This is a genomic window from Azospirillum sp. CT11-132 (genome assembly GCF_047302835.1).
Lineage (GTDB): Bacteria > Pseudomonadota > Alphaproteobacteria > Azospirillales > Azospirillaceae > Azospirillum.
Genome location: NZ_JBGLZA010000006.1, coordinates 200,001 through 257,671, shown reverse-complemented (window position 1 = coordinate 257,671; position 57,671 = coordinate 200,001). Strand labels below are relative to the sequence as shown.

Annotated in this window: 39 protein-coding genes and 1 rRNA gene (2 of these 40 cut by a window edge); 20 read left to right on the top strand and 20 right to left on the bottom strand. The window is 68.0% G+C overall.

Going from position 1 to position 57,671, the window contains the following annotated elements; translation table 11 throughout:
- From ACCD06_RS25070 to ACCD06_RS25060, 3 genes are all read left to right on the top strand, one after another.
- Nucleotides 1-2,340, top strand: the 3' portion of a protein-coding gene (locus tag ACCD06_RS25070) for a tetratricopeptide repeat protein (RefSeq protein WP_413344298.1). Its footprint begins 1,227 nt before the window's first position; only the last 2,340 of its 3,567 coding nucleotides appear in the window; its start codon lies off the left edge, out of view; its stop codon occupies nt 2,338-2,340.
- Entirely contained in the window at nt 2,340-3,029 is a 690-nt protein-coding gene (locus tag ACCD06_RS25065) for a tetratricopeptide repeat protein (protein ID WP_413344296.1), read from the top strand. The genes ACCD06_RS25070 and ACCD06_RS25065 overlap by 1 nt, the downstream gene beginning before the upstream one ends.
- A 233-nt stretch (nt 3,030-3,262) precedes the next feature.
- The gene (locus tag ACCD06_RS25060) at nt 3,263-3,442 is read left to right on the top strand and encodes a YdcH family protein (protein WP_042694032.1); all 180 of its coding nucleotides are present in this window, start codon (nt 3,263-3,265) and stop codon (nt 3,440-3,442) included.
- Between the two features lie 123 nt (nt 3,443-3,565).
- Here the strand turns inward: ACCD06_RS25060 and ACCD06_RS25055 are convergent, their stop codons facing one another.
- From ACCD06_RS25055 to ACCD06_RS24980, 16 genes are all read right to left on the bottom strand, one after another.
- The gene (locus tag ACCD06_RS25055; RefSeq protein WP_413344293.1) at nt 3,566-9,547 is read right to left on the bottom strand and encodes a tetratricopeptide repeat protein; all 5,982 of its coding nucleotides are present in this window, start codon (nt 9,545-9,547) and stop codon (nt 3,566-3,568) included.
- The gene (locus ACCD06_RS25050) at nt 9,544-10,008 is read right to left on the bottom strand and encodes a flagellar biosynthesis repressor FlbT (protein WP_247870957.1); all 465 of its coding nucleotides are present in this window, start codon (nt 10,006-10,008) and stop codon (nt 9,544-9,546) included. The genes ACCD06_RS25055 and ACCD06_RS25050 overlap by 4 nt, the downstream gene beginning before the upstream one ends.
- Nucleotides 10,009-10,150: 142 nt before the next feature.
- Nucleotides 10,151-12,013, bottom strand: a complete 1,863-nt coding sequence (locus ACCD06_RS25045) for a flagellin (protein ID WP_413344291.1) — start codon at nt 12,011-12,013, stop codon at nt 10,151-10,153.
- A gap of 200 nt (nt 12,014-12,213) precedes the next feature.
- Nucleotides 12,214-13,272: a 3-oxoacyl-ACP synthase III family protein gene (locus ACCD06_RS25040; RefSeq protein WP_413344288.1), complete on the bottom strand. Its 1,059-nt coding sequence runs from the start codon at nt 13,270-13,272 to the stop codon at nt 12,214-12,216.
- A gap of 39 nt (nt 13,273-13,311) precedes the next feature.
- Nucleotides 13,312-14,100 (bottom strand): SDR family NAD(P)-dependent oxidoreductase, encoded by a 789-nt coding sequence (locus tag ACCD06_RS25035; RefSeq protein WP_413344286.1) that lies wholly within the window; start codon nt 14,098-14,100, stop codon nt 13,312-13,314.
- Nucleotides 14,097-15,275, bottom strand: coding sequence for an AMP-binding protein (locus tag ACCD06_RS25030; RefSeq protein WP_413344284.1), 1,179 nt, complete (start codon nt 15,273-15,275; stop codon nt 14,097-14,099). The genes ACCD06_RS25035 and ACCD06_RS25030 overlap by 4 nt, the downstream gene beginning before the upstream one ends.
- Complete coding sequence (locus ACCD06_RS25025) at nt 15,272-15,520, bottom strand: acyl carrier protein (protein ID WP_109445356.1); 249 nt, start codon at nt 15,518-15,520, stop codon at nt 15,272-15,274. The genes ACCD06_RS25030 and ACCD06_RS25025 overlap by 4 nt, the downstream gene beginning before the upstream one ends.
- Nucleotides 15,517-16,392 (bottom strand): alpha/beta fold hydrolase, encoded by an 876-nt coding sequence (locus tag ACCD06_RS25020; RefSeq protein WP_413344282.1) that lies wholly within the window; start codon nt 16,390-16,392, stop codon nt 15,517-15,519. Before ACCD06_RS25020 ends, ACCD06_RS25025 begins: the two co-directional genes overlap by 4 nt.
- 3 nt (nt 16,393-16,395) lie before the next feature.
- Nucleotides 16,396-16,629 carry an acyl carrier protein gene (locus tag ACCD06_RS25015; RefSeq protein ID WP_413344280.1) on the bottom strand — a complete coding sequence of 78 codons (234 nt, stop codon included), beginning with the start codon at nt 16,627-16,629 and terminating at the stop codon, nt 16,396-16,398.
- A gap of 32 nt (nt 16,630-16,661) precedes the next feature.
- Entirely contained in the window at nt 16,662-17,408 is a 747-nt protein-coding gene (locus ACCD06_RS25010) for a cytidylyltransferase domain-containing protein (protein ID WP_413344278.1), read from the bottom strand.
- Complete coding sequence (gene pseI, locus ACCD06_RS25005; RefSeq protein WP_413344276.1) at nt 17,401-18,459, bottom strand: pseudaminic acid synthase; 1,059 nt, start codon at nt 18,457-18,459, stop codon at nt 17,401-17,403. The genes ACCD06_RS25010 and pseI overlap by 8 nt, the downstream gene beginning before the upstream one ends.
- A 107-nt stretch (nt 18,460-18,566) precedes the next feature.
- Nucleotides 18,567-20,192, bottom strand: coding sequence for a glycosyltransferase (locus ACCD06_RS25000; protein ID WP_413344274.1), 1,626 nt, complete (start codon nt 20,190-20,192; stop codon nt 18,567-18,569).
- A gap of 70 nt (nt 20,193-20,262) precedes the next feature.
- Nucleotides 20,263-21,558 (bottom strand): pentapeptide repeat-containing protein, encoded by a 1,296-nt coding sequence (locus ACCD06_RS24995; protein ID WP_136703791.1) that lies wholly within the window; start codon nt 21,556-21,558, stop codon nt 20,263-20,265.
- Between the two features lie 61 nt (nt 21,559-21,619).
- Nucleotides 21,620-23,881, bottom strand: a complete 2,262-nt coding sequence (locus ACCD06_RS24990) for an ATP-binding protein (RefSeq protein ID WP_413344272.1) — start codon at nt 23,879-23,881, stop codon at nt 21,620-21,622.
- A 619-nt stretch (nt 23,882-24,500) separates the two neighbouring features.
- The gene (locus tag ACCD06_RS24985; protein WP_109152634.1) at nt 24,501-24,845 is read right to left on the bottom strand and encodes a hypothetical protein; all 345 of its coding nucleotides are present in this window, start codon (nt 24,843-24,845) and stop codon (nt 24,501-24,503) included.
- A 20-nt stretch (nt 24,846-24,865) separates the two neighbouring features.
- Nucleotides 24,866-25,267 (bottom strand): MarR family transcriptional regulator, encoded by a 402-nt coding sequence (locus ACCD06_RS24980; protein WP_109156430.1) that lies wholly within the window; start codon nt 25,265-25,267, stop codon nt 24,866-24,868.
- A 280-nt stretch (nt 25,268-25,547) separates the two neighbouring features.
- Here ACCD06_RS24980 and gpmA point away from each other — a divergent pair, with 280 nt between their 5' ends.
- The gene (gene gpmA / locus ACCD06_RS24975; protein ID WP_109156429.1) at nt 25,548-26,309 is read left to right on the top strand and encodes a 2,3-diphosphoglycerate-dependent phosphoglycerate mutase; all 762 of its coding nucleotides are present in this window, start codon (nt 25,548-25,550) and stop codon (nt 26,307-26,309) included.
- A 101-nt stretch (nt 26,310-26,410) separates the two neighbouring features.
- Here the strand turns inward: gpmA and ACCD06_RS24970 are convergent, their stop codons facing one another.
- Nucleotides 26,411-28,708 (bottom strand): helicase-related protein, encoded by a 2,298-nt coding sequence (locus tag ACCD06_RS24970; RefSeq protein WP_413344269.1) that lies wholly within the window; start codon nt 28,706-28,708, stop codon nt 26,411-26,413.
- A 422-nt stretch (nt 28,709-29,130) separates the two neighbouring features.
- On the opposite strand from ACCD06_RS24970, the gene ACCD06_RS24965 reads away from it, so the two are divergent.
- From ACCD06_RS24965 to ACCD06_RS24945, 5 genes are all read left to right on the top strand, one after another.
- Complete coding sequence (locus tag ACCD06_RS24965; protein ID WP_247871378.1) at nt 29,131-29,967, top strand: WecB/TagA/CpsF family glycosyltransferase; 837 nt, start codon at nt 29,131-29,133, stop codon at nt 29,965-29,967.
- 3 nt (nt 29,968-29,970) lie between these two features.
- A complete protein-coding gene (locus tag ACCD06_RS24960) occupies nt 29,971-32,313 on the top strand; it encodes a GumC family protein (protein ID WP_199231999.1) in 2,343 nt (780 codons plus the stop codon).
- 217 nt (nt 32,314-32,530) lie between these two features.
- On the top strand, nt 32,531-33,754 hold the full coding sequence (locus ACCD06_RS24955) for an endo-1,4-beta-xylanase (protein ID WP_247871377.1): 1,224 nt from the start codon (nt 32,531-32,533) through the stop codon (nt 33,752-33,754).
- 160 nt (nt 33,755-33,914) lie between these two features.
- A complete protein-coding gene (locus ACCD06_RS24950) occupies nt 33,915-34,880 on the top strand; it encodes a class I SAM-dependent methyltransferase (protein WP_109156408.1) in 966 nt (321 codons plus the stop codon).
- A 221-nt stretch (nt 34,881-35,101) separates the two neighbouring features.
- Nucleotides 35,102-37,621, top strand: a complete 2,520-nt coding sequence (locus ACCD06_RS24945; RefSeq protein WP_109156407.1) for a cellulase family glycosylhydrolase — start codon at nt 35,102-35,104, stop codon at nt 37,619-37,621.
- A gap of 84 nt (nt 37,622-37,705) precedes the next feature.
- Here the strand turns inward: ACCD06_RS24945 and ACCD06_RS24940 are convergent, their stop codons facing one another.
- Complete coding sequence (locus ACCD06_RS24940) at nt 37,706-38,353, bottom strand: serine acetyltransferase (protein WP_109156406.1); 648 nt, start codon at nt 38,351-38,353, stop codon at nt 37,706-37,708.
- 54 nt (nt 38,354-38,407) lie between these two features.
- Complete coding sequence (locus ACCD06_RS24935; RefSeq protein WP_413344265.1) at nt 38,408-39,898, bottom strand: lipopolysaccharide biosynthesis protein; 1,491 nt, start codon at nt 39,896-39,898, stop codon at nt 38,408-38,410.
- 823 nt (nt 39,899-40,721) lie between these two features.
- Between ACCD06_RS24935 and ACCD06_RS24930 the strand changes: the two genes are divergently transcribed.
- From ACCD06_RS24930 to ACCD06_RS24880, 11 genes are all read left to right on the top strand, one after another.
- Nucleotides 40,722-42,173, top strand: a complete 1,452-nt coding sequence (locus tag ACCD06_RS24930) for an exopolysaccharide biosynthesis polyprenyl glycosylphosphotransferase (RefSeq protein ID WP_109156404.1) — start codon at nt 40,722-40,724, stop codon at nt 42,171-42,173.
- 247 nt (nt 42,174-42,420) lie between these two features.
- Entirely contained in the window at nt 42,421-43,734 is a 1,314-nt protein-coding gene (locus ACCD06_RS24925) for an O-antigen ligase family protein (protein WP_109156403.1), read from the top strand.
- An 85-nt stretch (nt 43,735-43,819) separates the two neighbouring features.
- Entirely contained in the window at nt 43,820-44,785 is a 966-nt protein-coding gene (locus ACCD06_RS24920) for a glycosyltransferase family 2 protein (RefSeq protein WP_109156402.1), read from the top strand.
- A gap of 24 nt (nt 44,786-44,809) precedes the next feature.
- A complete protein-coding gene (locus ACCD06_RS24915) occupies nt 44,810-46,012 on the top strand; it encodes a glycosyltransferase family 4 protein (RefSeq protein ID WP_109156401.1) in 1,203 nt (400 codons plus the stop codon).
- A gap of 378 nt (nt 46,013-46,390) precedes the next feature.
- Nucleotides 46,391-47,560 carry a glycosyltransferase family 4 protein gene (locus ACCD06_RS24910; protein WP_211099761.1) on the top strand — a complete coding sequence of 390 codons (1,170 nt, stop codon included), beginning with the start codon at nt 46,391-46,393 and terminating at the stop codon, nt 47,558-47,560.
- A 78-nt stretch (nt 47,561-47,638) separates the two neighbouring features.
- Nucleotides 47,639-48,568, top strand: coding sequence for a polysaccharide deacetylase family protein (locus ACCD06_RS24905; protein ID WP_109156400.1), 930 nt, complete (start codon nt 47,639-47,641; stop codon nt 48,566-48,568).
- 345 nt (nt 48,569-48,913) lie between these two features.
- Nucleotides 48,914-49,207 (top strand): phosphopantetheine-binding protein, encoded by a 294-nt coding sequence (locus tag ACCD06_RS24900; RefSeq protein WP_413344261.1) that lies wholly within the window; start codon nt 48,914-48,916, stop codon nt 49,205-49,207.
- Between the two features lie 63 nt (nt 49,208-49,270).
- Nucleotides 49,271-50,863: a class I adenylate-forming enzyme family protein gene (locus tag ACCD06_RS24895; protein ID WP_109156399.1), complete on the top strand. Its 1,593-nt coding sequence runs from the start codon at nt 49,271-49,273 to the stop codon at nt 50,861-50,863.
- A gap of 71 nt (nt 50,864-50,934) precedes the next feature.
- Nucleotides 50,935-53,001: an asparagine synthase (glutamine-hydrolyzing) gene (asnB, locus tag ACCD06_RS24890; RefSeq protein ID WP_413344259.1), complete on the top strand. Its 2,067-nt coding sequence runs from the start codon at nt 50,935-50,937 to the stop codon at nt 52,999-53,001.
- 55 nt (nt 53,002-53,056) lie between these two features.
- A complete protein-coding gene (gene nadE, locus ACCD06_RS24885) occupies nt 53,057-54,061 on the top strand; it encodes an NAD(+) synthase (RefSeq protein WP_136703776.1) in 1,005 nt (334 codons plus the stop codon).
- The gene (locus ACCD06_RS24880) at nt 54,058-55,164 is read left to right on the top strand and encodes a GNAT family N-acetyltransferase (protein WP_413344257.1); all 1,107 of its coding nucleotides are present in this window, start codon (nt 54,058-54,060) and stop codon (nt 55,162-55,164) included. Before nadE ends, ACCD06_RS24880 begins: the two co-directional genes overlap by 4 nt.
- Nucleotides 55,165-55,312: 148 nt before the next feature.
- Here the strand turns inward: ACCD06_RS24880 and ACCD06_RS24875 are convergent.
- A 23S ribosomal RNA gene (locus ACCD06_RS24875) occupies nt 55,313-57,671 on the bottom strand; it runs 388 nt beyond the window's last position.

Here is a 57,671-nt window from a genome sequence, read left to right as displayed (position 1 = left end):
AAGGCTACGGTGCGGGCCGAAAGCTGCACCGGTGACGCTTTCAGCGAGATCCCGCGCGAAACCATCGTTCCGCCCGACTGCGACCTGCAAATTTCCGCCGGCGACCTCCCGGAGCTGCTGCGCGGCAGCCTGTCCGCCTTCGAGCCGCAGGGGCCCTGGCTGGCGGCGGACCCGGGGCTGGTGGAGCGCTGGCGGGAGCGGCTGGCGGCGCTGGGGCCGGGCTTGCGGATCGGCATCGGCTGGCGCAGCCAGTTGATGACGGTGGAGCGCAAGGCCGCCTATGTGCTGCTGGAGCATTGGGGACCGCTGTTCGCCGTCCCCGGACTGGTGTTCGTCAACCTGCAATATGGCGACTGCGAGGCCGAGCTGCGGACGGCGGAAGAGCGTTTCGGCGTCACCATCCACCGCTGGGCCGACTTGGACCTGAAGGACGATTTCGACGGCACGGCAGCACTGACCGCCAACCTGGATCTGGTGATCTCGCCGGCGATGTCGGCGGGGGAACTGGCGGGTGCGCTGGGCGTGCCGGTCTGGCGCTTCGGCTCCCGCGACTGGACGCAACTGGGCACCGGCACACGCCCCTGGTTCCCGACCATGCGCCTGTTCCAGCCCAAGCCGGGCGAGGGGCTGGAAGCGACGGTCCGGGCGATGGCGGACACCTTGCGGGCCACCACGCCAGGACCGGTGCCGGAGTCCGTACCGGTGGTCGCGGCGTCGCCGGAGCCCGAGCCTGAGCCTGAGCCGGAACCCGGGTTCGACGCTCTGCTGAACCGGGCCGCCGACCTTCACCGCGCCGGCCGGCTGGCGGAGGCGGAGGCCGCCTATCGCGCCGCCATCGCCGCCGATCCCGGACGAGAAGCGCCCGGCCATGCCGATGCGCTGCATCTTCTGGGATTGTTGATGCACCAGACCGGACGGAACGACGAGGCGCTCGCCCTGATCGGCGCAGCGTTGCGGACCGATCCGGCCTTCCCCCAAGCCTGGAACCATCTGGGACTGGTGCAGGAAGCCGACAAGCGCCATGCCGAGTCCGCCCGCGCCTTCGCCCGCGCGCTGGCCCTGCACCCCGCCTTTGCCGAGGCGCTGACCCATCTCGGCCTCGTTCACCAGACCTGCGGGCGGGTGGAGGAGGCCGTAAAGCTGCATCGCCGCTGCATCGCCCTCCAGCCGGAGCATCTGCCGGCCCACGCCAATCTCGGCCATGCCTGCGAGCTGATGGGGCGCATGGCGGAGGCGAACGGCCATTACCGCCGGGCGCTGGCCCTGCAGCCCGGATCCGCCGACGCCGCCAACAACCTCGCCACCATGGCCACGCTGGCCGGCCGTCCGGAGGAGGCGAAGACCCATCTGCGCCGCGCGCTGCGGATCGACCCGGACTTCGCGCTGGCGGCCTGGAACCTCGGCCTGCTGGACCTCGCCGACGGGCGGATCGCTGAGGGTTGGGCCGGCTATGGCCGCCGCTTCTCCGCCCGTCAGTTGCAGCGGGCGCGCCGCATCGACCGGCCGGTCTGGACGGGGGAACCGTTGCGGGGCCGGCGGCTGCTGGCCTGGTCGGAACAGGGGGTGGGCGACGAAATCCTGTTCGCCTCCTGCTTCGACGCCCTGCAGGGGCTGGACGGTCCGGTCACGGTCGAATGCGACCGGCGTCTGGTCAGCCTGTTCGCCCGCTCCTTCCCCTGGGTCGCGGTGCGGGCGGAGACGGCGGACGCCACCGGGCGGGAGACGGTTGACCCGCCGGATTGCGATCTGCAGATGCCGGCAGGCACCCTGCCCGCCCTGATTCGTGATCGGGTGGACCGCTTCCCCGTCCGTCCGGCCTATCTGCACCCCGATCCCGGCCGTCTCGCCCTGTGGCGCGACCGGCTGGCCGCCCTGCCCGGCCTGAAGGTGGGGCTGGCATGGCGCAGCCAGATCGTCACCGCCCAGCGCGCCGCCGCCTATACCGGCCTGGCCGACTGGACCGCGCTGCTCGATCTGGCCGGCGTCAGCGTGGTCATGCTGCAATATGGCGACTGCCGCGCCGAACTGGCACAGGTGGAAACGGCGACGCGCCGTCTGCACCGCTGGGACGACCTGGACCTGAAGGACGATTTCGAAGGGGTGGCGGCCCTGATCGCCAACCTGGATCTGGTGATCTCGCCCGCCACGGCGGTCGGGGAACTGGCCGGCGCCCTGGGCGTCCCGGTCTGGCGGCTCGGCACCCGCGACTGGACGCAGATGGGAACGGGCGTGCGGCCGTGGTTCCCGTCGATGCGGCTGATCCAACCGCCGGCGGGTGAAGGACTGGCCGCCGCCGCCCGGCAGGCGGTGCGCGCGCTGGCGGAACTGGCGCCGGCCTGATGACCGACCTTCGCACCCTGCTTGCCGAAGCGTTCGACCGTCACCAGACCGGCGAATTCGAAGAGGCGGAAGGGCTCTACCGCCGCATCCTCTCCATCGAGCCGGCCGAGGTGGAGGCCCTGCATCGGGCCGGATTGCTGGTCGCCCAGCTCGGCCGGCTGGAGGAGGCCGACGGGCTGCTCCGCCGGGCGCTGGCACAGGAGCCGACGGAGACCGAGGCGGCGGTCAACCATGGCAAGATTCTGCGCGCGCTGCGCCGACCCGAGGTGGCGGCTGGCCGCTTCCGCCACGCCCTCGCGCTCGCCCCCGCCATGCTGACAGCGCTGGAAGGGCTGGGACATGCCGAGCGCGAGGGCGGGCATGCCGCTGCGGCGGCCACCGCCTATGGCCGGGCGGCGCTGGTCGGGGCCGGTCCGGCGGTGCTTCACCAGTGGGGCATCGCGCTGGACGGCATCGGTCTTGCGGACGAGGCGGTGGAGGTCCTGCGCTGGTCCGCCCGCCTCGACCCGACGGTCCTGTCGGTGGCCTTGCGGGTGGCCGGGCTCCTCCAGCGGATGGGGCGCGGTGGCGAGGCGGCCGGGTGGTATCGCCATGTGCTGGTGATTCAGCCCGGCCACGCGGAGGCACGCCGGTCGCTCTCCGCTATCATCACCGTCAACGCCGCAGGGGGGCCTCCACCAGCGACATAACCCTTTGGTTCGAAAGGTCGGCTTACCTCCGGATGGTGTTGCGCGAAATGATTTCAAGATCCCACCCCTGCGACCCACTGTCATACGTCTGAACGGTTGGGGCATTTTTTCGCATGGTTTGACCGCATAAAACGCAAGATTAGGGTTGTTCGGCGCTTCGGATGAGTGAACACTGTGGTCACCGGCCCGTCACATTGCGGCGGGACGCGGACTGATCCTATGGAGAGCGACTCATGCACACTGAAGCTCGCCTTTCGTCTCTGCAAGACAAGCACATGCGCCTGGACCGGGCGATCCTCGACGAGGAAAAGCGCTCCTGGCCGGATGAGAGCGCAGTGAAGCGCCTCAAGCTCGAAAAGCTGCACGTCAAGGAAGAGATCGACCGCCTGACGCGCACCGGCCCGATGAATTAATCCCCCCAATCACAGCATCGACCTTCAGACACCACCCTTGAACAGGGGTTCGAAAAGGCCGGGTTGAGGCGGATCGCCTCACCCGGCTTTTTTAATGCCCGACTTTTTGATGGCAGGCTTCTTTCAGCCGATGGCCCGACCGGGACGCGCAAGCTCCGCCGCCACCGTCGGCAGCAGATCGGCGACCCGTTGGCCGGGGCCGGTCCGGAACAGACGCATCGACCGGAACCAGGGCCGCACCGCGGTGCCGAGCATCGTCCAGTCGCCCGTCCGTGCCAGCCGCCAGACCGGCACGCCCAGTGCCGCCGCCAGTTCTCCGGTGGAGGTGGCGGGCGAGATCACCAGATCCAGGGCCGACATCAGCGCCGCCGTGCCGTCGAGGTCGTCGCGCAGGTCGAGGTCGGGGAAGGCATGCGGTGCACGGCCGAACGCTTCCCGTGCCACAGCCAGTTCGGCCCCGCAGTCGCCATATTGCAGATTGACCGGAACAAGCCCCGGCAGGCTCAGCACCGGCCGCCAATCCTCGATCCGCGTATAATCGGGCATGCGGTCCGGATCGAGCTGGCCGCTGCGCCAGGCGATGCCGACCCGCAAGCCCTCTCCCAGTCCGGCCAGCCGCCGACGCCAGCCGTCGACGGCCGCCGGATCGGCACGCAAAGCGGGCTCCAGCCCGGCAAAGCCTGCCAGGGTAGCGCCCAGATGGCGCGACAGCGATCCGATAGGGACATGGCAATCGGCATCGGGCACCGGTTCGGCCGGCGTGGCCGGTACCGCCCGTACCGTCGCCTGCGGGAAGGAGCGGGCGAACAGCGGGACGAAGCGCGGGTCGCATTCCACCGCGATGCGCCCCCCCTCCCGGCCGGTGCGGGCGATCAGTCGGGGCAGGCGCTGGGCGAACATCAGCTCGTCGCCGATCCCCTGCTCGCGCCAGACCAGCAGGCGCTTGCCCGACAGGTCGCCGCCCGTCCAGAGCGGGACGGCCGGGCGGCGGGCGGCGGACGTCAGGTCGCGCGTGTCGAACCGCCGGTCATAGCCTTCCCATCCCTGCACCAGCCGGCCGGCGGTGAGATCGAGAACCCCGGCATTGAAGGCCGCCGCCGCGTGGCCCGGTTCAGCCGCCAGCGCACGGCCGCACCACAAAGCCGCCGCGCCGTCGTCCCCCATCTCGCGCAGCAGCCGGCCGCGGTTCGCCATGCCGTCGGCCAGGGCGGGGGCGAGCGCCAGGGCGCGGCGGCCCGCCCGCTCCGCGGCGTCCAGCCGGCCAAGGCGCCGCAGAGCCACCGACAGGTTTACCCACCCAGCCTCCAGCGCCGGTGCCCGCCGGAGCGCCTGGGCATGCGCCCGCTCCGCCTCGCCCCAGCGGCCGAGCCGGGCGAGGGCCGCGCCCAGATTGTCATACGCCTCCGCAAGGTCTGGGTCGGCGGCGGTCGCCCGCCGGTGGAGCGGCACGGCAGCCCCGCTCCGCTCCAGCGCGTCGAGCGCATTGCCGAGGTTGGTCAGCGCCGCGGCATTGCCGGGCTGGAGCGCCAGGGCGGTCCGGAAACTGGCGGCGGCCGGTCCTGCCCGTCCGAGAGCCAGACGAACGTTCCCCAGGCTGATATGCGCCGTCGCATACTCCGGAGCGGCGGCGACCGCCGCGGCGATGCGCGCTTCGCCGCGTTCCGGCGCGCCCGTCTGGTGAGCAAGCAGGCCGGACAGATGGAGCGCCACCGGATCCCGCGGGCGGTGGGTCAGCACCCGCTCGTAAAGGGGGGCTGCCGCAACGAAGGAACCGGCACGATGAGCGGCGACCGCCTGCTCCAGAAGCCGGTCCGGGTCGGGGGCCGCGGTCTCGCCATCCCCCATACCGACAGGTGCCCCGGCAGGCGCCGTCCCCCTCCCGCGCGGCGATGCGGTGGCCCGCAACAGCTTCGCCATCTGGACCAGCGCCGCCTCCAGCCCTTCGCCCGGCCTGGGCTGGAACAGGCGCATGGTCGGGAACCAGGGCCGGACGCCGGTGCCCAGCTGCGTCCAGTCGCGGGTACCGAAGCGCCAGACCGGCACACCCAACGCACCGGCCAGCTCCCCCGCCGACATCGCCGGCGAGATCACCAGATCCAGGTTCGCCGTGAGCGCCGCCGCGTTGTCGAAATCATCCTTCAGGTCCAGGTCGGCCCAGCGGTGGATGGTGACGCCGAAGCGTTCTTCCGCCGTCCGCAGCTCGGCCTCGCAGTCGCCATATTGCAGGTTGACGAACACCAGTCCGGGGATGGCGAACAGCGGCCCCCAATGCTCCAGCAGCACATAGGCGGCCTTGCGATCGGCGGTCATCAGCTGGCTGCGCCAGCCGATGCCGACGCGCAAGCCCGGCCCCAGCGCCGCCAGCCGCTCCCGCCAGCGCTCCACCAGCGCCGGATCCGGCACCAGCCAGGAATGCCGTTCAGGGAAGCGCTTCAACTCGGTGCGCAGCAGGCGCGGCAGGCTGCCGGCGGCGATCTGGACATCGGCGTCGCGCGGGTCGGTGCTTTCCGGGCGGACATCGGCATCGGGGAAAGAGCGCGCGAACAGCCGCACCAGCCGGCGGTCGCATTCGATCACCAGACGGCCGGCGCGCCGCATCGCCTCGTCATAGCAGGAGGCGAAGAGGAACTCGTCGCCAATGCCCTGCTCCCGCCACACCAGCAGGCGCCGTCCGGCGATGTTCTCGCCGCGCCAGGCCCGCATGGACAGCCGGCGTCGATGGTTCCGGAGCGCCGGCGTGCCGAAACGCCAGTCGTAGCCGTTCCAGCCCGATCGGAGGACGCCGGTCTCCAGAAGCAGGAGCGCGCGGTTGAAATGGGACTGCGCATGCTTGGGATCGGCCTGCAGGGCCGCATCGAAGGCGGCCAGCGCCTCCTCATGCCGGCTTTGCCGCTTCAGCAGATAGGCCAGATTGCCGTGGGCCTCGGCAAGCGATGGGTCGTGGCCGATCGCGGTGCGGTGGCAGGCCTCCGCCTCCGCGACCCTGCCCAGCGCTTCCAGGCTGTTGCCCAGGTTGGTCCAGGCGACGGCGAGGCCGGGGTTGCTACGGGTCGCGTGGTCCGCCGCGCGCGCGGCCTCGGTGAAACGGTCAAGTTTGTGGAGAGCGGTGGCGAGATTGCTGAGCATATCGGCGGCCCCCGGCATCAGGGCGACCGCGATGCGATGGGCTGCCACCGCATCCTCCGGACGCACCGCCAGTTCGGCACGGTGGCCGTGGGCAGGCGCCAGATCAGGGCGCAGGCGCAGCGCATGGGCAACGGCGGACCGCGCCTCCCCATCCAACTCCATGCGGCGCAGCAACGCGGTCCGGTTGACCCAATGCCCGACGCCGTCGGGCTGCACCGCGACACAGGCGCGCGACGCCCGCTCGGCCGCGTCGAAGCGGCCCAACCCCTGGCAGGCCTCGCTCAACGCGGCATGGGCGGAGGCATTGACCGGGTCGGCGGCGACGGCGCGGACCAGCAGGGCCTGCGCCTCCTCCAATGCTCCGCGACGCTTCGCCAGCACACCGGCCAGATGCAAGGCGACCGGATGACCGGGTGCCGTGTCGAGCACCTGCCGCACCAGGGCGTCCGCCGCCGCCGCGTCGCCGGCGCGGTAATGGGCGACGGCATCCGCCGTCAGTCTGTCGGCCTCACTCCCCGGCCTTCCGTCCGCGTCGGGGACCGGAAGGCGCACCGGAGGCTTGCAGGACGCCGCGCGCGCCAACTCCTGCGCCATTCGGACGAGCGTGGCCTCCAGCCCCTCGCCCGGTCTGGGCTGGAACAGGCGCATGGTCGGGAACCAGGGCCGGACGCCGGTGCCCAGCTGCGTCCAATCGCGGGAGCCGAAGCGCCAGACCGGCACGCCCAGCGCACCGGCCAGTTCCCCCGCCGACATCGCCGGCGAGATCACCAGATCGAGGTTGGCGGTCAGCGCCGCCGCCCCGTCGAAGTCGTCCTTCAGGTCCAGGTCGGCCCAGCGGTGGATGGTCACGCCGAAGCGTTCTTCCGCCGTCCGCAGTTCCGCTTCGCAGTCGCCATATTGCAGGTTGACGAACACCAGTCCGGGGACGGCGAACAGCGGCCCCCAATGTTCCAGCAGCACGTAGGCGGCCTTGCGCTCGGCGGTCATCAGCTGGCTGCGCCAGCCGATGCCGATCCGCAAGCCCGGCCCCAGCGCCGCCAGCCGCTCTCGCCAGCGCTCCACCAGTGCCGGGTCCGCCGCCAGCCAGGGTTCCTGCGGTTCGAAGGCGGACAGGCTGCCGCGCAACAGCTCCGGCAGGTTGCCGGCCGGCACATGGAAATCGACGCCCGGCGGCCGGTCCGGCGAGTGAATCGTCTCCCGGCCGGCGGCATCGACCGATTCCGCCCGAACGGTCGCCTGGGGAAAGGAGCGGGCGAACAACGGCACCAGACGTCGGTCGCATTCGATCACCACATGCCCGGTCCGCGCGATCAACGCCGGATAGCAGGAGGCGAACAGGATCTCGTCACCGACCCCTTGCTCGCGCCACACCAGCAGGCGACTGCCACCGGGCTCCTCGCCGCGCCACAGCGGGGCGGCGATCCGGCGGTTCACATACCCCTTGGCCCGGAAACGCCAGCGGTATCCCTCCCACCCGCCGGCGAGATCGCCGCGGGTGAGGCGCATCATGCCGCGATTGAGGTGCGCCGTGCCGAGCGATGGATTGACCGACAGGGCGAGGTTCATGAAAGGCTCGGCCGCCGCGTGGTCCTGGCGGTATTGCCAGATCATCATGCCGAGATTGCCCGCGGCCTCCGCATTGTTGCCGTCGATCTCCAGCGCGCGCCGATGGGCCGCCTCCGCCTCCCCGATACGGCCGAGAATCTGCAGGGCAAGGCCGTAGCCGGTCAATGCGGTCGGGTTCCCGGCGTCGACCGCCAAGGCGCGCCGGTACAGACGCACCGCCCCGGCGGTGTCGTCGCGCTCGAGAAGCAGGCCGGCGAGGTTGGAATAGGCCTCGACGCTTCGGGGGGCGGCCGCCGCGGCACGGCGACAGAGATGCTCGGCGCGGCCGGTCTCCCGCATGCCGATGTGGGTGCCGGCGAGATTGACCAGGGCCTTCCCATAGTCGGGCCGAAGGCGCAGGGCGCGCCGGTACCACCGCGCCGGCCGTTCGAAATCGCAGGCGGGGTCGTAGCGATCCTCCAGCGACGTCCCGTGGTTGTTGACCGCCACGGCGTCGTCGGGGCTGAGGATCAACGCCCGGCGCAGCACCGGGACGGCTTCGCCGGTCATCCCGAGTTCGAGCAGGGCCACGCCCAGATTGTTGCAGGCGCCCTGCATCGTCGGTTCGCGGTCCAACGCAAGGCGGAACTGCGCGACGGCCTCACGCAGCCGCCCCATGCCCTGCAGGGCGGTGCCGAAGGCGAAGTGCAACTGCGCATTGCCGGGATGCGCCGCGACCGCCGGGGTGAGAACGCCGCAGGCTTCCCCATGGTCGCCCCGGCCATTCAGCAGCACGCCCAGTTCCAGCGACAGCTCCTCGTCCGCCGGGACGGCCTCCAGCGCACGGCGCAGGCAGGCCTCCGCATCCGGGTGGCCCAACCCGCGCAGGCAGATCGCCAGATGCCGCCAGGCGGCGGACCGCGACGGGTCGGCCTGGACCACCGCGTAGAAGGCATTGGCCGCCGGCGCGATCCGGCCCATTTCCCGCTGGAGGATGCCGTAGTTGAAACGGGCGGTCAGATTGTCGGGGTCGAAGGTCAGCGCACGGGCATAGGAGTCCGCCGCCTCTTCCCGCCGGCCGAGGTGCTGAAGCACGGTGGCGCGGTTGCCATAGGCCTCGACATAGCGGTCGTTCTGCCTGATCGCGACCGCATAGGCGGCAAGCGCCTCATCCGGCATGTTCAGATCGGCCAGAACATTGCCGAGGCTGTTGTAGGCGGTGGGAAAGCGCGGCTGCAGCGCCAGGGCCGCCCCCAGTCCGGAAAGTGCCTCGGCGGTCCGGCCGGTCTGGTAGGCGATCATGGCCGACAGGTGCAGCGCGTCGGCATGCGCCGGATCGTCGATCAGGATCCGGCGATACAGCGCCAGCGCCTCGGCGAGGCGGCCGGCGCGGTGCAGCGGCAATGCGGCGTCGAGCAGATCAGCGGCGGTCACGGCATCCGGTCTGTCGTCGGGGTGTCATCGTCGTCGGCGCCACCGCCGATCTGTTCGGCGCCGATCTGCTCGGCACCGTCATCGACCACCGCGCCGTCCGCCGCCCTGAACAGTTTGCGGCAGAGCTTGAGCGCCCGGTAGTAGTTGCGGCCTTCGACCAGTCGCGTGATCTCGTCCAGCGTCTTGGCGGCGTCGGGCCGCGCCTCGCGCGTTTCGTCGAGAATGGAGGCGAAGCGCTGAAGGTTCAGCGTCGAGTCTTCCGGGAAGATGTAGACGAGCTGAATGACGAAATAGAGCTTCTTCTCGATACAGTCGATCTGCTCTTCCTTCAGCACCTCGCGTCCACGCAGGAAATTGGCGGTGTTGTAAAGGAAGAACGAGCCCGGACGGTCGCCGGCACCGATGACGGCACCGTTGATGATGACCTTCTCGTTGGGACGAAGCACGAACTTGAGTGGCATGAGTGAGGAACCCGGGGCTTGCGGGCCGTCGCCGTCCGGCCTTTGCCGGCCCGGTCCGGCCCAAAAAAGAAACGGGCGGCGGCCTGATGCCGCCGCCCGCCGGGCGTGATCCTACCCGAACTTGCCGTCCGAACTCTACGCCTTAGAACAGGCGCAGGATCGACTGCTGCGACTGGTTGGCAAGCGAGAGGGCGATGGTGCCCAGCTGCTGCCGGGTCTGCAGCATCAGCAGGCTGGCGCCTTCCTCGTTCTGGTCGGCCAGCGTCAGCTTGCTGGCGCCTTCCGTCAGCACGTCGCTGAACTCCTTGGTGAAGTTCTCACGGGTCGTGATGATGTTCAGGTTGGTCGACAGCGACTGCGAAGCAGAACGGATCGTCGACTTGGCGTTGTCAAGACCGGCGACCGCCTTGTCGATGTCCTTGCGGTCCGTCCAGTCGTTCTGCGCTTCGTCGAGCTTCAGACCCTGACCGCTGGTGGTCAGGTTCACCGCGTTCACCGTGATCGAATTGGTGTTCGTCTCGTTGAGCTGGACGGTGATGTCGTTCGACGAGTTGGCGTCGGAGATCTGCTTGGTGACGATGTTGGCCGAGCAGTTGCTCGAAGCAGCCTGCTTGATGGTCTTGGCATCGACGTCCAGATGGACCGTGCCGCTGTCGAAGGCGAAGGCCTGATCGCCGCTCGCAAGCTTGCCGTCGCCCTGATCGCTCATGCCGTCGCGGGTGACCTGGGCGCCGTTGGAGTTGGTGACCTGGATTTGCAGGTCGACCTTCTTCTCGATGGTCGAGATGCCGTTGCCTTGGTTGTTCGCCGCTTCCAGCAGGCGGCGGTCGACCGTGAAGGACACGACGGTGCCCGACGCGAAGCTCTCCGAGATCTTCTTGGTCAGCGCGTTGGTCGTGCTGGAGGTCAGGGTGAAGTCGCGCACCACGCCGCTCGTGGTGTTGCCGGTCAGCGTGATGGTGCCGCTGCCGCCGATGGTGGCGGAGGCGACATCCTTGCCGGCCAGACGGCCGCTGCCCGAGATGGCGCTCGAGATCGAGTTCGTCAGATTGGTCGCGACGTTCTTGGCGGCGTTCTGGCCGACGGCGACGTCGCCGCTGGTGGCGGTGTAGCTGAAGGTCTGGCCTTCCACCGTGATCGAGAAGATGTCGCCTTCTTCGATGGTGCCGCTGACGTTCACCGTGGAGATCTGGGCCTGCGTCGACGTCGCCGCCTGCGTCAGGTTGGTGGAGGTCGTCTGCGTGTTGTCGAAGTAGGAGGTCGTCCGGCTCTCGTTGCCGTCCGACACGATGATGTCACGGCTGCGGCCGTTGGCGCCGCGCACCTCGATCTGGACGTTGGAGAAGCTGCCCGAGGTGCTGGAAATGGTGCCCGACAGCTTCAGGCCGGTCAGGCCGTGCGCATTCTCGGCCGAATTGATGTCGGAGGTCTTGCCCTCGATCGAGCCGTCGCCCTTGATGCGGATCGAATAGGTGTCCGGCGCCTGCACGTTGGTGACGCGGGCATTGTCGACGCCGACGATGGTGTTGACGGCGGCACGGGACGAGGCGGTGCTGTCCATGCTGAGGCCGTTGCCGGCGATCAGATTCTTACCGCCGTAACCGCTGTCGGCGGCCAGCTTGTCGATCTGTCCGCGCAGCGTGTTGAACTGCGAAGCCAGCGACTTGCGGGTGGCGATGGAGGCGGCATCGTTGCCCAGGGCCGCATAGGCGGCGGTGGTCAGGCCCTTGGCCTGGTCGACCATGGAGTCGATGGCGGTCAGGCCCTTGTCGGCGGCCTGGATGGTGCTGATCGACTGACCCATCGCGTCCTTCAGCGACGTCAGGTCGCCGGCGCGCTGGTTCAGACCCTTGGCCGAGAAGAAGGCGGTCGGGCCGTCGAGGGCGGTGTTGACCTTGTTGCCCGTCGACAGGATGTTCTGTTTCTTGTTGATCTGTTCCTGCGTGCTTTGCAGCTGCAGCAGGTTGGTCCGCATGGACGAAGAGAGGGTAACGTTGCCAGCCATGATAGCCACTCCTTTGGAGGATCAATGTCCGGACGCGCACCGATTTCGGAACGCTTGACCCGGAAGGGGACTAATTCCCCCGCCAAAGGGGTAGGCAAGAAGCGGGCCAGTTCAAATTTGCCGGGTTTCCTTGGTAATCCATACCGGTGGGCATGAATATGCCCGGCAAATTTTGCCCACCTGTCGGCAAATTCTGCCGGTCAGGGGGCAGGGGTTGCCGGGGCGGCAGATTCTGCCGGGTATTTCCTGCCGGACAGGACAACCGTTTCGCACACCGCCAGCGGTCCGACGGCGAGCGCCGCGCTACCCCAGGACCAGCCGACGCCGAAGCCCGACAGCAACAGCCGGCGGCAGCCCGAGGCCAGCGGTTCCGCCAGCGAACCGGCCAATGCCAGCGGGATGGAGGCGGAACTGGTGTTGCCGACCTCCCGCAGGGCGACGACGGTGCGATCGGCGGAAACCCCCAGTTTCTGGCCGAGATGGCGGATCATTTGCGCGTTGGCCTGGTGCAGGACGAGGTGGTCGACCATGTCCGTGGTCCAGCCGGCACACTCCAGCACGGCGCGGACGCTGCCCGGCACCTCGCGCAGGGTGAAGGCGAAGACCTGGGTTCCATCCATGAACAGGCGCGGCGGCCGGTCGGGATGGCGCATCGCGCCGCCGTCCGCCGCCAGATAGGGTGCACCGGCGCCATCGCTTCCCAGGTCGAAGGCCATGGGCGAGGCCGCGTCGTCCAGTTCCAGGGCGATCGCGGCGGCGCCGTCGCCGAACAGCGGCGCCACGGCGCGATCCTCCGGATCGACCAGCCGCGAGGTGGTGTCGCCGACCAGCAGCAGCGCCCGCCGCCCGGCCGCCTTCAGCAGCCCCGCCGCCGCCCACAGCCCATAGACGAAGCCGGAACAGCCGTGGGTGATGTCGAGCACCGCCGCTCCCTTGCGCAGCCCGAGCCGCCGGTGCAGGAGCGAGGCGGTGCCCGGCAGCGTCTGGTCGTGGGTCTGGGTCACCAGGACCAGCAGGTCGATGCTGCCCGGCTCCCAGCCCAGACCGTCGAGCAGACGGCGGGCGGCGGCCTCCGCAAGGTCGCTGGTGCATTGGCCGGGGGCGACGATCCGCCGCTCCTCGATCCCGGTGGCGGCGGCGATCTTGCGGGCCGCGTCCTCGCCGAAGCGGCGGGCGAGATCCCCGACCGTCTCGCGTCCTTCCGGCACGCAGCCGACGACGCCGCGCACGCCCACCCCGTCGATCCGGCTGGCGACCATCTCCGCCTCCCCCATTTTCCTACAGCGTCACTTACGGCCTCAGCAGGTGATGCCACCGTCCACCGTAAGGGTCTGTCCCGTTATGAAGCCACCGCCGTCGCCGAGCAGGAAACGGACCAGCGGAACAACGTCCGCCGCGGTGCCGAGCCGGCCCAGCGGCGTGCGGCGGACGATCTGGTCGCGCTGCCCGTCCGAGAGGGTGCCCGACATCTCGGTGTCGAGATAGCCCGGCGCCACCGAGTTGACGGTGATCGCCCGCCGTCCGACCTCGCGGGCCAACGCACGGGTCAGGCCGTCGAGACCCGCTTTCGACGCCGAATAGGCGGCGAGCCCGACATAGCCGCGCTGGCCGATGATGGAGGAAATGTTGACGATCCGCCCACCGCGGGCACCGGCCCCGCGCGCCGTCAGCTTGGCCCGCAGGAAGGCGCGGGCGGCCTGGAGCGCGCCGGTCAGGTTGGTCTGGATCACCGCGTCCGCATCCACCTCCGGGAAGGTCGCCAGCACGCCTTCGCGCGCGATACCCGCATTGTTGACCAGCCCCCACAGCGGCGCCTCGCCACCCCAGGCGATGGCGGCATCGAAGAAGGCGCGCACCTCGTCGCCGTCGCCGATGCGGCAGGGGTGCCAGAACAGGTCGGGACCGGCCAGCCGCTCCAGCGCGTCGGAGGAGGAGCGGCTGCAGGTGGAGACCCGATAGCCGTCGGCCAGCAATGCCTCCACCAGCGCAAGGCCGAGGCCGCGGCTGCCGCCGGTGACGATGACGTGGCGCTTCGGCCCAATGGCGGTTGACGCGGGGGCGGTTGACGCGGGGGCTGACGCGGTCATTGGGATCCCTTTCGGCTCTTCTTGCCCGCGGCGCTCAGCGGGATATGGTCGGCGAAGGTCAGGGCGCGCGGCCGGGCGGCCGGCGGCAGGTCGGCGGTGGCGGCGCGCAGGGCAACGCGAAGGGAGGGCTCATCGGCGCCCGGGACCGGAACGATGGTGGCGGTCAGGAGATGGCCGGTGATCGGGCTCGGCACCGCGACGACCGCGGCATCCGCCACCCCGTCGACCGCCAGCAGGCACCGCTCCACCGCCTCCGGCGAGACCTTCACCCCGCCGACATTGACCAACCCGTCGAGCCGCCCGGCGAACAGCACCCGGTCGCCCCGGCGTTCCACGAGGTCTCCGGTGGACAGCCAGCCGTCGGCATCGACCGCACCCGGTGCCGCGCGCGGGCTGCGCACCTCCAGCACCCCTTCGGCGATGCGCAGATCCAGCCCGTCGGGCGCCGCGTCCAGCCAGGCCGCCGGAAAGCCGGCCCGGCCATCGGCGACGGCGAACAGTGCCCCCGCCTCGGTCGAGGCGTAGATGTGGCGAAGCCGGGCCTGGGGAAACCGCTCCGCCAGCCGGTCGAGAAGCGGCTGGTCGGCGGCCTCGCCCCCCAGCGTCACCGCGGCGAGCGGCAAGTCCGCATCGCCCAGCGCCATCAGGAAGGCGCGCCAGAAGCTGGGCGTGCCGCTGACATGAGTCACGGCATGGCGCCGCGCCGCCTGCGCCAGCGCGGCGATCGTTCCCGCACCAGAACTGGGCACGGCGACCAGCAGCGCTCCGGCCGCGGCGGCGGTCAGCATCACCTGCAGGCCGGCGAAGGCGCCCGGATCATAGGTCAGCAGCCAGCGCGCGCCCTCCTCCGCCACGCCGCGCAGCCGGCCGCGCAGGCGGGCGAAATCATGGCGCAGGCGCTTGGGCGTGCCGGTGGTGCCGGAGCTTTCCAGCGTGACGGAGAAGCCCTGTCCCGACTGCCAGCCTGCGGACTCCGCACCGCCTCGGGCCAGCAGAACCCCCTGCCCCGCCGCCTCCGCAGCGGCCAGCGCCGCCAGCACACGCGACGGCCGGTCGGCCTGCACGACCCCGCCTGCCGGCACCGGCAGCGCGGCGAGGTCTGCCCAGCCGAAGACCTCCTCCCCTTCGATCAGACGGAAGGCGGGATGGATCCAGTCCGGGCGGCCGTCTGTCATGCAGGAACGGTGTAGAGCGCCGCCAGTTCGCCGACGGTGGTGAACTGGCGGAAGCCTTCGCGGAAGGGGTCCTGGCCGGTGCGCTGTTCCAGCACCACCAGAAGCGTGGCGAGGTCGAGGGAGTCGATCGGCAGATCGCCGTCGAGGAAACGGCTGTCCGCCGTCAGGGGCGGCAGGGCCTCTCCCTTGTCGGCGGCGATGCGGCCGAGTTCCTCGGCGATCAGGGCGAAGATGCTGTCGGTCATGGTCTGGTCGGCTCAGGGAGTGGGCGCCCGGCTTGAACATCGTCGCAGCCGTCCAGGAAGGCCCGGATGGCGGCGGTCACCGGGCTGGCGGCCTCGATGTGCGGCAGGTGGCCGGCATTGTCGAAGACCCGGAACGGGGCGGCCGGCGGCAGCCGGTCGGCGGGCGGCAGCGGGATGATGCGGTCCTCGCGTCCCCACAGCACCTGGATTGGCATCGGATAGGCGCTCCAGTCCACCGGCGGTCCACCGCCATCGGCATGGGCGGCGAAGGACTCCTCGATGATCCGCTCCAGCCCTGCCCGGCGGACCGGGTCGGCGCCCTGGGCGTGCAGCACCTCGCCGAAGCGGGGGATCAGCGGCGACGGACCGGCGAATAGCCGTTCGGCGCAGGCGCGCCCCTCCGCCACGTCGGCGGGCGCGATGGCACGGCGCAGGAAGTTCAGGTCGAAGGGCGTGCCGAGCCCGGCACTGGACAGCAGGGTCAGGCTCGCCACCCGGTCGGGCGCCAGCCCGGCCAGTTCGCGCGCGACATAGCCGCCCATCGAATGGCCGACCAGATGCACCCGCGGCAACTCCAGCCTGTCGAGGAACTCGACCAGCCAGGGAGCGAAATCGGCGACCCGGCCGCTGCCGACATCCGGCGTCGATCCGCCATGGCCCGGCAGATCGACGGCGATGGCGCGCCGCCGGGCCGACAAGGCCGACAGATTGAACTGCCAGGTCAGGCGGTCGCCGGCGAAGCCATGCAGAAGCAGGACGGGCACGCCGCCGCTGCCGACCGACAGGTAGGCGGCAGGGCCGCCGGCGACGGTGGCGACACCGGCGCGCAGGCGGCTGCCTTCAGTGACAGGCCGGGAAACGGGAACCGGCACCGGTCAGGCCGCGACCGGGGCACCCGCCAGGGCCAGCAGGTCGGCGACCGTCTTCGCCTTGGCCAGCTTCTCGCCTTCGACGACCACGCTGGTCTTCTCGTCCACCAGCGCGATGAAGCTGATGACCGCCAGCGAGTCCCAGGCCTCCAGCGATTCCAGGGCCTCGTCGCCGGTCAGCGTGCCGGGATCCAGTTCGAGCATCTCGTCAAGAGCGAGAAGGAATTCATTGCGATCCATAAGCTTTTCTCCTTGGTCGAACCGGGACCGGATCAGTGCAGCGTCTTTTGCCGGACCGAACGGTTGATGTCCACCCAATCGGGGTGGTCGCGAAGAGTTTTGCAACAATCCTGCCAGCCGAAACCGGGGTTGGACGGCACCAACGCCTCCAGCAGGCGCCGCACCAACTCGTAGTCGGCGGGCTCGTCCACGCACCAGCGCTGGTCGGCAGGCTCCACCGGCGCGTCGGGCACCAACGCCGTCCCCAGCCGGAAGCGGTCGGGGCGGCGGTAGATGTAGGGGGTGACATGCTCCCGCTCCGCCGGGTCGGCGGCATTGGCCGCCGCCTCGTCCAGCAGGCGGCGCGGGAAGATCTCGGCATCCAGGCCGCGCGGGTAGCGGGTGCTGTCGATCGACAGGTAATCCAGCGGCTGGCCTTCCTGGAAGGCGGCGATCAGGCGGCCGACCAGCGCGGGATCGATCAGCGGACAGTCGGCGGTGACGCGCACCACCAGATCGGCGCCGGCCAGCACCGCAGCACCGGCGAAGCGGCCCAGCACGTCCTGCTCGTCGCCTCGGAAGACGGCGACGCCCAGACCCTGCGCGCACTCCACCACCGGGTCGTCGGTGGCGTTCACCGTCGTCGCCAGCACCACCGCATCCAGGCCGGGCGTGCGCGACAGCCGCTCCAGATGGTGGGCCAGCAGCGGGCGGCCGACGGCCGGCATCAGCACCTTGCCCGGCAGCCGGGTGGAGGTCATCCGAGCCTGCGAGATGGCGACGACGCGCGGTTTATCCATGCCGGTCCTCCTGCGTCGGGGGCGCCAGCATGTCCCAGGACAGCGGCTCCCCCCGGTTCAGGCGGCGGACGGCGCGGCGGCCGAGCACGTCCGGCAGATGCTTGGGCGCCATGCCGAAGCCGGGGCGGATGGAGCGGACGTTGGCGGCAGTCAGCGGCTCTCCCTCCTCCACGTCGGCGACGACATAGAGGGAGCGGCGGTAGTCGCGCCCGCCAACCTCGCTGGGCTTCACCGTATAGTCGACCCGGCCCATGGCGGCGGTCGCCGCGCGCACGGCGTCGGCCATCGCCTTGAACTCCGCCGGCTCCAGGGAAAAGGCGCTGTCGACCCCGCCGTCGGCGCGCGACAGGGTGAAGTGCTTCTCGATGATGGTGGCGCCCATTGCAGCGGCGGCAACCGGCACGGCGATGCCCTGGCTGTGGTCGGACAGGCCGGCGGTGACGCCGGCGAAGGTCTGGGCCAGATGAGGGATGGTGCGGAGGTTGCAGTCCTCCGGCGGGGTGGGATAGCCGCTGACGCAATGCAGCAGGGCCAGCGGCACGTCGCCGGCCGCGGCCACAGCCTCCTCGATCTCGCCCAGCGTGGCAAGGCCGGTGGAGATGATGAGCGGCTTGCCGGAGCGGGCGGCGCGGCGGATCAGCGGCAGATCGATCAACTCGAAGGACGCGATCTTGAAAGCCGGGGCGTCGAGATCCTCCAGCAGTTCGATGGCGGTCTCGTCGAAGGGGGAACTGAAGATGGTCAGGCCCAGCGCCCGCGCCCGCTCGAACAGCGGGGCATGCCACTCCCAGGGCGTGTGCGCCTCGCGGTAGAGGTCGTGCAGGGTGCGTCCGCCCCAAAGCCCGCCCTCCAGCCGGAAGCCGGGACCGTCATGGGCGATGGTGATGGTGTCGGCGGTGTAGGTCTGCAGCTTGACCGCGTCGGCCCCCGCCTCCTTCGCCGCCTCCACCAGCGCCAGGGCACGGCCCAGGTCGCCATTGTGGTTCCCCGACATCTCCGCGATCAGATAGGGCGGATGGCCGCAGCCGATCGGACGGCCGGCGATGGACATGGGAGGACGGCCGAGGGGAGGAAGGCTGGGGACGGCGTTCGGCAAGGGGCGGCTTTCCAAGGGGACCAGGGACTGGGATCAGTCTTCCACGAAAATGTGAAGGAAGATTAATTCTCTCCGGCGCGTTCGGCGCGCAGCAGGGTCCGCGCCTCCTCGCCATAGGCAATCAGCCGTTCGACGCATCGGTTGCGGTCGCCGATCTCGATGAAGCGCGCCTTCGCGGCGGCTCCGGCCGCAGCGTGGGCGGCGGCATCGGTGGCAAGCGTCACGGCACGCTCCACAAAGGCGTCGCGGCCGGACACGCAGAATTCGGGACCGGAGACGACCGCTCCGTCGCCCCAGCCATAGGTCACCACCGGCACCCCTTCGGCCAGGGCGAAGGCCGCGCCGCCGCCCCCACCCTGGCGCGGTGGGTTGAGGAAGACGCGGCAGAGGCCATAGAGCGCGCGGATGTCGGGGACATGGCCCAGGCAGCGCATGCGCTGCCCGTTGCGCAGCGGCGCGAGGCGCGCCGGCAGGTCCCGCACCTCGCCGGCGAACACCAGACCGGCGTCGGGGCAGCGGTCCAGAATATCGTCCAGCAGGCCCAGCACCTCCCCCGTCACCTCCTGGTCCAGGCGGGTGCCGACCACCGCGAACAGGGGGGTGCCGTCGGCAAAGCCGGTGTTAACGCGCACTCCGTCGGACGGCGGCAGGGTGTAGCCGAAGGTGAAGGGACGGAAACGGCGGGCGAAGGGGCCGCGATACAGCGCCGGAATCGACAGGGTGTGGTCGCGCTCCTCAAATCCAAGCACGATCGGGGCCAAGGACAGGGTGATGCCGGAACTGGTAGGCAGCGCCACCACCGGCCGGGCGCCGGAGTCGGCGAACAGGTCGGCGACGATGTTCGACCCGCCGAAGGACACGATCAGGTCGGGGTCGTAGCCGTCGATGGCCTCCACGATGACACGCAGCTTGTCCTGGCTGAAGGCGGGCTGTGTGAAGGAGGCGACCTTGACCTGCCGGCCGAACATCCTCAGCGCATAGACGCCCTCCAGATCGGCGGCGACCTCCGCCACCATCGGCGGGATGAAGACGCTCTCGACCCGTCCCGGCAGGCCGTTGACGTTGATGATGGCGACATCCAGCCCGAACTCGTCCTGCATGCGGGCGGCGAAGTCGAAGCAGTCGCGGGTCGGCTGATGGCCCTGGTTGGTGAACTGGTTGGTCACCACCGCAACACGGCGGATCGGCCCGTCGCGCAGAGTTGCCCGCGGCGGCGTCAGGCCCCAGCGCCGTGCGATCTGGCGGACCATCGCAATATAGAAGCGGAACTGGTCGCAGGGCACGAAGCTCGCCAGCTTGTCGCCGCTGGCCGCGCCCAGGAACAGCTGCCGCGACATGCACCAGTGGGTGTAGTGCAGCGCCGCCGGGTCGGCGCTGTCGCCGCCGAGGATCAGGTAATGGAGAATGCGTTCATAGTGATAGAGATCGCCGGTCAGCAGGAACAGGACCGAGCGGAGCCGGACATTGTCGTTCGACGGCGCCTCGCGCTCCAGCCGCTCGGCCAGCGCAAGGCGGCTGTCGAGGTCGAGATCGCGGCGGATCTCCTCGCACAGCGCGGTGAACCGGTTGATCTTCTCGGCGTCGAACTGCCTGTCGGTCAGATAGACCATCATGGCGGCGGCAGCCGCGGTCACGCGGTCGGACTGGACCGTTTCCGGCATCTTCTGGACCTTTCGACTGACAGCCATCCCGTGTGTAGCGCCGCCCCGGCAAGCCATGCAAGCAGGCAGTGCGGCCGCCTTCCATTATGCTCGCAGCCTAAAGCTTCAGCCCGGCGACGCCGTCCAGGATCGCCCCCTCCGCCAGGGCGCGGCGTTCAAGCTTGGCGCCGAACAGCTTGGCCCCGGTCAGGTCGGTCCTGGCGAGGTCGCAGCCGCGCAGGTTGGCGAAGGACAGGTCGGCGTTGGCAAGATTGACGGACCGCAGGCTGCCGCCGCTGAGGTCGGCATAGCGCAGCTTGGCCCCCGACAGATCGGCGGGGCGGGAGCGATGCTCGTCGAACACCAGGGGCCGCAGATTGACGTTGCGCAGGTCGGCGTTGTTCAGCTTCGCGTTCCGCAGGCTGATGCCGCGCAGGTCGCCGTCCGCCAGCTTCGCCCCACGCATGTCGGCCCTGTCGAGCACAGCGGCCTGAAGCTGCACGCCCGACAGGTCCAGACCGTAGAGCGTCGCCCCGACGGCGCGCAGCATGGTCAGGCAAAGGTGGGCCAGCGAGGGAGCATGACGCAGGTCGAAGCCGGACAGGTCGAGCATCGCACCCTGCGCCCCGCTCGATCCCACCCAGGTCATGTGGTCGGCCAGCAGATCCTCCAGCGACCGCCCCAGTTCCGCCACCACACGGCCGACCGGCTTGTCGGTCAGCGCCTCCTCCACGTCGGCGTCGGTGAGGTCGGTCATCACCATGACGGCGCCGGTCAGCACCGCACCGCGCAGGCAGGCGCCGCGCAGGTCGGCGCCGGACAGGTCCGCCCCCTCCATGTTGGAGCCGGTGAAGTTGGCGCCGCGCATGGTCGCCCGCACCAGCTTGCAGCCGCGCATCACCGCGTCGGAAAAATCGGTGTGGATGGCCATGACGCCGGACATCCGGGCATTGGTCAGGTTGGCGCCCGAGAGGTCGGCGCCGTCGGCCTCGGCCGGGGAGGAATCGATCTGCACCATATGCAGATGGCCGGACCGGTCCTTTTCGGCCAGGGAGCCGTCGCGCAGGTCCGCCTCGAACAGGTTGGCGCCGACCAGGATCGCGCCGCGCAGGCAGGCGCCGCGCAGGTCGGCCTTGATCAGGCTGGCGCCGTCGAAATTGGCCTGCCGCAGATCGGCGACGAAGAAGGACGCGCAATCGAGCCGCGCGCCGGCCAGATTGGCACCGCGCAGGCTGGCGCCGACGAAATCGGCATGGGCCAGATCACGGCCCGACAGGTCCAACCCGGACAGATCGCAAAAGGACAGGTTGGCGCGCGCGCCGCCCACCCGGGCATTGCGGAACATCTCGTGTTTCCGCACCGCCAGATCGAGCTGCGCCTGATCGAGACGCCTGAGCGTGCGATTCTGCACCATGGCCCCATGAACTCCCTATTCCGCGCCAGTTTGAGGCAACCCAGCTTCAGAAAGGGTTAATTCACGCCGCGGACTCGTTCTCCAGCGCCTGTTCGCCGCCGTCGGATTCGCCGCCGTCGGCCGTGCGGCTTCCCGGCCGTTCCGACAGGATGGCGGCGATGGCGTCGCGCAGTTCGTCCGGGGACACCGGCTTGTGCAGCAGCCGGCAGCCGGTGGCGACCGCCTCGCGGATGCGTTCGGGCGCGGTATCGCCGGTCAGGATCAGGCCGGGCACCGGCCGGTCCAGCCGCTCGCCCACCGCCGCCACGGTCTGCACGCCGGTCAGCCGGCCCGGCAGCCGGAAATCGCTGACGATAAGGTCGGGCATGGGGCCGTCCTGTGAGGGCGCCCCGCTTTCCGCTCCGCCGAACAGCGCCAGCGCGCTTTCACCGTCGACCGCCGCGATCACCCGATAGTCCCAGCTTTCCAGCAGCAGCCGCACGGCGTCGCGCTGGATCGGATCATCCTCCACGACCAGGATCAGCCGGTCGCCGCTCTGAACCGGATCGGGATCCTGCGCCGGCACCTGGGTCGCCGGCCGTTCGGTCCCGACCACCGGCACATGGACCGCGAAGACGGAACCGCGGCCCTGGAGCGACCGCACCTCCACCGTGTGTCCCAGCAGCGCCGCCTTGCGCCGCACCTTGGCCAGCCCGAGGCCGAGGCCCTGGCGTCGGTCACGCTCCGGATTGCCGAGCTGGACGAAATCCTCGAAGATGTTGTCGAGCTGTTCGGCGGGAATGCCCGTGCCGGTGTCCCACACCTCGATGCGCAGCCAGCGGCCATGCCGGCGGCAGCCGATGGTGACGCGGCCCTTGTCGGTGAAGCGGATCGCGTTGCGCAGCAGATCGCCCAGCATGCGCGTCAGCAGCGTCCGGTCGGTGCGGATCACCATGCGGGTGGGCATCGCGCGCAGGGTCAGCCCCTTTTCCGTCGCCATGCCGCGGAATTCGGCCAGCAGTTCCTCGAGCACCGCCGACACCGGCACGTCGGCCAGCTGAGGCCGCACGACGCCGGCGTCCAGCGTCGCCACCTCCAGCAGGGCGTGCAGAAGTTTTTCCCCGGCATCCAGCGCTTCGCCCATCTTTTCGGCGATGCTGCGGTCGCGCGTTTCGGCCAGACGTTCCATCAGAATGTGATGGAACAGCCGCAAGGCCTGGAAGGGCTGGCGCAAATCATGGTTGGCCGCCGAAAGGAACCGGCCCTTGGCCTGATTGGCCCGCTCCTTTTCCTCCAGCGCCCGGCTCAGCCTCAGATTGAGGGTGCTGAGGGCGGCGGTCCGCTCCTCCACCCGCTCCTCCAACTGCGCATTGGCCAGCTCAAGCTGGGCGTTCGCCTGGGTCAGGGCCTGTCGGGCCAGCGCCTCGCGCCGCAGGCTGGCGGCCCCCAGCATCGACAGTCCGGCAAGCGCCGCCACCCCGGCGACCACCACGACAAGGCCGCGCTCCATCCGGACATACCAGGGCTCCAGCACGGCGGTGCGCGGGATCGTCACCGCCGACAGGATCGGCAGGTCGGCCATCCGCTTCACGCCGAGGATCGACGGCTTGCCGGTTCGCGTCCAGTTCGCATCGACCCGGATCGTTCCCTCATCCAGCCGCGGCAGCGGGCCCAGCGACGGAACGCCGATGCCGGCCAGACGGACGCCGTCGGGACGGTAAAGTCCGACGGAGCGCGCCAACCCGTCACCGAAGGCGTTCAGCACCGGGTTCAAGGCCGACACCGGGACAGCCACCAGGACCGCACCGTCGAAAACGCCCGCCGCGGTGTGGATGCGGCGGGCGAAAAGAATGGCCGGCTGGCCGGCCATATGTCCGAAGGCCGGCAGGACCTGATGCTCCTCACCCGGCGGTAAGGGGCGGACCAGCAGAGACAGCCCGTCGCTGGTTTCGGGCTCGGCGAAGGCGACGGCGGAGCCATACCGCAGCGAGCCGTCCGCACCCAGCAGGGAGAGGCGGCCGTTGCGCTCCACCGCCATCGCTTCCGGCAGGCTGCGTTCCGCCCATGACCTCAGGCCCCGGCCATCCATCCGGCCGGCGACCTGTTCCAGCAGGTCGATGCTGGCGTTCAGCACGCCTCGTGCGTGGCCGTCGAACAGGATGGCCGCCTGCCGCGCATCGTCTTCGGACCGTTCGAGCGTGTCCCGATAATCGAGCGCGGTGACGGCAGCCCAGGATGCCGTTCCCAGCAATGCCAGCATGGTGCAGAGGACCGCAACCAGCGTCCGCGGCGAGGCGGTGATCCGGCGGACGAAGGCGGAGGACGGCGTGGGTGATGGGTCCATTTGCGGCGATGACATCGGCCCGGTCAGGCAGGCATCGGACGGACCCGCGGTCCATGGGACCGAAGCTCCTTCCAAAGCGGCAGCGACAGGCGGGTGACGGTCATCGGTGGGAAATCCTCGGCGATGGCGAAAGGGTTAGGCGGCGGTCGGCGGGCATGAGAAGCATGTTTGCCCAAACTGTGCCGGACAAGCTCACGCATTGGGCTGTTCCGAATGTTCGAACGACAAATCGGCCTGCACATCCCCGTTTGGTTGGTGGACCGGAACTATAGCTTAGCCCCAATAGCCGGAGGAACTTTATCACACGAAGCAATGCAGTGCGACCGGTCTTGGCGACTATGACGATGATCATAACCACCCTGTCCATCCGGTGAATGCAGCTTCACCGATACCATAGCTGCTCACGCGCAATCATCGCACCAGCCTCCACTTTTAATATTTCGTTTTGTTGCAGCTCTCCGCAATGACCGAAAGCCCGGATCGAACAGCCGCGCGTGGACCGCGTCACTGCGCGTATGGCAAACCGGGCACACGACAGGCCGGGCAAACGGCAAAAGGCCGCACGCGCAGGAGGCGCGGCGGCATGATGTCGATCAGGCAGGCGGTTCAGGCAGGCGGCTTAGGGAGGTGGTGCGACGGTCGGCGTTTCGCCGCGCACGATCAGGATCAGGCCGTCGTCCGCAGCTTCCAGTTCCTTGCCGGCGTCGCGGGGGATCGGAACCTTCTGGCGGCGACAGAAGAGCAGAAGCAGCGCCAGCGTCTTGCTGGGCGTGAACAGGACCTCCCGCGTTCTGGAGGCGCCGCTCTGCTGAATCTGGACCGACAGACCACCTTCCGATGTGGGCGTCACCGTCGTGACGACGCCCAGCGGCAGGTCCGTCTGATTGGGGGCCTTCTGGTACCAGGCGAGGGCTTTTTTCAGGGCGGAATTGGTGAAGAACAGCTCACGGGTCTCTACGATCATTCCATACCCTGACGAAACACTCAGGCCCGGCCGCCCTCCAGTCCCGGGTTGAGCCGGAACGTGATCGCGCGCCCCAGTTTGGATTCCCGCAGAAGGATCTGCTTGGTTTCCAGCAGCTTGATGGCCCGGTTCACATTGGGCCGCTGCATGCCCAGCGCGTCAGCCAGTTCGGACTGCAGCACCGGAACGGAGCGATCGAAATGGAGCCTCCGGCTCAGATAAGTGAACACACGAAGCGCCTCCAGAGTGATCTCGCGGTCGGTCGACACGGCTCTGGAGATGACGTCATGATGATGCAGCATCGTGGCCTCGGTACGCAAGGTTGTCAGGTTGCTGGGGCGATAATCGGAATGGTTCGGCGGAGCGCCCGGCAGGCCGGCTGCGCCGTGTGAAGTCTGCGATCCCGTGTTCGGTTCGGTCATCGTCCCTTCCCAATCCGCTGCGGCCGGCAAGGCCGGTGATTTCAGGTGGGGTGACCGTAGCGCAGGATTATTGTCCGAGTATGTCGCCAAGATTTCGCGGCTGACATAATTGGTGTCTCCGGAGGCAATCATGAAACCGGATTGAAACCGCCGCGCACGGTCGGGGCAGGCCTCGCGCGGTCCGCGGCGCGATGATTTGTCGCGGGAACCGGGCCGGCTACAGGTCTGTTTCAACAGGGAAGTGCCGGATGAGCGGCCGGCTACCGAAGGGAGACCCGCCATGCACCGACTGATCCTGCTGCGCCATGGCCAGAGTGTGTGGAACGCGGAAGACCGCTTCACCGGGTGGACCGACGTCGGCCTGACCGACCGTGGAATTGCCGAGACGCACAAGGCGGCCGACCTGCTCAAGGCCGCCGGCATCGACGTGGATATCGCCTTCACCTCGGTGCTGAGCCGCGCGATCGAGACCCTGCACCTCGTCCTTCGCGACATGGACCGGCTGTGGCTGCCGGTGCACAAGCACTGGCGCCTGAACGAGCGGCATTACGGCGCGCTGCAGGGGCTGAACAAGGCGGAGACGGCGGAGCGCCACGGGGCGGAGCAGGTGTTCCAGTGGCGGCGAAGCTGGGATGTCCCGCCGCCGCCGATCGAGCCGGACGATCCACGGTCCGCCGTCACCGACCGCCGCTATGCCGGCCTTGCGAAGGCGAACCTGCCGCGCGGCGAAAGCCTGAAGGACACCACCGCCCGCGTCGTCCCCTTCTGGCGCGACGAGATCGCCCCGGCGCTGCGGCTGGGTGCGCGGGTGCTGGTGTCGGCCCACGGCAACAGCCTGCGCGGACTGGTCAAGCATCTCGACGATGTCGCCGACCACGACATCCCACTGTTCGAGATCCCCACCAGCCGGCCGCTGGTCTATGAGCTGGGCGCCGACCTGACGCCGCTTCGCCGCTATTTCCTGGGCGAAGACGGCACGGTCGAGGAGATCAACTGGCCAAAGCGCGAGGGGGCGAATCCCGGCAGCAGCGCGGCGGCGTGAGTTATGCTGAAATTCCCCCTCTCCCCCCCTGGGAGAGGGTTGGGGTGAGGGGGATGCAGGGGTGGATTCTTGGGGAAGGGCCGTCGCGCTTCCCCCTCACCCTAACCCTCTCCCCGGGGGGGAGAGGGGATTGCGCTTTTCCGCTTCGGGCCACGGCCGGTGCGGGGACCTCCCCGGCCGGTGTCGCGACCGCCCTCCTTCGCCACCGGATGATGGAAGTGGTGCGGGTGGCCGCCCGGCTTCTCGCCGTTGCCGCGCTCCGGTCCGCCACGACGGCCACCGCGGCGGTCCTCGACGCGGCTGCTGTAGCAATTGTCGCAGACACGGAAACGATGGTTGGCCTTCAGCCGCGCGCCGCAGACCGGGCAGGCGCGGGCGAGCGAGCGCTCGGCGAGCGTGCGCTCGATGAAGGCGTTCAGGTGCGCCCGGCGCTCCTGGCACAAATCCATCTCGGGATAGGCGTCGGGGAAGCGGTAGGCCAGCCACGCATAGGCGGTCAGTTCCTTCACCGCGCGCTCGGCCTTTTCCAGCTCCACGTCGGTGCCGACGCTGTGGCGGAAGCGTTCGGCGGCGTCGGGGGCGGCATTGGGGATGCCCCGGCCCTGGTTGACCGCCCAGCCACCGAGAAGGCGCAGGTTGTTCTGGTCGCGGGTGTCGATCGGGCAGCGGGCCAGCATGTCGCGCTGCGCCAGCGGCAACTTGGCGCGGTCCACCGCGGCTGCCGCCTGGATGCGCTGTTCCAGATCGGTCATGCGGAAGGTCTGGTTGGCGCGCAGCAGCTCCTGACCCGCAGTGCGCAGAACCTTGGCGAGGCTGTCGGTGTCCAGCTCCCGCGCAATGGCCTCAACATGGCTGAGGTTGGGCGAAATCCACGAGCGCGGATCTTCCGGCGGTACCGGCGGCGAGGTCAGCGCCCGGCGCACCGGGTTGATGTTCTCGCCATCCAGCACGGCGACGCGGCCTTCCTCATGCATGCCGAAGCGGCCGGCGCGCCCGCCGATCTGCCGGATCTCCGACGCGGTCAGTTCGCGCTCTTCGCGCCCGTCATATTTGCGGGTGGTGGACAGCACGACGCGGGCGACCGGCAGGTTCAGCCCCATGCCGATGGCGTCGGTCGCCACCAGAACGTCGGCGGTGCCCTCGCGGAAACGGCGCGCCTCGGCGCGACGGACCTCCGGCGACAGGGCGCCGTAGATCACCGCGACATTGTGGTTGCGGCCGAGCAGGTCGTGGCGCAGAGCCATCACGTCCTTGCGCGAGAAGGCGATCAGGGCGTCACCCGGCTTCACCTCCTCCAGCTTCACCCGCTCCTCCTGCACGCGCAACGGCGACTTGCGGGTGAATTCGACGACCTCCAACTCCTCGCCCATCGCGTCGGCCAGACGCTTGACGTAGGGGATGGCGTCGGCGGAGCCGGTCATCAGGATTTCCGGAGCGGCGACGCCGGCGACCGCCTGGGTCCAAGCCCAGCCGCGGTCGGGATCGCCGATCATCTGGATCTCGTCGATGACGCAGGCGCCCCACACCTTGGAGGTGTTCACCATCTCGATGGTGGAGGAGGTGAAGGCGGCGCCGGGCCGCACGTCGCGCTCCTCGCCGGTGACGAGGCTGCAGGGCCGGCCGCGCGTCTCCAGCGCCTCCTGCCCTTCCAGCGCCAGCAGACGCAGGGGAGCGAGGTAACAGCCGCTCTCGGCCTCCGCCAGCCGGTCCATGGCGGCGTGGGTCTTGCCCGAATTGGTCGGGCCGACGTAAAGCCGCAGCTTGCGGATCATCGCGCGGGCGGTGGCAAAGCTGTCCAGATAGACGCCCATGCCCGACGCATTCTCCAGCCGCTCCCGCCGGACCTTCAGGCCGGCGCGGGCGGCGGCGGTGGAGAACGCCTCCTCCATCGCGTCGAGCAGGGTCTGCAGGCGCGGAATCCGCCCGCCGAAGCCGACGACGCGGCCCAGCTCGTCGGCGAAGCCCTTCGGCCGCCAGGACTCGCCGAAGCCGGCCGCCCGCTGCGCCATCGAGGCGAACCAGCCGTCGACCCGGTCCTTCGCCTTGGCGATGGCGGGAGAGGACAGGCAGGCGCCCTTCACCCGCTTGCCCAGCGCCTTGGCCTGCGGCCGGCCGAAGCCCTCGTCAATGGTCAGCAGGCCCCACAGGTCGGCCTCGATGTCCGGCAGCGGGCCGAGCGCCACCTTGAAGCGCAGCTTCAGCTTGCGGTCGGTGCCGGGGATCTGGACGACATGGTTAACCGCGACCGACCAGCGCGCCGGGGTGCTGTCGGCGTCCACCTCGATCCCGTCGCCGCGCACCACGGCAGCCACCGCGCGCAAGGCATCGCGGCGGTCGAATTCGTCGGCGGTGCCGGGGGTGCGGCCCGAACGGGCGTTGTCGGAGGTGTCGTCGGTCATGGATCGTCTTTTCTTGGAATTGCCCCGGTCATGCAAGCGCTTCGGCCGGGCGGTTCGGCCGGGAGGCCGATCCGGCAGGGCGGATGGCTCTGCCCCCAGACAACAGCCATAGAGCGCCAGGGTCTCTCTTTATGGCCGGGGTCCCTCTTTATGGGTCTGACCGGTCGATTCGGCAAGCCGAATCCCCCGAAGGGAGCAAGCCCGGGCTAATTCGAATCCGTCGCCCTTTCGCCGATCTCGCCCGTGCGAAAAGGGGGGAGGACCGGCCACATAGAGCCACGCAGGTTTGGTGGCCGGCCCCAACGGGTTAGCCGCCGCCGCCCGGTGGACAGGCCCGACATCAGGCCAGGCCGGATCGGCCGCAAGAACGGTCGCGAAACGGTCAATGCTTTGTTCCGATTAATTTTTCTTGGGAGATGCGCATGCCGAATCCTCGTGAGGTCCTGGAACTGATCGAGCGCATGCGGTGCATTTCGAATGACGGCGCGCGCCGTGCCCTGATCGACCATCTGGGCGCGGTCGACCGTCCGACGGTGCTGTCCTTCCTGAACGCGCATGGCCTGAACGTCTGCATGGGCTCGGACGCGGCGCTGGCCGCCTTCGCTTCGTCGGACGTCCTGCTGCGCGACGGGATCGGGTTGCAGGCGGTTCTGCCGGTGCTGGGCATGCCGGCCGGCCTGAACATGAACGGCACCGACTTCATCCCGCTGCTGCTGAAATCGCTCCCCCCCCGCAGCGTCGCCATTTACGGCACCGCCACCCCGTGGCTGGACCGTGCCCGCGTCGTCCTGGAAGCGGCCACCCCGCACCGCTACGCCGACCTGCAGCACGGCTTCCATCCGACGGAGCATTACATCGCCCAGGCGCGGGCCACCCGCCCCGACGTCATCCTGCTCGCCATGGGCATGCCCAAGCAGGAGGAGGTCGCGACGGAGCTGAAGCGCGCGCTGGACCATCCGGTGCTGATCATCAACGGCGGCGCCATCGTCGATTTCCTGGCCGGACGCTTCAAGCGCGCCCCGGAAGCGGTCCAGCGCTCCGGCCTGGAATGGGCCTTCCGTCTGGCACAGGAGCCCCGCCGCCTGTTCCGCCGCTATTGCATCGGTGCCTTCGGCTTCGCCTGGAGCACCATCCGCCTTCGCCGTGCCGCATCCCTCCGCACCCGCGGACCGGGCGCCGCAGCGCCCGCTTCCACCCGGATCTCCCCCCGGATCTCCCAGTCGACGATCCGCCGGTCGCCTATCCAGAAGGAGCTTTGAGACGTGGAAAATCTTCCCCAGATCAATAACGGAGGTCCGGGCGGCCCGCCGGCTCCGGCATGGCCCACCCAGGCCGGCCACCACATGCCGCGCGATTTCGACGGTCCGGCTCCGGCGATGGGCCCCGACTTCCGCTTCATCCTGCGGGTGCTGGCGGCCCACAAGACGCTGATCGCCGCCATCGTGCTGGCGCTGACCGCGCTGTCGGCCTTCGGCGTCTCGCTGATGAAGGACAAATACACTTCCGAAGCGCTTCTGCTGGTCGACAACCGGCAGGTCCGCGTCGTCCGTGCGGAAGATCAGGCGCTGAACGCGATCACGCCGGAAGACAGCGCGATCCTCAGCGAGATCGAAATCCTGAAGTCGACGGCGGTGCTGACCCAGTCGATCGCCGATCTGGGGCTGGCCACCAACCCCGAATTCAACCCGCCGGTCCAGTCCGACGACAGCAAGCCCTTCGTCGAGCGCGCCACCGCCTGGACGCGCGAACAGGCCCATGCCGTCTTCGGTCCCGAGCTGCCGGGCTTCGTCGATGCTGTCCTGGCCCATGGCGACGACATGACCAAGGACACCCACCTGCGCGAGACCCGCGCCGCCGACAGCATCGACGGCGTTCTGGACCGCGTCCGCCGCAACCTGGAGGTCGGCATCGTCGGCCGGTCGCGCGTGATCCAGGTCCGCTACACCTCGCGCGATCCGGAAATCGCCCAGAAGGTGGTCGACACCGTCGTCCATCGCTACATGGAAACCCGCCAGCAGATGGACCGCGACCTGTCCACCAGCGCCATCGCCTGGCTGGAAGACCGCATCGGCACCCTGCGCAAGGAAGTGGCCGAGGCCGACACCAAGGTCGACGCCGTCCGCTTCAAGGCCGGCCTCGTCAAGAACGGCACCAACGGCCTGATGGCCACGACCGAGCTTGAGCAGGCCCGCCTGCGTCTGGCCGAAGCCGCGGCCAACCGCGCCCGCGCCGTCGCCCAGGCCCAGACGCTGGAGCGCAGCTCCGGCAATGGCGGCAGCCTAGCCTCGCCGGTCGTCGCCCAGCTGCGCGCCACGGTCGCCTCGATCTCCACCGAACTGGCCCAGCTGTCGCGCCAGTATGGTCCGAAGCACCCGCGCATCCAGGAACTGCAGGCCCGCCTGAACGAAGCGAACTCCTCGCTGCAGCAGGAGGTCCGGCACGAGATCGCCGGCGTCCGCGAGGCGGCCAACGTCGCCGTCGAGCAGGAAAACGCCCTGAAGTCGATGATCGCCAAGCTGGAATCCGGCTATCAGACCATGGCCGAGGAAGCGGTGCCGCTGCGTACGCTGGAGGCCGAGGCCCAGGCCAAGCGCCAGTTGCTGGACAGCCTGCTCGGCCGTCTGGAAGAGGTGCAGGCCCAGCAGGACAACCGCGCCTTCCCGACCGCCGTCAAGCTGGTCTCGGCGCCGCAGGTCCCGCATGAGCCGTCGGGTCCCTTCCGCGTCCTGCTCCTGCTGGCCGGCTTCTTCGCCTCGCTCGCCGTCGCCGTCTTCATCGTCTTCGGCATCGAGCTGTTCCAGCGCCGCATCCGCACCCCGGACGCCGTCCGCCGCATCCTGGGCGTGGGCACGGTCCACATCGTCCCGCACCACTCCACCCGCGGCACCCGCGGCCGCCTGGACCAGATCTTCCAGAACCATCCCTTCTCGCTGTTCGCGGAATCGATGCGCGCCCTGTTCCGCAACCATCTGGCGGATATGGGTCCGGTCGGCTCCATCGCCGTCACCTCGGCCCGCCCGCAGGACGGCAAGACCTCGATGAGCCTCGCCGTCGCCCAGGTCGCGGCGCAGGCCGGCCGCCGCGTGGTGGTGGTCGACACCGACTTCCGCCGCTCGCGCATCGACGGCCTGTTCAACCTGTCGGCCAAGAAGGGCCTGTCGGACTGGATTTCCGGCACCGCCACCCTGGACGAGATCGTGCACAACAGCGAAGACGCGCCCTATGCGATGATCCCGGCCGGCCGCCTGATGTCGGAGACGCTGGACCGCTTCAACGTCGACGGCCTGATCCACCTGATGGCCGGCCTGTCGCCGCACTTCGATCTGGTGGTGTTCGACACCGCCCCGGCGCTGGCCGTGTCGGATGCCCGCATCGTCTGCGGCGCCGCGTCGAAGGTGATGTTCGTCAGCCGCTGGGGCCACACCACGGCCAGCGACCTGCAGGCGGTCGCCGACCTGGGTCCGATCGACCACTCCAAGTTCGTCGCGGTCATGACCGACGTGAACCTGAAGAAGGCGGCCTCGCGCGGTTACCAGGGTCCCTACAACAGCTATGTGGCGACCCGGAAATACTATGGCGACACCACCCTGCGGACCGCTCCGTAAAGCAGGCAGGGCAACCTGAAGCTCCTTCGACCAGAGGCCCTTTCCTCACCGACGCTGCGGCGTCCGGGAGGGAGGGGTCTCTCCATGCCCGGAACCCGCGACCGGCCCCACCATCCGGAAGAGAGAGCCCCTCCGCATGACAGAGAGTCCGAAGCCCGGTTTTCCCAAATCGCGCACCCAGTGGCGCCCTGAATGGCGTCCAAGCCGGCGCGATCTGATGTGGACCGCCGCTGCCGGCGCGGTGCTGGCGAGCTGCCGGGGCGCCAGCGGCCCGGCCCCGGCGGAGGCCGCCGCAAGCCACGCGGAGGCGGCGGAGCCGGCGGTGACTCTGCGCGAGGCCTGCAGGGCGCTGGGCATCCGCCACGGTGCCGCCCGCGATCATTTCGTCGATCCGGAAGATCCCATGCTCGATCGGCTGATGGCGCGCGAATGCGATGTCGTCACCCCGGAGAACGGCGGAAAATGGGGAGTCTTCCAGCATACGGACGGGAATTTCGACTGGCGCCGCTTCGACGCGGCGGTTGAGCTGGCACGCAGCATCGGCGCGACGCCGAACTGGCACACCATCATCTGGCAGCATATGGGCATGCCGCCCTACATGAAGCTGCCGGCGGGCCGGCAGGCGGAACTGGGCATCTCGGAAGGCGCTTATTTCTCGCCCGAGGGCACGCTGAGCGAGGAGAATGTCTGGCCGCGCTTCACCGGCGTGGTCGAGGCGGTGCGGCAGCGCTACGGCGACATCTTTTACCGCATCGACGTCGCCAACGAGGTCTTCTTCTGGGAAACGGCGGAAAGCCACCCGCGCCAGCAGGACCGCTACGGCTTCCGCCGCGGCATGTGGTGGGTGGCGGCCGGCGGGGCGGAGAAGGGGCCGGAATGGCTCGACCCCTTCTTCCACCACGTGCACAAGGCTTTCCCCAAGGCGAAGCTGGTGCTGAACGAGTTCGGCATCGAGATCGACGAGGGCTGGCAGCAGCGCAAGCGCGCCTATCTGCTCGACTGGCTGTCCGGGGCGGTGAAGCGCGGCGTGCCGATCCACGGCATCGGGCTGCAGAGCCACCTGATCGGCGGCAAGCCCTATGACAGCGCCGGCATGCGCAAGTTCCTGCGCGCGGTCGACAAGTTGGGCCTCGCCGTCCATCTGACGGAAATGGATGTCGACGAGACGCGCCTTCCCCGCTCCTGGTCGCGGGCGGAGAAGGACCGGGCGATGGCCCAGCTGGCCCGCCAGTATCTGGCCGACATGCTGGACAATGCGCGGGTGGAGGAGCTGTGCTGGTGGCACCTGCGCTCCGACCTGAATTTCATCGCGCGGGAGCATCCCGACCTGCACCCCCACCCCTCCCCCTATGACGAGAACTCCCGGCCGCTGCCGCTCTACACCGCGGTGGTGGACACGCTGCGGGAGAAGGCGCGCACCGGCAGGGTGCGGTCGGGCTGAGGGGCCAACGGAAGCGCGATGCGCAGGCGGGGTAAGCCTGTGTCGATCATCTTCCCCTCCGACAGGTTCGCACCTTTTCTCCTTCGCGTGCGGGCGTCCGTCCCCATGCCCGATTAGAGTCCCACATTGCGTCCGGCACCCCCTGATGGAGAGGTCGATCGTGCAGAATACAGCCGACACGTTGCCGATGGATCGCCTGCCCGCCGACCGGAGGACCGACGACGCCCTCGTCGAGCGCTACCGGCGGAAGTTCCACCTCTCGCCGTCCTGTCCGCTGACCATCGAGATGGTGCAGCGCCACTGGACCCTGGAACGGCGGCTTGCCCGCGAGCTGATCGAGACCAAACCGGAAGAGCGCTGGGATGCCTTCGAGAAGGCCTATACCACGCTCTACACCAGCTGCCCCTGGCTGAACGAGGCGGAGGACGATGCCCACACCCGCAACGACGACCTGGACTTCCGCCATTTCCTGACCCTGCTGGGCGGGCCGCAGGACGTCTACGAGGTCGGATCGGGCAAGGCGCGGCTGCTGCGCTATCTCGCCCGCCACGGCTACCGCTGCGTCGCCACCGAGGTGACGCGCGAGCGCGGCGCCAGTTGGATCGAACAGGACTCCAACGTCACCTGGAAGAACAGCGACGGTGTGCATCTGGCCCAGTTCGAGCCGGCCGGCCGCTATGACAGCGTGGTCTCCACCCATGTGGTGGAGCACATGCACCCTGACGACGTCGTCACCCACATGACGAACGTCCACACCATCCTGAAGCCGGGCGGCAAATATGTCCTGAGCATGCCGCACAAGTTCGCCGGTCCCGCCGACCTGTCGGAGGTGTTCGGGCTGCACGAGCCGGTCTGCATGCATCTGCGCGAATATGGCTGGGGCGAGACCGCGGCGATGCTGCGGGAGGCCGGCTTCGCCCGCGTGGAGGCTGTCTATGTCGTGCCGATGGCGGTGCGTCGCCACCTGAACCTGCATTTCGCCAGCCGTGCCTATTTCGGTTACATGCGAGCGGTTGAGGCATTTTTGGGACTGCTGCCATTAACCCTAAATCGCAAGCTCGGAAGGATAGGTCAGCTCTATATGTTCCGTCCCGAGGTGTTCCTGGTCGCGCACAAACCGCGCTGACGCCGCAAGCGGCCACGGAATTTCGTTTCCGTTCAATATGTTGCCTCCACACATCACCCCTTTGTTGCTGCGATGCATCGACAAAGGGGTTTTTCGTGTCTCATTCTTTTCACAAGTGATAGTGGCATTAGAGCCGCATTTCGCTAAAATTTGAAATAGCTCGTTAACCTTTTCCGGCCAGTCTGGGCTCCAGCGAAAACACGGAAAAGAGGATGCTTCCAATGGCAACGAGCCCCGTCGATACGACCTTCGTAGTCAATGCCTCGGGTGTGGCTGCCGGAGGAGTCTGGCCGCACTTCAAGTTCCTCGTCGATGGCGTGGCCGTCGGCCAGGCGACGGTCAATTCCACCAGCGCCGGGCGGTACAGCTTCACCACGAAGGTGGCCCCCGACGCCGCGCACAAGGTCCAGGTCGTGTACGACAACGACTGGATGTCCACCGACAAGTCCGGCATGTACCGCGACCTGATCGTCAAGTCGATCGAAGTCAACGGCAAGACCATCGCTTCCAACAGCTCGACGGTCTCCTACGCCGCTGACGGCCAGGGCACCCTGTCCGGCCGCGAAATGCTGTCCTGGAGCGGCTCGCTCGATTTCAACATGTCCAAGGACATGTTCGCCAGCGCCGCCGGGACCCCGACCACGCCGACCACCCCCACGACGCCGACCACCCCGACCACCGGCGGCACGCCGATCGTCGTGAATGCGTATGGCGCGGCGGCCGGCGGCGTGAACGCCCACTTCAAGGTCCTGGTCGACGGCAAGCAGATCGGTGAAGGCACGGCCGGCACCGCCGCCAAGGACTTCACCTTCAACGCGAACGTCGCCGCCGACGTCGCCCACAAGGTCCAGATCCAGTACGACAACGACGGCGTGGTCGGCGGCGTCGACCGCAACCTGTACGTCAACAAGATCACCATCGGCGGCCATGCCGTGAGCCCGACCGACAGCATCGTGTCGATTGACAAGGGCGCGCTGGACGGCAAGGACCTCGTCGCCGGCCAGAAGGCGATGTGGTGGAACGGCACCATGGAGGTGAAGGCCGACAAGTCCTGGTTCGGCGGCAGCACCTCCACCCCGACCACGCCCACCAACCCGTCGCAGCCGAGCCTGTCGGTCAGCGACGCGACGGTGACGGAGCCGACCGGCAGCCAGTCGTCCAGCGGCATCCAGGGCTTCCTGCACACACAGGGCAACCAGATCGTCGACGAGGCCGGCAACACCGTCCGCCTGACCGGCGTGAACTGGTTCGGCGGCGAGGGCTACAACTACGTGCCCGCCGGCCTGTGGGTGGACAGCTATCAGCACCACCTGGAAAACATGAAGTCGGTCGGCTTCAACACCATCCGCCTGACCATGTCGGACGCCATGTTCGACAGCAGCGCGGTGACCAACGGCATCGACTATTCCAAGAACCCGGATCTGGTCGGGCTGACCCGCCTGCAGGTCTATGACAAGGTCATCGACTATGCCGGCAAGCTCGGCATGAAGGTGATCCTCGACCACCACCGCAACGACGGCGGCGCCGGCACCAACGAACATGGGCTGTGGTACACCAGCGCCCACCCGGAATCGACGGTGATCGCCAACTGGAAGATGCTGGCCAAGCATTATGCCGGCAACGAGACCGTCATCGGCGCCGATCTGCACAACGAGCCGAGCGTCAGCGCCACTTGGGGCGGCAACGCCTCGACCGACTGGGCCTCGGCCGCCGAGCGCATCGGCAACTCGATCCAGAGCGTGAACAAGGACTGGCTGCTGTTCGTCGAAGGCACGGAGTGGAGCAGCACGCTCGCCGGTGCGCAGTCCCGCCCGATCCACTTCGACACGCCGAACAAGCTCGTCTACTCGCCGCATGCCTACGGCCAGAGCGTCGGGCAGTTCAGCTGGCTGAACGATCCGAACTACCCGAACAATCTGCCGGCCCAGTACGACAAGATGTGGGGCTATCTGTACAAGAACGACACCGCGCCGATCCTGCTGGGCGAATGGGGCGGCCAGTTCAGCAGCACGGCCGAGCAGACCTGGGCCAAGACCATGGCCAAGTACCTGAACGGCGACTGGAACCTGGACGGCAAGAGCGACATCGCGGCCGGCGACAAGGGCATGAGCTGGACCTTCTGGGCCTGGACCCCGGAATCCGGTGACGTCGGCGGCATCCTGATGGACGACTACAAGACCATCAACCAGAGCAAGATCAACATCATCAAGACCGCCATGGAAGGCGCCGTCTTCGATACCCCGACGACCACCGCCAACACCGCCAACGCCACCTTCACGGTCAAGCTGTCGGCCGCCTCCAGCAGCCCGGTCACTGTGGACTACTCCACGGTGGACGGCACGGCCAAGGCCGGCTCCGACTACACCGCCACCAGCGGCAAGCTGACCTTCGCCGCCGGCGAAACCGCCAAGACCGTGACGGTCAAGGTGCTGAGCGACAGCGTGACGGAAGGCAACGAGACCTTCAGCCTGAAGATCTCCAACCCGAGCGCCGCGACGCTGGCCGACGCCACCGGCACCGGCACCATCGTCGACGCCGCCGCCAAGGCCGCCGCCGCTTCGCTCAGCTCGGCCGACCTGCTGGCCCACACCGTGACGGCCGCGAACGACACGACCGCCGGCGATCTGCCGACGGCCACCGTCGCCAGCATCGACAGCTCGGTCACCGACCTGTCGCACACCGCCATCGACACCGCCTATCACGGGATGGAGTGGCACGACCCGATGGCCCACGCGGCCTGAGGATCGGCTTCACCGCAACCGGTGTAACGACGACGGAAGGGGCCGGCAGATGCTGCCGGCCCCTTTCTGTTTTGTGTCCGGCGATCAGCCCGGAACGGGCGAGGCCTGTGCGGCGGTCGTATGGGTGGAGAGTGTGCCGACCGGGGCCGGATGCGGGATGTCGGGAATGCTGACCTCCGCCACCGCCTTTCCCGGATTGCCGGCGACGACGGTGCGCCGGGGCATCGGCTTGGTGACGACGGAGGACGCGGCGACGATGCACTCGTCGCCGACGCTGACGCCGATGATCACCGCATGCGGCCCGACCCAGACGCCATCGCCCAGCTCCGGGTAATGGGTCACCCGGCCGCTGGGGAGCAGATCGTCCTTCTGGCCCAGGGTGACGCCGTGGAACAGGGTGACGTTGGCGCCGATGCGGGCGTTGGCGTTCACCACCAGTCCCCAGCCGTGCAGGATGCGCAGGCCGGGTCCGACCTGGGTCTCCCACGGCAGGTCCATGGCGGCCGAATGCTGGGTCCAGCGGTGCAGCAGCCGGCAGGCGGCCAGCAGCGGCTTGCGCAGCGGCCCTCCCATCCGGTCGGCCGCCTGGCAGCTGCGCAGGGTGAAGGTCACCCGGAACATGCGGTTGCCCGCCAGCAGCTTCAGCACCGCCCCGAGGCCGGAACCGCCGCCGTAGCGGATGGCGTCCGCCGCGACCGTCTGCCGATATGTGTAGCGCGGAACATCCTGCATCGCGGTGGGATCCTCCCGGTTCAATCGTTGTCAGGCCGACCGTTCGGCTGATTGTTAGGCCGCTTGGGGCCGGCGAAAAAATCGGCCGAGCATGCGGAACAGCATGGCGCGGTCGGTCTTGCCGAAGCTCGGCCCGAAGAGGGTGACGACGGCGAACAGCATGGTCAGCCCGACCTTGGCCGCGGCGAAGGTGGGGTTCACCTCGAACCCGAACAGAGCGAGGCCGGCCAGATAGGCGATGGCGGCCGGTGCCAGGATGCCCGTCACCCGCAGGATGCTGAGCGCCGGCTCCTTCGGGCTGAGGCGGCGGCACAGCGTCTCGGTGGCGCAGAGCATCACCAGCTCGCGCCCCAGCACGCCGACGGCACCGCCCATCAGGCCGAGCGGCCCCAGCGTCACACCCATGATCGCCGTGCCCACCGCGAGCCCGCCCAGCGAGATCGCCGGCAGGACGCCGACCTTCTTGGTCTTCACCAGCCCGACCTCGGCATGCATGCGCACGCCGTGCAGCAAATAGGCCAGCACCAGCAGCGGCATGCAGGGCAGCACGGTGTCGTACTCGCTGGACGCGATCAGCCACAGCACCTCCGGCGAGGTCAGGGCCATGCCCAGCGCCGCCGCCGACAGCAGGACGACGAACAGATAGAAGACGAATTCCGACTGCTCGCGTCCGGCGGTGTTGTCGCCGACGTCGTGCTGGGCCTCGATCCGGCTGACCGACCAGATCTGCAGGAAGGAGGCGGTCAGGAACATGTAGAGCATGGTGGCGAGCCGCAGCCCGAAGGACAGCACGCCCACCGCCGCCACGCCCATCAGCAGGTTGACCAGATAGCGCATGGCGAACTGGTTGCCCATGTCCAGCATGGTCTGCGGCATGAAGGGCAGGCCCAGCACCGTCACTCGCTTCAGGATCCCGAAGGAGAAGCCGACGCCGTTCGCGCCCAGGATCGCCACCGTCAGCGCGATGCCCAGACCGACGAAGGTGATGGCGTTGGCCAGGAAGATGCCGGTCACGCCCAGGTCCATCACCAGCAGGAAGGTGAGGTTGAGGCCGATCAGCCCCACCGCCTTGCCGACGGAAATCAGCAGGCAGGTGCCCGACCGCTTGTGGACCCGGTAATAGGCGAGCGCCAGTTCGAAGACGGCGCTGAACGCGATGCCGGCGAAGGCGAAGGCGATGATCGGCGCCTGATCGCTGCCGCCGAACAGCAGGTGGCTGGCGCCCCATCCCGCCGGCAGCGCCACCGCCAGCAGGAGTAGCGAGGCGGCCCAAAGCCCGATCATTGTGGTGCTGACCACCCGGCTTCGGCCGCGGTTGTCCGCATGTTCGAAATAGACGACGGTGAAGGCGTTGATCATCCCGATCATCAGCATGACCGCGACGATGTCGCCCACGACGCTGATCAGGGCATAGACGCCGAACTCCGCCGGCGACAGGACCTTCGTATAGAGCGGCAGCAGAAGCAGTCCCGCGGCGCGGTTGACCACGTTCGCCACCATGAACATCCAGCCATGTTTGATGATCGTACCAGCTTCGAGAGCCATCCGGTTTCCTTCGCCCCCTATAGTCCGCTTCTTTTCCCGGTCCCGCCTGAGAGGGGAGCGCTGCGTCCGCCAAGTCGCATGGGGTGGGTTGCACGGGCGCAGATAAGGAAAAAGAACGCGCCAAATCTTGGCGGCGGCTGGGAAAGCGTCAATTCGGCCTTGAAGCGACCGCAGCACTCTTCGGTGCTAGTCACCACGGCTTCGGCCAGAGAACCAGGACGTTCCGATTAGGCTTTCCGGCGAGCCCGCACGCTGCCTCCTACGCCCCGCAACAGGCAAGGGTGCGTTCGCGCCACGCCCCCGCTCGGAATTGCCCGGCGGTTCCCTTCGGTAAATCCGGGTGGCGGACCCACTCCGCAAGTTCGGCGATCATCCCCCTTCGCGCCCCACCGTTCCGGCCGGTCGGGGAAGAGGTTACCGGCCTCTACCCAAAAATTGCGGGGATCGAACGTGCCGCCCGGGGTGCGACACCACCTTGCCGCTAACCCGAAACGCTATCCCCGCTGGGGACGGCATCCGAAAGTATCCCCTTAAATATTCGGGCACCCGCACCCTTTGAAACCCGGGTGGTATCGCGGACGCGAAATCAACGCCCGTATGCACTGTTGCTGGCCAAGCCTCCTCATCCTAATTCGTCCTCAACGAACCGCGGATCGGCCGATCGAAATCATGAAAGAGCGATCTTTACATAAATGCGCAGCTGAGATTGAGGCGGCGCAGCAAAGTAAAGACCGGCCGAATCCGAAGAGACGCTGATGACGAGCGACCATCCGCACGAATGGCCGTGCGGTGGCTGGCATTCCCTTCAACCACGGGACCTGCGATGAGCAAACTGGACCCAGATGTGGTCATCGATCTGACCTCGGCGAAAAAGGCGACGATCCCGACGATCGCCCCCGGGCTGCTGCTTGCACTGTCCGACGGGCTGGTCCTCGCCCTGGTGGGGTGGACGCTCAACCATTTCCTCGGCGCCGACGCGCTGACGGAGCCGCTGGAGGCCGCGGCGTGGCAGCGGTCGCTGGTGACCGGCCTGATGCTGGTGCCCTTGGTCAAGTCGGTGTTCGGCATCTACACGCTGGGCCGCTTCGACTACATGGAACGGACGCGGCGGACGTTTCAGGCGGCCTTTCTGTGCTGCGCCGTGCTGGCCGTTCCCTTCATCGTGATGGAGGGCTTCCGCTCCTTCTTCGTGGAGGCGCTGTCGATCGCGCTGCTCGGCTTCGCGGTCACCTATGTCGCCGACCTGCTGCTGATCCAGGGGCTGCTGTCCAGCGCACTGGACTGGCGCACGCCGGTGGTGATCGTCGGCGCCGGCCCGCAGGGCGCCGCCATCGCCGAGAAGCTGCAGCGCCTGCCCTGGCTCGGCATGCGTCCGGTCGGCTTCGTCGACGACGACGACAGCCTGTGGCAGACCCGCGTCGCCGGCCTGCCGGTGATGGGTCCGGTGGAGCTGCTGGCCAAATCGCCCGCCGTCGCCGGCCAGGCCAGCGCCGCCATCGTCGCCGACATGGGCCGCCACGGCAGCGACCTGACCGGGCTCGTGCGCACCCTGCCCTTCCGCCAGGTCTATTGCGTGCTGGGCGAGGGCAACGTCAGCGCGGTCGACGCGACCTATCACAACCTGCACGGCTCGCTGGCCCTGCGCGTCAGCGTCCGTCCGCCGACCGGCTACCTGCGCATCCGCCGCGCCATGGACATCGTGCTGTCGTCCATCCTGCTGGTGCTGGTGGCACCGCTGATGCTGGGTCTCGCCGTCGCCATCAAGCTGGACAGTCCCGGCCCGGTGATGTTCCGCCAGAAGCGCTGGGCCGGCGGCAAGCAGACCTTCGACCTGCTGAAGTTCCGCTCCATGCATGTCGATGCGGAGGAGCAGCTGCAGCAGCTGCTGGAGAACGACCCGGTCGCCCGCGAAGAGTACATGACCTACCACAAGCTGACGGTCGACCCGCGCATCACCCCGCTCGGCCGTTTCCTGCGCAAGACCTCGCTCGACGAACTGCCGCAGCTGTGGAACATCCTGATGGGCGACATGAGCCTGATCGGCCCGCGCGCCTACATGCCGAAGGAACTGCCGGAGGTGGGTGACTCCGCCGCGGTGATCGGCACCGTCCGTCCGGGCCTGACCGGCTATTGGCAGGTGTCGGGACGCCACCGCACCACCTTCCAGGAACGCGTGGCGATGGACGTCTTCTATGTCCGCAACTGCGGCCTGCTGTTCGACTTCTTCATCCTGTGCAAGACCGCGGTGATGGTCCTGAAGGGCGACGGGTCGTAACCCGGCCCTCCCCCGAATTGAATGCCAGCCGGACCCCCGCGCACCCGCGCGGGGGTCTTCTTATTGGGGTCCTTCGGCTCCATTCCTTTTTCCGGCCGGCAAAGGAAGGGGGGCGGGCGAAAGCGGCTACCCCTTTCGGGTCCGGCCTCCTTCGGTCTAATGCCACCGCCCGCCTACGAGAAGGGGGGTGCCAACCGCATCTTCAGGTCTGCACAGCCGAACGCGGTACGGCAGCAAGGGAAAGCCGATGAAAGTCCTGGATTTTCTGGAAAAGAGCATCGCCGTCATCGGCATCATCGCTTTCGGAGGCTCCGTGCTTCCGCTGATGCTGACCGGCGGCGACCCTCTGGCCGGCGATCTTGAGTCCGCCGGCGTCACCGTCCTCTATGGCGGCCTCTATCTGCTGGTGCTCGCCGCCATCGCGCTCAGGCCCGGCATCGCCTTCCAGATTCCCTTCGCCAGCCCGGCGCTGACGGCGATGATGGCCTTCGCCTTCCTGACCGCGCTGTGGTCGCTGTTTCCGGACGTGACGCTGCGCCGGTCGATCGCCTTCATGTTCACGACGGTGTTCGGCATCTGGCTCGCCCTGCGTTTCCGCTTCCCGGAGATCATGCGGCTGCTGGTGGTCGGGCTGTCGTTCCTGATGTTCGTGTCCTTCTTCATGATCTTCGCGATGCCCACGATCGGGCTGGACAGCACCCAGCATGTCGGCGCCTGGAAGGGCGTGTTCTTCCAGAAGAACGTGACCGGCCGCATGATGGTGTGGCTGGTGCTGGCACTGGTCTGGCTGGACTGGCAGAAGGAGCAGAGCCGCTGGGTCACCCGGCCGCTGATCCTGCTGGCGATGCTGCTGATCGTGATGAGCCGCTCCGGCACCGGTCTGGTCACCTCGGTCCTGGTGTCGGTGGCCCTGCTGTCCACCACGATGCTGCGCGGCAGCATCCGCAACTTCGCCCCGACCATGGCCCTGTTGACGGCCCTCCTGGTCATCATGGTCACGGCCGGCGCCACCTTCTGGTACGACGTGCTCTATGCGCTGGGCCGCGACCCGACCCTGACCGGCCGCACCGTGCTGTGGCAGCACATCGTCCAGTCCGTCACCGAACGGCCGCTGCTGGGCTACGGCTATGCCGCCTACTGGTTCGGCTTCAATGGACCGGGCGCCAGCTTCACCCGCGACTGGGGCATCACCTCGGCCCACAGCGGCTGGCTGGAGCTGACGCTCGACCTCGGCCTCGTCGGCGTGGCGCTGGTGCTGGTGGTGCTGAGCCGCATGCTGTTCCAGGGCTTCTTCGCCGCCCGCTACGGCAGCAGCCGGGCCGAGGCCGCCTGGGCTTTCGCCGTCGGCTGCGCCCTGCTGGCGGTTTCGGTGTCGGAAAGCGTGTTCGCCGAGCGCCATTCCATGAATTGGGTGATCGCCACCATCGCCGTCGTCCGTCTGATCCAGCAAAGCCGCTGGCAGCGCCTGCTGAACGACCGGGCGGAGGAGCAGCATCGGCTGCGGCGGCATGCGCCCGCCGGCGTCGCCCCCGCCTATGCCGGCCAGAGCCGTGCGCTCTAGCCACGGACCTGACGACCATCGATTTCGGGCCCCCGGCCCCTTTCCCAGCGACCCTTCCCATTTTGCTTCGACCGAAGGCAGACCCATGAGCCCGAAGAAAGAACCGGCGAACAGTTACCACCCGGCGAGCAATGAAAAGGTTACCGTCGTGATCCCCACCCGCAATCGCCCGGACATGGTGATGCGGGCGGTGCGCAGCGCTCTCGACCAGACCTATCGGGACCTGGACGTCGTCGTGGTGATCGACGGGCCGGATCCGGCCACCGCCTCCCATCTGGCGACGCTGGCCGATCCACGGCTGACCGTGATGGAGCTCGAGACGAACCACGGCGCCGCGGAGGCGCGCAACATCGGGGTGCGCAGCGCGCAGGGCGACTGGATCGCCTTCCTCGACGACGACGACCATTGGATGCCGGAAAAGGTGGCGCTGCAGATGGCCGCCCGCCCGGCCGGCATCCGCCTTCCCATCGTCAGCTGCCGCTGCCAGGTGGTGACCGCCCGCGGCACCTTCGCCTGGCCGCGGCGGCTCGCCACCCCGGCCGATGCCATCGGCGATTACCTGTTCGTCCGCCGCGGCCTGTTCAAGGGCGAGACCTTCGCCCCCACCACGACGCTGCTGGCGCCCAAGGCGCTGCTGCTGCGCAACCCCATTCCCGAATCCCGGTTCGACGACTGGGAATGGCTGATCACCTGCGGCCGGATCGACGGCGTGGCCCTGGTCCACATCCCCGAGGTGATGGCCGTCCATTACACCGAGAACAACCGCGTCACGCTTTCGACCTGCCACAACATCAACCACGCCCTGGAATGGGCGGAGTCGATGCGCGACCACCTGTCGCCGCGCGCCTATGCCAGCCTGCTGCTGCAGGCGACCGGCGGCGAGCAGGCGGCCCGGACCGCCGGCACGCGCTGGCGCATCCTGAATTCCGCGCTGCGCGACGGGCAGCCGACGCCGATGGCGCTCGCCACCTTCACCATGCATTCGCTGATGCCGGTCGGTCTGCGCCGCCGCCTGCGGCAAGCCTTGTTCTCCGCGTCCGACGCCGCCTGAGCACGAAAAAGGACCCAGACGCTTATGGACAGCACAAACGACAGCCGTATCCCCGCAAGCCTGCCGGATGCATCCCACCGGATCGCGATCGTGTTCGCGACGCCGGGTGCACTCGACGGCGGCGGCGGCATCGGCCGCATGACGGGTTACGTGGTCGACCAGTTCGACAAGTCGGGCACGACCCGATCCATCATCCTCGATACACGCGGCACCGGTAGCGTTCTGCTGTCACCCTTATATCTCGGCATGACCCTGACGCGCATGGCCTGGATCCTGGCGCGTCGCAAAGCCTCCGTCGTGCACATCAACGTGTCCGAGCGGGCGAGCTTCCTGCGCAAGGCGGCGGTCCAGGCGGTGGCGGGGCTGATGTCCTGCCCGACGGTGGTCCACCTGCACGGCGCGTCCTTCGTCGAATTCTTCGAGGGCGGCATCTTCGCCCGCGCCATCAGCCGCTGGCTGTTCAACCGCTGCGGCCGGGTGGTGGTGCTGGGCGACAATTGGCGCGATTTCCTGGTCCAGTCGGTCCACACCGACCCCCACAAGATCCGGGTGCTCTACAACGCCGTGCCCGATGTCGGCGCCGACCTCGGCCCGCCCGCGCCGCCGGAGCCGGGCGCCGTCCTGTCCCTGCTGGTGCTCGCGAACCTGTCGGAGCGCAAGGGCATCGGCACGCTGCTGCGCGCCGGCGCGCTGCTGAAGGAGCGCGGACAGCCCTTCCGGATCACCATCGGCGGCGGCGGCGACGTCGACGGCTATCGCGCGATGGCGGCCGAACTGGGGATCGCGGAGAACTGCAGCTTCCTGGGCTGGATCGGCCGGGAGGAGGCGCATGCGCACATCCGTTCGCACGACATGCTGCTGCTGCCCTCCACCCATGAAGGGCTGCCGATGGTGATCCTGGAGGCGCTGTCGGCGCAACTGCCGGTCATCACCACGCCGGTCGGCTCGATCCCGGAGGTGCTGACCGACGGTGAGACCGCCCGGATCATCCCGGTGAACGATCCGCAGGCGCTGGCCGATGCCGTCATACAGGTCGGTCACGACCCGGCTCTCTACCGCCGCCTTGCGGAAAACGGCCGGCGCCTGTTCCTGAAGCAGTTCGTCATCGACGCCTACGCCAAGTCCCTGCTGGCGATCTACCAGGAGTTGGACCGCAGCGGCGCCGAGTTGTCGGGGGAGCTGGACAAGCTGGCCGGATCGGCCGCCACCGCCTCCAAACGGCGATGATCCAAAGTCATGGCCACCTCGATGATCGGTCTGGAAAACAATCATGGCGGGTATGACCGTAAGGAAGGTGTACATGCACAGGTTGGGTAACCATACCGGCAAGCCAACCCGTTCGGTCGCTCCACAGCGTGCGGGTGACGTATCGCGTAAACTTGCTCGTGGACGTCGCCCGGCCTTCGGCAGCGGCATGATCCAGACGGCGGCGGTCGACCGGCCGCATCACCACGCGTCTCCCTGTACGGCATGAAGAACGAGCCGATAAGGGACCGACGCCAAAAGCATAACAAGCCCGCCGCAGCCGTCGAAGGACGGTCGTCACACGGTAAAAGCCGGGGCGCAACGCAGGAACGGCGGGCAGGGAAAGGATCAGGAGCGGACATGATCTATATCGTCTCCCCCGGCGGCACGCAGGAGAAAGGCGGAATGGGACGTGTGGTCGACAACTTCACGACCGACCTGAGGCAGAATTGCCCGGACGTGAAGTTCGAGGTGGTCGACAGCTACGGTCCCGGCAAATTCCACCTGATGCCCCTCTATTTCGCACGGGCGACCGCCCGTCTCGCCGGCTGCTTCGCCGCCGGCAAGGCCGACCTCGTCCACATCCATATGGCGGAATATGGCAGTGTCCTGCGCAAGGGCATCCTGATCGCCATGGCCCGCAGCTTCGGCGTGCCGGTCGTCCTGCACCTGCATGGCGGACGCTTCCCGAAACACTTCAAGGACAGCAGCCCGCTGATGCGCTGGGCGATCCGCCGCATGATGGCGATGACCAGCGAGATCGTCGTTCTGGGCGAATTCTGGCGCGACTGGGTGGCGGAGGCCTTCGGGCCGGAGACGCGGCAGCGCACCACCCTGCTGCACAACGCCGTGCCCGGTCCGGTCTCCCCGCCGGTGCGCGACGATGCGGAGGAAGGCTTCGCCGGTCCGGTGCGCCTGCTGTTCCTCGGCCGGCTGATCAAGCTGAAGGGCATCGATGTCCTGCTGAACGCGCTCGCCTCCCCCGCCTGCCGCGACCGGAACTGGCAGGTCACCATCGCCGGCGACGGCGATCTGGAGACCTACCGCGGCCTCGCCACGGATCTCGGCATCGCCGACCGCGTACGCTTCACCGGCTGGCTCGATCAGGCCGGCTGCCGGCGCGAGCTGGCCAACGCCCATGTTCTGGTCCAGCCCTCGATGTTCGAAGGACTGCCGATGTCGGTGCTGGAGGCGATGGCGGAGGGACTGACCATCGTCGCCACCCCGGTCGGCAGCGTTCCGGACGCCATCGCCGACGGCGAGACCGGGCTGCTGGTGCCGCCGGGCGATGTCGCCGCGCTGGCCGACACGCTGGCCCGCGTGATCGACGACCGCAACCTGCGCCGCAATCTGAGCGCCGGCGCCCGCGCACGGTGGGAGCGCCAGTTCGACGTCGCCGTCTTCCGCGAACGTCTGCTGGAGATCTACCGCCGCAACGCCCGCGGCAACCTGACCACGAAGCCTGCCGTTCCCGCCGGACCGGTGCCGGCCTCCGGACCGGCGGGCCATACGAAAAGCACGACTGGCTGACGCGGACACGGCAGGCCGCTTCCGGTTCGGACCGCTCGCGGCCGGGACCGGGAGCATCGACATGAAGGAGGGGGCACCATGAAAAACGCCATTGCCAATCTGGTGCGCTGGTCGGGATTCGGTGCGATGCAGCGTTTCCTGAAGGCGCGGCACGCCGTCACCATCGTCGTCTACCACGACCCGGCCCCTGAGGTGCTGCGCGAGCATCTGCGCTGGTACACCAAGCATTACGGCTTCACCACGCTGGATGCCGTGGCCACCGCGATGGAAACCGGCCGCTGGGACAAGCTGCCGGCCTATCCGCTGGTCATCACCTTCGACGACGGGCATCGGAACAACACGGCGCTGGCGTCCTTGTTCCGCGAGTTCGATTTGCGGCCGACGATCTATCTCTGCAGCCAGATCGTCGGCACCGCCCGCCCCTATTGGTGGAAGACCGCCGCCGCCGACGGCATCGGGGTGGAGCGGCTGAAGCGGGTGCCCGATCCCGAACGCCGCCGCCTGCTGGCGGAGGCCGGCGACGATCCCGACAGCGACGGTGCCGACCGTCAGGCGATGACCTGGGACGAGATCGCGCGGATGACCGATGTCGCCGATTACGGTGCCCACACCCGCACCCACCCGATCCTGCTGCAATGCGACGACGGCCGCTGTGCCGACGAGATCGCGCTGTGCCGCAGCGAACTGGAGGAGGCGCTGGGCCGGCCCTGTCGCCATTTCGCCTTCCCCAACGGCGATTTCAGCGACCGCGAGGTGGAGGAGATCCGGCGTGCCGGATACCGCACCGCCCGCACCATCGACCCCGGCTGGAACGACGCCTCCACCGACCCGCTGCGCCTGAAGGCTTTCCCGGTGTCCGACGACGCGACGGTGGACTGGCTCAGCGTCCAGTTGACCGGCATCCCGGCCTGGCTGCGCAAGCGCAAGGCCGCCGCCGACAGCCCGGCCGGCGGGGTGACGCCCGAATGGGCAGGCTCGATGGCAAAACCCAAGTCGGCGGGCGTATGACCGCGACCGGCCGCGCCAAGCCTAATGTCTAGAGGCAAGCGACAAGCCCTATTACCGGACAACAGAGTGGCTAACCACAGACTTCAATCCACTCCTATCCTTTGAGCCCTCGCAAACCACCGCCTCCATCACAATAAAATTGCATATCACGCGAATGCGAAAACAAGGAGCCGATCCACCGCGGGACACATGACAAGGGATGGCCGGACCCACGCCCCCATACCCCTGAGATCGTCCCCGCGAGCCACCCGGCCCCGTTCACGCCGACCCCATTTCGACAGACCTCGTTAGACATCGTTTCGACCGAACCCACGTCGACCGAACCCAGCAGGAGTTTTCAGAGACATGCGGACCGCCACCCTGACCGACACGACCCTGACCGCTCCCACCCTGCCGGAAATCCGCGCCTTCATCGTGGAGAATTTCCTGCTCGGCAAGGACTCCGGCTTCGACAACAGCGAATCCCTGCTGGAGTCGGGGATCATCGACAGCACCGGCATCATGCACGTCGTCGCCTTCCTGGAAGAGCGCTTCGGCATCGCGGTCGACGATGACGACATGATCGCCGACAACCTGGAGTCTGTCGACCGCATCGCCAGCTTCGTCGACCGCAAGCAGGAACTCCGCAACGCCGCCTGATCCTGCGGGACCAGCGACGGCGGATACGGCCATAAGACGGGCGACGGCAAGAAGGACAGTTCCATGGCCCATCTGGTTCACCAGTACCTCAGCGAGACGGCCGGGCGGGATCCCTCCCGCACCGCGCTGATCGCCGGGGATGTCCGCCGCAGCTTCGCCGAGCTGGACCGCGAGAGCGACGCCGTCGCCTGTGCGCTCCAGTCGGCCGGGATCGCCCGCGGCGACCGCGTGGCGGTGATGCTGGAGAACTCGATCGAATATGTCGCCGGCCTGTTCGGCACGCTGAAGGCCGGCGGCGTGTTCGTGCCCGTCAACCCCTCGACCAAGGCCGACAAGCTGACCTACCTGCTGGCCGATGCCGGCGTCCGGGTCCTGATTGCCCCGGCGGCGCTGGCCCGGCAGGTCCTGCCGGCGCTGGAGGCGGTGGAAACGCCGCCGGCGGTTCTGTGGGTCGGCGCCGGGCTGCCCGGCGGTGCCACCGGTCTGCTCTATGCCGATGCCCTGGCTGCTCCGCATCGCCAGCCGGTCGACCCCGGTCTGATCGACCAGGATCTGGCGGCGATCATGTACACGTCCGGCACCACCGGCCGGCCGAAGGGCGTGATGCTGACGCACGCCAACTACGTCAACACCAGTTGGTCGATTTCGACCTATCTGGGGAACACCCCCGACGACGTGGTGATGTGCGTGCTGCCGCTGACCTTCGGTTACGGCCTGTCCCAGGTGCTGACCGGCGCCCGCGTCGGCTTCACCCTGGTGCTGGAGCGCTCCTTCGCCTTCCCGATGGAGACGCTGAAACGCATGGTGCAGCACCGGGTCACCGGCCTGCCCGGCGTCCCGACCGTCTTCTCCACCCTGCTGGGGCTGGAGGCGGCGAAGACCGCCGACCTCGACAGCCTGCGCTATCTGACCAACGCCGCCGCCCCGCTGCCGGCCGCTCATCTCCGCCGGCTGCGCGAGCGCTTCCCGCATGCCGTCTTCCATTCCATGTACGGCATGACCGAGTGCTGCACCCGCATCAGCACGCTCGACCCCGCCGATCTGGACCTGAAGCCGACCTCGGTGGGCCGTTCCATCCCGAATTGCGAAGCCTTCGTCGCCGACGAGGAGGGCAACCGCCTTCCCCCCGGCCAGGTGGGCGAGTTGGTGGTACGCGGCGCCAACGTGATGCGCGGCTATTGGAACCGGCCGGAGGAAACCGCCCGGCGCCTGCGTCGTGGTCCGCAAGGCGAGACCCTGCTGTTCACCGGCGACCTGTTCACCCAGGATGCAGAGGGGCACCTGTACTTCGTCAGCCGCAAGGACGACGTGTTCAAGTGCCGCGGCGAGAAGGTCAGCCCCAAGGAGGTCGAGAACGCGCTGTACGAGTTGGACGGCGTGCTGGAGGCCTGCGTCATCGGCGTCCCCGACGAGGCCGACGGCTTGGCGGTCAAGGCGTTCCTCGTTCCCCGCGAGGGTGCTGCCATCTCCGAGGCGGCCATCCGGCAGCATTGCCGCGGCCGGTTGGAGAGCCACCTCGTCCCGAAATTCATCGAGTTCCGCGACAGCCTGCCCAAGACCGACTCCGGGAAGATCCGGCGAGCAGAGTTGGTGGAGGAGGTCCGCGCGTCCGACAGCAGCAGCAGTCCCCTGTCCCGCGCAGCGGGGGAGGGTTAGGGAGGGGGCAAAGCCTTCCCACCCCCGAACACCACCACCAGAACACCCACCCCAGGACAGAGAGCACGCTCATGTGTGGTGTCGCCGGAGTTCTCGCAGGATCGCGTGCCGAACCGGCCGGTCTGGACGAGCTGAAGCGCATGATCGCCATGCTGGGGCACCGCGGCCCGGACGGTTACGGCTTCTACCGTGACGACCGGATCGGGCTCGCCCATGCACGGCTCAGCATCGTCGGTCTGGCCGGCGGCTTCCAGCCGATCCACAATGAGGACCGCACCCTCTGGATCAGCTTCAACGGTGAGATCTTCAACCATGTCGAACTGCGGCGGGAGTTGGAGGCGCGCGGCCACCGCTTCTACACCCAGACCGACACCGAGGTGATCGTCCACGCCTTCGAGGAATACGGCCCCGCCACCTGGGCCAAGCTGAACGGCCAGTTTGCCATCTGCCTGTGGGACACCACCCGGCGCGAACTGTGGCTGGTCCGCGACCGGCTCGGCATCCTGCCGCTGTTCTACGCCCGCCGCGGTGACCATCTGGTCTTCGCGTCGGAGGCCAAATCCCTGTTCGGCGGCGGCCGGGTGACGCCTGCCTTCGATCCGGCCAGCCTCGCCCAGGTCTTCACCCACTGGAGCACCGCGCCGCACGGCAGCGTCTTCGCCGGGGTGGAGAGCGTGCCGGCGGCCACCGCCATCCGCGTCGACTCGACGCTGGCGCTGCATGTCGACCGCTACTGGCAGCCCGATTTCGGCACCGACCCGGCGCTGGCCAACCTGTCGCTGGACGAGGCTGCCGACCGGCTGGAGGAGAAACTGCTCGACGCCATCCGCCTGCGGCTGCGCGCCGACGTGCCGGTCGGCGTCTACATCAGCGGCGGGCTCGACAGCTCGGTGATCGCCGCGTTGGCCCGCAAGCTCGACACCACCCACATGCACAGCTTCGGCGTCCGCTTCACCGACGCCGGGTTCGACGAGACGCCGCAGCAGCGGCTGGTCGCCGGCCATGTCGGGACCGACCATCACGACATCCTGTGCAGCCCGCAGGACATCCAGGCAGCCCTGCCCGACGTCATCCGCCACGGCGAGGCGCCGCTGGTCCGCACCGCTCCCGCCCCGCTGTTCCTGCTGTCGCGTCTGGTGCGCGAGAGCGGCATCCGCGTCGTGCTGTCCGGCGAGGGTGCCGACGAGTGGCTGGCCGGCTACGACATCTTCAAGGAAGACAAGGTCCGCCGCTTCTGGGCGCGCCAGCCCGACAGCAAAGCGCGGCCAAAGCTGCTGGGCCGCGTCCATCCCTTCGCCGCCGTCAACGGCCAGAAGGACAGCCCGCTGTGGCAGGCCTTCTTCAAGCGCGGGATGTTGGACACCGACGAGACCTTCTACGCCCACCGCACCCGCTGGCGGAACACCGCATGGTCGCAGCGCCTGCTGTCGGCCGATGTCCAGGCGACCGCCGACGATGCGGCCTTCGAGGCGCATGTGGCGGCCCATCTGCCGGACGGCTGGTCGCGCTGGTCGCCGCTGGCGCGCAGCCAGTGGGCGGAGATCGCCACCTTCATGACCCCCTATCTGCTGTCGGCCCAGGGTGACCGGGTCGCCATGGCCAACAGCATCGAGGTCCGCTATCCCTTCCTAGACCCGGCGGTGGACGACCTCTGCGCCGCACTGCCGGACCGGGTGAAGATGCTGGGCCTGCGCGACAAGCTGGCCCTGCGCCGGCTGGCCGCCCGCCATCTGCCGGCCGAGATCTTCCAGCGGCCGAAGCGGCCCTATCGCGCACCGATGACCACAGCCCTGTTTGGCGACGACGCCCCGGACTATGTCCGCGACCTGCTGTCGCCGGAAGCGCTCACCTGCTACGGGCTGACCGACATCGACGCCGTCTCGGCGCTGGCCGACAAGGCCCACCGCCAGAACGGCCGCATGGCCGGCGAGCGGGAGGAGATGGCGCTTGTCGGCACGCTGACCCTGCAGATCCTCGCCCACTACGTCCACGACGAATTGCCCCAGCGCATCCGCGACCAGCGGGCCGCCCTGGATCGTGCCGAAATTCACGTGCTGGAGGACCAAACGTTGGGGGACCGGACCGGCGACGCCCGGACCGCCACACCACAGCCCATTGCCCAGCCCACCGCGGCCTGACTGCCGCGATTCTTTCCGACCGACGATGCATCAACCCCCATCGGGAACCGTGACCATGCTGAACGCCCTGTCCTCGTTCGACTCCAAGGCCCTCGATCTGGATTGCGCGTCCGCGGCGCGCGAGATCGAAGACGCCATCCAACGCATCGTCGCCCATGATCTGCGCCGCCAGGGCATCGTGCTCGGCGTGTCCGGCGGCATCGACAGCTCGGTCTGCGCCACGCTGGCCGTCCGCGCCCTGGGGCCGGAGCGCGTGCAGTGCATCCTGATGCCGGAAAAGGAAAATTCGCCGAAGAGCACCCGCCTCGGCACCCTGCTCTGCGAGCATCTCGGCGTCACCCCGGCGATGGAGAACATCACCGGCCCGCTGGAGGCGCTGGGCTGCTACGAACGGCGCGACAACGCCATCCGCCGGCTGTTCCCGGAATTCGGCCCGGGCTGGAAGCAGAAGATCGGTCTGGCCGGCAACCTGCTGGACGCCGACCGCGTCAACTACTTCACCCTGACCGTCGAATCGCCGGAGGGCGAGCGCCAGACCAGCCGCATGCCGGTGGACGTCTATCTCGACGTCGTCGCCGCCACCAACCTGAAGCAGCGCATCCGCAAGACGGTGGAATACACCCACGCCGACCGCCTGAACTACGCCGTGCTCGGCACGCCGAACCGGTTGGAGTACGAGTTGGGCTTCTTCGTGCGTGGCGGTGACGGTCTGGCCGACCTGAAGCCGATCGCCCACCTGTACAAGTCGCAGGTCTACCAGATGGCGGCCTATCTCGGCCTGCCGGCAGAGATCCAGGCGCAGTCGCCCAGCACCGACACCTACACCCTGCCGCAGTCGCAGGAGGAGTTCTACTACGCGCTGCCCTACGACAAGCTGGACCTGGCGCTCTGCGCCTATGGTCGGGGTGCCAGCGAAGAAGAGGCCGCGGCGGCGCTGAACCTTACCGTTCCGCAGGTCCACCGCGTCTACAAGGACATCACCGCCAAGCGCCGCACGTCGGCCCGCATCCTGCGCGATGCCCATCTGGTGCAGCCGGTGTCCGTCGGGGATGAGGCATGAGCGTCATCGACTGGAAGCAACGTGGCGTCGCCCGGTATGAACCGGGCGACCATGCCGCACTGGAAAGCTTCCAGCGCGCGCATTTCGGTGCCGAGGCGATCCAGCTCTGTCCCGACCATTTCCACTGGCTGTTCGAGGAACCGCCGGAGCGGGAGCATGAGGGACCGCAGCTCTGGCTGTGCAAGCGCAATGGCGCCGTGGTCGGCCAGCAGGGCGGCATCCCCTTCGCCCTGAAGGTGGGCGAGCGCAACCGGCGGGCTTCCTGGGCGATCGACCTGATGGTCGCCCCGGAATGGCGCCTGCGCGGCGTCGGTCCCGCCCTGTCGGAGACCCACTCCGCGGCCGGCGACCTCGCCGTGTCGCTGTCGATGACGGAGGCCGCCTACAAGTCCTACAAGCGCGGCGGCTGGCTCGATCTCGGCAATGTGCCGACCTATCTGCGGGTGATCGATCCGCTGCGCTGCCTGCGCGTCAGCCCGTATGGCGGGGGCTTGGCCAAGCTGGTCGCCAGGGTGGGCAAGCCGGCGCTGGCCGCCGCCTCCATGGGCTACGGGCTGTCGGCCAAGCTGCTCGGCGCCCGGCTGGTGGAGATCGACCGCTTCGACTACCGCGTCGACGACCTGTGGGAAGCGGCCTCGGTGCAGCATCCGGTGATCGCCCGGCGCGACTGGGCCTTCCTGAACTGGCGCTTCGACCTCACGCCGCAGGCCGACCGCTTCCGCCGCTTCTACGTCATGCGGGGCGAGACCGTGCTGGCCTATGTCGTGCTGCGGGTCGACTACTGGAAGGGCGAGCCGGTCGGCGTGGTCTGCGATTATCTGGCCCGGCCGGGCTGGCTGGTGGCGGCCTTCTCGCTGATGACCGAGCTGGCGCGCCGGCAGGGCATGGTTGCGCTGATGTGCCGGACGCTGAATGCCCAGGCGGCGCGGCCGTTGTCGATGATGGGCTTCCTGTGCCTGAAGAACGGCCTGCGCACGCCGACCCGGATGATGGTGCGGCCGGCGCTCGACCAGCCGGAGCTTGCCGGCACGGTCGGCGATGCGAAGAACTGGTTCGTCACCGTCGCCGACAGCGACATGGGATTCAAGAGCTTGGGCGAGTAGGCGAAAACCGACACTCCAGACGCGAAAAGGCCGCCTTCCCATATGGGAGGCGGCCTTTTCGCTGTTCGCGATAAAATCGAGTTTCAAGTGACGGGATGCGTCTTCAGATCGTCCATGAAGCGGCTTACCGCTGTGCATGGCGCCCGGTGAGATCAAGCCGATCGAGCGATTAGTAAGGCTTAGCTTCGAGCATTGCTGCCCGTCCACATGCCTCCTATCGACGTGATGGTCTGTCACGGCTCTCAAGGGAGCTCTGGTTTAGAGGTGGGTTTCCCGCTTAGATGCTTTCAGCGGTTATCCCGTCCATACTTAGCTACCCGGCCATGCCACTGGCGTGACAACCGGTGCACCAGAGGTATGTCCATCCCGGTCCTCTCGTACTAGGGACAGATCCTCGCAAAACTCCGACACCCACGGCAGATAGGGACCGAACTGTCTCACGACGTTCTAAACCCAGCTCACGTACCACTTTAATCGGCGAACAGCCGAACCCTTGGGACCTGCTCCAGCCCCAGGATGTGATGAGCCGACATCGAGGTGCCAAACGACTCCGTCGATATGGACTCTTGGGAGTCATCAGCCTGTTATCCCCGGCGTACCTTTTATCCGTTGAGCGATGGCCCGTCCACGTGGAGCCACCGGATCACTATGGCCGACTTTCGTCTCTGCTCGACTTGTCAGTCTTGCAGTCAGGCGGGCTTATGCCATTGCACTCGACGAGCGATTTCCGACCGCTCTGAGCCCACCATCGCGCGCCTCCGTTACACTTTGGGAGGCGACCGCCCCAGTCAAACTACCCGCCATGCAGGGTCCCGGACCCGGATCACGGGCCACGGTTAGATGCCAGAGACTTCAAGGGTGGTATTTCAAGGATGGCTCCACACGAGCTGGCGCCCATGCTTCCAAGCCTCCCACCTATCCTACACATGAAGTCCCTAGCACCACTGCAAAGCTGTAGTAAAGGTGCACGGGGTCTTTCCGTCTGACCGCGGGAACTCCGCATCTTCACGGAGAGTTCAATTTCGCTGAGTTGGTGTTGGAGACAGCGGGGAAGTCGTTACGCCATTCGTGCAGGTCGGAACTTACCCGACAAGGAATTTCGCTACCTTAGGACCGTTATAGTTACGGCCGCCGTTTACCGGGGCTTCAATTCAAGGCTTGCACCTCTCCTCTTAACCTTCCGGCACCGGGCAGGCGTCAGACCCTATACGTCGCCTTGTGTGGCTTCGCAGAGCCCTGTGTTTTTAGTAAACAGTCGCTACCCCCTGGTCTGTGCCCCCCGCCATGGCTTGCGCCACAACGGGGCCCTCTTCTTCCGAAGTTACGAGGGCAATTTGCCGAGTTCCTTCAACACCATTCTCTCAAGCGCCTGGGTATACTCTACCAGTCCACCTGTGTCGGTTTGGGGTACGGTCTATACGGCGGGGCTGTTTCCTGGAACCGGTCCACAGCATGTCCAATCCGATAAGGACATACACGCTTTCCAATCCGTCACCTCCGCCAGGCCCACGACTATTAACGTGGTTCCCATCGACTACGCCTTTCGGCCTCGCCTTAGGGGCCGGCTCACCCTGCGTGGATTAACCTTGCGCAGGAACCCTTGGACTTTCGGCGACAGTGTTTCTCACACTGTTTGTCGCTACTCATGTCAGCATTCTCACTTCCGATACCTCCAGGCGGCCTCACGGACACCCTTCGCAGGCTTACGGAACGCTCCGCTACCACGTGATCTGAAAGATCACATCCGCAGCTTCGGTACACGGCTTGAGCCCCGATACATTTTCGGCGCAGGCCGGCTTAACTAGACCAGTGAGCTATTACGCTTTCTTTAAAGGATGGCTGCTTCTAAGCCAACCTCCTGGTTGTCATGGCCTTCCCACATCCTTTCCCACTTAGCCGTGATTTGGGGACCTTAGCTGGCGGTCTGGGCTGTTTCCCTCTCGACGATGGACCTTAGCACCCACCGTCTGTCTGCCGGACTGCACTCTGCGGTATTCGGAGTTTGGTTAGGTTTGGTAAGGCTCGCGCCCCCCTAGCCCATCCAGTGCTCTACCCCCGCAGGTGATATCCGACGCGCTACCTAAATAGCTTTCGCGGAGAACCAGCTATTTCCTGATTTGATTGGCCTTTCACCCCTAGCCACAGGTCATCTCCGACTTTTTCAACAGGCGTGAGTTCGGTCCTCCAGTGCGTGTTACCGCACCTTCAACCTGCCCATGGCTAGATCATCAGGTTTCGGGTCTAAAGCATGCAACTCGGTCGCCCTATTCAGACTCGCTTTCGCTGCGCCTCCACCTACCGGCTTAAGCTCGCTGCATACTCTAAGTCGCTGACCCATTATACAAAAGGTACGCCGTCACCCCATGAAGAGGCTCCGACTGCTTGTAGGCATCCGGTTTCAGGAACTGTTTCACTCCCCTTGTCGGGGTGCTTTTCACCTTTCCCTCACGGTACTGGTGCACTATCGGTCACTGAGGAGTACTTAGGCTTGGAGGGTGGTCCCCCCA

Excerpts from the sequence above, each read along its gene's own strand:
- ACCD06_RS25065 (WP_413344296.1), top strand. The coding sequence starts at position 2,340 with ATGACCGACCTTCGCACCCTGCTTGCCGAAGCGTTCGACCGTCACCAG.
- ACCD06_RS25060 (WP_042694032.1), top strand. The coding sequence starts at position 3,263 with ATGCACACTGAAGCTCGCCTTTCGTCTCTGCAAGACAAGCACATGCGC.
- ACCD06_RS25050 (WP_247870957.1), bottom strand. The coding sequence starts at position 10,008 with ATGCCACTCAAGTTCGTGCTTCGTCCCAACGAGAAGGTCATCATCAAC.
- ACCD06_RS25045 (WP_413344291.1), bottom strand. The coding sequence starts at position 12,013 with ATGGCTGGCAACGTTACCCTCTCTTCGTCCATGCGGACCAACCTGCTG.
- ACCD06_RS25040 (WP_413344288.1), bottom strand. The coding sequence starts at position 13,272 with ATGGTCGCCAGCCGGATCGACGGGGTGGGCGTGCGCGGCGTCGTCGGC.
- ACCD06_RS25035 (WP_413344286.1), bottom strand. The coding sequence starts at position 14,100 with ATGACCGCGTCAGCCCCCGCGTCAACCGCCCCCGCGTCAACCGCCATT.
- ACCD06_RS25030 (WP_413344284.1), bottom strand. The coding sequence starts at position 15,275 with ATGACAGACGGCCGCCCGGACTGGATCCATCCCGCCTTCCGTCTGATC.
- ACCD06_RS25025 (WP_109445356.1), bottom strand. The coding sequence starts at position 15,520 with ATGACCGACAGCATCTTCGCCCTGATCGCCGAGGAACTCGGCCGCATC.
- ACCD06_RS25015 (WP_413344280.1), bottom strand. The coding sequence starts at position 16,629 with ATGGATCGCAATGAATTCCTTCTCGCTCTTGACGAGATGCTCGAACTG.
- ACCD06_RS25010 (WP_413344278.1), bottom strand. The coding sequence starts at position 17,408 with ATGGATAAACCGCGCGTCGTCGCCATCTCGCAGGCTCGGATGACCTCC.
- pseI (WP_413344276.1), bottom strand. The coding sequence starts at position 18,459 with ATGTCCATCGCCGGCCGTCCGATCGGCTGCGGCCATCCGCCCTATCTG.
- ACCD06_RS25000 (WP_413344274.1), bottom strand. The coding sequence starts at position 20,192 with ATGGCTGTCAGTCGAAAGGTCCAGAAGATGCCGGAAACGGTCCAGTCC.
- ACCD06_RS24995 (WP_136703791.1), bottom strand. The coding sequence starts at position 21,558 with ATGGTGCAGAATCGCACGCTCAGGCGTCTCGATCAGGCGCAGCTCGAT.
- ACCD06_RS24990 (WP_413344272.1), bottom strand. The coding sequence starts at position 23,881 with ATGGACCCATCACCCACGCCGTCCTCCGCCTTCGTCCGCCGGATCACC.
- ACCD06_RS24985 (WP_109152634.1), bottom strand. The coding sequence starts at position 24,845 with ATGATCGTAGAGACCCGTGAGCTGTTCTTCACCAATTCCGCCCTGAAA.
- ACCD06_RS24980 (WP_109156430.1), bottom strand. The coding sequence starts at position 25,267 with ATGACCGAACCGAACACGGGATCGCAGACTTCACACGGCGCAGCCGGC.
- gpmA (WP_109156429.1), top strand. The coding sequence starts at position 25,548 with ATGCACCGACTGATCCTGCTGCGCCATGGCCAGAGTGTGTGGAACGCG.
- ACCD06_RS24970 (WP_413344269.1), bottom strand. The coding sequence starts at position 28,708 with ATGACCGACGACACCTCCGACAACGCCCGTTCGGGCCGCACCCCCGGC.
- ACCD06_RS24965 (WP_247871378.1), top strand. The coding sequence starts at position 29,131 with ATGCCGAATCCTCGTGAGGTCCTGGAACTGATCGAGCGCATGCGGTGC.
- ACCD06_RS24955 (WP_247871377.1), top strand. The coding sequence starts at position 32,531 with ATGTGGACCGCCGCTGCCGGCGCGGTGCTGGCGAGCTGCCGGGGCGCC.
- ACCD06_RS24945 (WP_109156407.1), top strand. The coding sequence starts at position 35,102 with ATGGCAACGAGCCCCGTCGATACGACCTTCGTAGTCAATGCCTCGGGT.
- ACCD06_RS24940 (WP_109156406.1), bottom strand. The coding sequence starts at position 38,353 with ATGCAGGATGTTCCGCGCTACACATATCGGCAGACGGTCGCGGCGGAC.
- ACCD06_RS24935 (WP_413344265.1), bottom strand. The coding sequence starts at position 39,898 with ATGGCTCTCGAAGCTGGTACGATCATCAAACATGGCTGGATGTTCATG.
- ACCD06_RS24930 (WP_109156404.1), top strand. The coding sequence starts at position 40,722 with ATGAGCAAACTGGACCCAGATGTGGTCATCGATCTGACCTCGGCGAAA.
- ACCD06_RS24925 (WP_109156403.1), top strand. The coding sequence starts at position 42,421 with ATGAAAGTCCTGGATTTTCTGGAAAAGAGCATCGCCGTCATCGGCATC.
- ACCD06_RS24920 (WP_109156402.1), top strand. The coding sequence starts at position 43,820 with ATGAGCCCGAAGAAAGAACCGGCGAACAGTTACCACCCGGCGAGCAAT.
- ACCD06_RS24915 (WP_109156401.1), top strand. The coding sequence starts at position 44,810 with ATGGACAGCACAAACGACAGCCGTATCCCCGCAAGCCTGCCGGATGCA.
- ACCD06_RS24910 (WP_211099761.1), top strand. The coding sequence starts at position 46,391 with ATGATCTATATCGTCTCCCCCGGCGGCACGCAGGAGAAAGGCGGAATG.
- ACCD06_RS24905 (WP_109156400.1), top strand. The coding sequence starts at position 47,639 with ATGAAAAACGCCATTGCCAATCTGGTGCGCTGGTCGGGATTCGGTGCG.
- ACCD06_RS24900 (WP_413344261.1), top strand. The coding sequence starts at position 48,914 with ATGCGGACCGCCACCCTGACCGACACGACCCTGACCGCTCCCACCCTG.
- ACCD06_RS24895 (WP_109156399.1), top strand. The coding sequence starts at position 49,271 with ATGGCCCATCTGGTTCACCAGTACCTCAGCGAGACGGCCGGGCGGGAT.
- asnB (WP_413344259.1), top strand. The coding sequence starts at position 50,935 with ATGTGTGGTGTCGCCGGAGTTCTCGCAGGATCGCGTGCCGAACCGGCC.
- nadE (WP_136703776.1), top strand. The coding sequence starts at position 53,057 with ATGCTGAACGCCCTGTCCTCGTTCGACTCCAAGGCCCTCGATCTGGAT.
- ACCD06_RS24880 (WP_413344257.1), top strand. The coding sequence starts at position 54,058 with ATGAGCGTCATCGACTGGAAGCAACGTGGCGTCGCCCGGTATGAACCG.